The organism is Flavonifractor sp. HCP28S3_F3 (genome assembly GCF_052065355.1).
In the GTDB taxonomy this organism is placed as follows: Bacteria; Bacillota; Clostridia; order Oscillospirales; family Oscillospiraceae; genus Flavonifractor.
In genome coordinates, this window is sequence record NZ_JBQHUF010000012.1 from 54,290 (window position 1) to 106,004 (window position 51,715).

Consider the following 51,715-nt stretch of genomic DNA (forward strand, 5'->3'; position numbering starts at 1 on the left):
CCTGGTAGATTCCAACGGGGTGTGGGTGGAGGTGGACAACACCTTCCTGGAGCGCCGGGGCTTGAAAGCCACCCGGGAGTACAGCGAGACGGTGGGGCACTCCATTTTCCCCATCGCCGCCCAGTTTACTAAGGAGTACTATCACCTGGATGAAAGTCCTGAGGCCATCATGGCTGAGTGGACCGGGCTGGGCCGGGAGGCCTACGCCCATCAGGTACCCCTGAAGCCGGGGGCGGTGGAATATCTGGACAAATGCCGTCAGGCAGGGGAGCGGATGGTGCTGCTCACCGCCTGCGTGCCGGAATTCTGTCAGGCCACCATGGAGCGGCTAAGCCTGACGGACTATTTTGAGCGGGTGATCTACGTCCAGGAGCTGGGAGTGGAGAAGCGGGATCCCCGGGCCTTCTCCCTGGCACTGGAGCTGCTGGGGGAGAAGGGGGAAGCCTGCACCCTCTATGAGGATTCACCCGGCGTGTGCCGTACCGCCAAGGAGGCGGGACTGACAGTGGTTGGGGTGTACGATCCATTTTACGCCCATCATGAGGACGAGATGCGGTCTTTCTGCCACCGGTATATCAAGTCGTTTACCGAGCTTCTGTAAGGGACGGGCTTTGCCCGTCCCTTTTTATTCACCCTTTTTCATATACTGGGCGGCGGACTTCAGCATCAGTTTTTTGGTGCCCACGTTGTCAAATGCGATCTCCACCAGTGCGTCGCCTCCCATGGGGGTGAGCTTGGTGATGAGACCCTTACCAAAGGCCTTGTGCACCACAGGATCTCCCGCCCGGAAGTCGGGGCCGGCCGGAGGCGCTGCTTTGCCTGCTGCGGGGCTTTTCCAGTCAGGGGCAGGGGAGGCGGCTGCTGCGCCGGTATATGCCGAGGTGCCCATGGAGAATCCCCGGTCGTAGGTGCGGCGGGGCCGCTGGGCCTTCTGGGGCCGCTCCTCATGCTGTCGCTCCGAATAGGGCAGGCGGCCGGACTTTTCCACATACTCCGGCGGGATCTCACCCAGGAAGCGGGAGGGACGGTTGGAGTTGGTGCGGCCAAACAGCATGCGCTGGGAGGCGCAGGTCATGTGCAGCTTCTCCTTGGCACGGGTCATGGCCACATAGCACAGCCGCCGCTCCTCCTCCATCTCCTCCGGCTCTCCGATGGCACGGATGCCGGGGAAGATGCCCTCTTCCACACCCACTACAAAGACCACCGGGAACTCCAGACCCTTGGCGGAGTGCATAGTCATCATTACCACGCAGTCTTCGCTGGGGTCGTGGCTGTCGATATCGGTGTACAGGGCAATTTCGTCCAGGAAGCCCGCCAGGGAGGGCTCGTCCAGGGCATTGTCCAGGTAGTTCTGGATGGAGGAGAGCAGCTCGCGGACGTTTTCCAACCGGGTGCGGTCCTCAATGGTGCGCTTCTGCTCCAGCATCACGGCGTAGCCGGTGCGGGCCACCACTTCCTCGTAGAAGTCAGGAAGCGGCAGCTCTTTGGACAGCTTTTGCAGGTCACCGATGAGCTCGGCAAACTGCCCCAGTTTGGGGGCGGCCTTTTGCAGCTCCGGCCAGTTCTGGGGCCGGCTCACCACGTCCCACAGGGCCAGACCCTCCTGCTGGGCGATGTTTTGAGCCCGGTCAATGGTGGAGGCTCCGATGCCCCGGGGAGGATTGTTGATGATGCGGCTCAGCCGCAGGTCGTCCCGGGGGTTGTTGACCACGCACAGGTAGGACAGCATGTCCTTGACCTCCGCCCGGTCGAAGAAGCGGATGCCGCCGATGATACGGTAGGGCACGCCGTTGCGCTTGAAGGCTTGCTCGATCTGGTTGGACTGGGCGTTCATCCGGTAGAGTACCGCGTGGTCCTTCCAGGCACGGCCGGCGGAGTAGTCGGCCAGGATCTGGGCGGCCACGTACTGGGCCTCCTCGTGCTCGTTCATGGCGGTGTAGCACTGAATCTTGTCCCCTTCGCTGTGGTCGGTCCACAGTTCCTTGCCCTTGCGGCCCTCGTTGTTGCGGATGACCGCGTTGGAGGCGTTCAGGATATTCTTGGTAGAGCGGTAGTTCTGCTCCAGCCGGATGACTCGGGCGCCCTTGTACTGGCTCTCGAAGGAGAGAATGTTTTCGATGGTGGCGCCCCGGAAGCGGTAGATGGACTGGTCGTCGTCGCCCACAACGCAGATGTTCTCATAGCCTCCCGCCAGGGTGGAGGCCAGCAGGTACTGCAGGTTGTTGGTGTCCTGATACTCGTCGATGAGCACATAGCGGAATTTCCGCTGGTAGTAGTCCCGCACGTCCTCAAACTGCTGGAGCAGACGTACCGTGTCCAGAATGATGTCGTCAAAGTCCAGGGCGTTGGCGTCCTTCAGCCGCCGCTCGTACTCTACATAGATCTTGGCGATCTTCACCAGCCGGAAGTCTCCAGATTTTTCACACTGGGCCAGGTAGTCTGCCCCGGACTGCACGGCGTCCTTGGCCCGGGAGATGTAACCCAGCACCGAGCGGGCAGAGAAGGTCTTGTCGTCCAGGTTGAAGTCCTTCACGATGTCCTTGATGACCCGTTCCGAATCGGCGGTGTCGTAGATGGTGAAGGAGCTGGAAAAGCCCAGCCGGTCGATGTCCCGCCGCAGGATGCGCACGCAGGCGGAGTGGAAGGTGGAGGCCCAGATATCGTTGGCGGAGGGGCCAAGCAGGTTTTCCAGCCGGGCCTTCAGCTCGCCGGCGGCCTTGTTGGTAAAGGTGATGGCGATAATGGACCAGGGCACCGCCGGGTCCATGGCGCACAGCCGCTCCTGCTGGGCCTTTTTGGCGGGATCGGGGTGGGACACGTAGTCCTCCAGAAAAGCCAGGTCGTCGGCACTGACCCAGTCGGGGGCCTGGTCGAAGTCGGAGCCACGGCCGTATTTGATCAGGTTGGCGATGCGGTGGATCAGCACGGTGGTCTTGCCGCTGCCCGCTCCGGCCAGCAGCAGCAGAGGTCCCTCGGTGGCCAGCACCGCTTGGCGCTGTTCGGCGTTCAGATTCTGGAAATCCAGCTCGATAGCCGCCCGGCGGGCCTTACAGAAGCGCAGTTCTTCCTCTCGGTTCAGCATAATGTTTCTCTGTTCTCCCTTGGCAATGGCGGAGCCGCCCACGAATGGACGGCTCCTGTTGTTTTGTAATTCTATTGTACAAAAAACCGGCGGGCAGGTCAACCCTGCCCGCCGTGCGGGAAGCCTTTTTCGGCGCTTTTTCTCCAGAAAAAGCATAGCCCTGTAAAAGTTCTTTTTGGTTCTTTTTCTTTCAAGAAAAAGAACCAAGAAAAAGAATCAGGCGGGGAGGTACTCGATGGAGGTGACCACGCCGTCCTCCAGAATGAAATTGAGGGCCACATCCCCGGCGGTGTAGCTCAGCATACCCTCGGTGTCGCTGGTGCTCTCGCCGTAAGCGGTGGTGACGTCGGCCTCGGTGCTGCCGATGTACACGCCCTCACCGGTGGACACGGTGTCATCGGTGAGACAGATGGAGTTGACATAGTCCTTGTCGCCGTCAGGGCGGGTGGTGATGACGAAGCCAGGATAGGTGTAGGTCTTGTCCAGGCCCTCAAAGGCGCAGGACTCGGCCTCAAAGTAGCTCTGCTCCTCGCCCAGCTCGGCCAGCACGTCGGCCATGTCGGCGTTCACAGCCACCTCTTTGCCGTCGGCAGTGGTGAAGGTGAAGGTGTCGGCGGTGTTCTCCCCGCCGGCCTGAGCGCTCTCCTGGGGAGCGGTGTTTTCGCTGCCAGAGGGGGTGTCATTGCCGCCGCAGGCGGTGAGGGACAGGGTCAGGCCCAGAGCCAGGGCCAGCGCAAGCAGTTTCTTGTTCATTGTGCGGTATCCTCCTTTTGTTCGGCGGCCCATGCCGCCTCCAGCTCGGTTTTCCTCTGGGCATAGGTGGCGCTCTTTTCCGCCCAGATGCTCTCATAGGGCTCCTGACCCCGGCGGTCCTCCACCTGGGGACAGTGCTCGGTGAGCCATGCCCCGAACCAGTGGGACAGCTTTTCCGCCCCGTACAGGTTCAGGTGCAGGCCGTGGTCGTAGGTATCGGTGTTGAAGTCCAACCCCGCCTCGTCAATGATCTCCAGACAGTTGACGTACTGGAGGTCGTGAGCGGCAGCGTAGTCCTCTATCTGCTCCTCCCACTCGTCGTACCAGTAGGGGTACAGGCTGGGGGCCTTCACCAGCACCAGCTCCACCCCATGGGATTCGCACAGCTCCACCATCTTGTCCAGATACTCGTAACAGATATCGGCAAACTGATAGTCAGCCAGGGGCTTGCCCTCGGGTACGTTCTCCGCCGGGCGGACCTCCACGTTCATCAGGTAGCCGCTGTCAGACACCGGATCCTGGTGGAACATGTACTCCACATCCTCGCCGGACAGCTCGTTCCAGCGGGCGTGGTAGCGCAGCAGGGGGAACAGGTAGGAGAGCATGCTCTCCTCCTCGGTCATGGAGGCTTTCACCGCCGCCAGCTTCTGGGTGGACAGCTTCATGCCGTCCAGATTCAGGCGGTTGTAGGCCTCGCTCTGGGGCTCGCCGTACTGCATAGACAATACGTTGAACACCATGACCTTGGGGGTCTCGTACTTCAGGGTCTCCTCCATCAGGTAGTAGGACTGCCAGATCAGCTGCTGGGCGGAGCCCCGAATGTAGCTGGTGATTCCGTATTCCTGCCACAGGGTGTCAGGGGAGAAGTTCTCATACACTTCGCAGTCCCCGATGAAGACCACGTCGTGGTCGGCGGTCTCGTTGTAATACTCGGCGATGAGAGCCCCTTCGGGGATCTCGCTCATGTACTTGGGCATGAACAAGGCGTTGAGCAGACACAGAGCTACCGCCAGAATGACGCACCAGAGGACGCCGGTAAAGATCAGTTTCTTTTTCATCTCCGGCCTCCTCAGAATTGATTGTAAATGAACTGGGTGGCGTCAAAGCCGATGCCGTAGATGCCGAAGATCACCATACACAGCACCAGCACCACGCACCCGCCCCAGGCCACATTGGGATTGCGGCGGACCAGCTGTTCCCGCATGGGCTCCTTCCGGCCCAGCAGGGAGCACACCAGCATGGCCAGGGTGCCGATGGCGGCCACCGCCCAGTCCGCCCCGGTGATGCCAAGCTCCAGGAAGGAGCCGTTCCACAGCACCGAGGGGTTGAAGGAGGTGAAGATAGTGCCCACCTGCTTGAAGGTGAGGGGCACATCCCGGTACACGTCCAGCACCCGGATGGCGCTCATCAGCACGAAGGTGCGGCCCACCTCAAAGAGGCGGTAGCCGAAGGTGCCCTTCAGGCCGGGGAATCTCCCGTGGAATTTGGCGTACAGAGGCTCGCACTCCTGGGAGACCAGGATAACCACGCCGTTGAGCAGGCCCCAGACGATAAAGTTCCAGCTGGCGCCGTGCCACACGCCGGTGACGAACCATAGCAGCATGGTGCACAGGTAGACCGACACCCGCTTGCCCGGCTCGCCCAGCTTGGCCCGAGCCTTCTGGTGGAGCTTCAGCACGCTCTTGCTCACCGACAGGGGATAGAACACGTAGTCACGGAACCAGGTGCCCATGGTGATGTGCCACCGGCGCCAGTATTCCGCGATGTTCTTGGAGAAGAAGGGACGCTCAAAGTTTTCCGCCACCTTGACGCCCAGCATCTGGGACACGCCGATGGTGATGTCGATGCCGCCGGTGAAGTCGGCATACAGCTGCACGGCGTAGAGGAACATCACCGCCAGCACGTACACGCCGGTGTACTCCTCGGGGGCGGACACCAGCTCCCGCAGGGGGATAGCCAGCCGGTCGGCTACGATGAGCTTTTTGGCAAAGCCCCATACCACCCGCATGCCGCCCATGGCGATCTGCTGGGAGTCCCAGCGGTGCTCCTCATACAGGGTCTGGCTCAGGTCCGAGAACCGGCTGATGGGGCCCTGGATGAGCTGGGGGAAGAAGGTGACGAACAGAGCGAATTTGCCCAGATTGCGCTCCGGGGGATATTTGCCCCAGTACACGTCGATGAGGTAGCCCATGGACTGGAAGGTGTAGAAGGAGATGCCCATGGGCAGGACCAGGTCGGCCATGGGCAGCTGGGCGGCGGAACCGGCGGCGGAGAGCACGCCGTTGACGTTGCTCAGCACGAAGTCGGTGTACTTCACCACTGCCAGGATGCCGAAGTTCAGCAGCAGGCAGGCCAGGGTCCACCGCCAGCGGAGCTTTTTCCCGGCGGCTTTGTAGGCCTTGCGCTGATCCTTGTCCAGCTCAGCCCGGTGCTCTTTCAGCCACGTATCCTGTTCCCGCTGGAGGTCGCCCACCTTCCGGGCGGCCAGGTAAGTGGTTACCGTGGTCACCCCGATGTAAATGAGGCAGTACCATCCGGCGAAGTAGTAGAAGAACAGACTGCCGATGAGCAGCAGCTTCCACTGGTGCCGTCTGGGGATCAGGTAGTACAGGACAAAGAGCACCGCAAAAAAGCAAAGAAATTGTGCGGATGCAAAACTCATTGGGCCGGATTACACCTCATCCAGGCGCTGGATCATCTCCCACAGGGCCTGGGCGGAGTTGAAGTTCTCGGGCACGATCTCCTCGGCGGGCACTGCCACGTCAAAGGCGTCGTTGATCTCCGCCACCAGGGAGACGATGTCGATGGAGTCCAGGATCTTGTCGTCGATGAGGGTGGTGCAGTGCTCAAAGTCCACGTCGGGGTGGAGTTCCTTCAGAATGTCCAGCAGTTCTTCCATGATACAAATCTCCTTTATCTCTTCTTATTATTTCGCGGCCAAAGCCTTTCGGTCAACCTTGCCGTTGGGGGTCAGGGGCATCCGCTCCAGCCGCTCCATACGGTTGGGCAGCATGTACCGGGGCAGCTTTTCCTTCAGGAAGGCAGAGAGATCGCCGCTCTCGGCGCCGCCGGTATAGTAGAGGTGGATCTTGTCCTTTTCCTTGTCGTAAGTGGCGCAGGCCTGTGCCACCTCCGGATGCATGGCGGCCACCACCTCGATCTCCTGGAGCTCAATGCGGTGTCCCATGTGCTTGATCTGGAAATCCTTCCGGGAGACAAAGACCAGCTCGCCACGCTCATTGTATTTGCCCAGGTCGCCGGTGCGGTAGATCAGCTCGGGATAGGCGTCGTTCAGAGGGTTCTGCACAAAGCACTCCGCCGTCTTTTCCGGCATCCGGTAGTAACCCATGGTGAGGCAGGTGCCCTTGATGCAGATCTCACCCAGCTCCCCGGGTGCGGCTTCCTTGTTGTCCTCGGTGAGGAGCAGGATACCGGTGTTGGGGAAGGGCCGGCCGATGGGGATGACCTCGTCGGCCTCGAAGTCACGATCCACATGGTAGAAGCAGCTCATGCCGGTGGCCTCGGTGGGGCCGTACAGGTTGGTGAATTTGGCGTTGGGCAGGGCCTTCCGCCACAGCTGGAACTGCCGGATGGGGAAGACCTCGCTGCCGAAGGCGATGGTGTGGAGGTATTCCGGCACCTGCTTCTCCAGCACCCGGAAGCCGGAGATCATGGTGAGGGCGGACACCACCCAGCACACGGTGTTGATCTTGTGCTCGTTCAGGTAATCCACCAGCTTGATGGGGAACATGAACAGGCTCTTGGGGATCAGGTAGGTGGTGGCGCCGAACTTCAGGGTGGGGTAGAGCTCCTTCAGGCAGGCGTCAAAATACAGGGGGGTCTGATTTCCAAACACCGTCTCCTCCGAGAAGCCCAGGGTGGCGGAGAGCTGCTCGATGTAGTCGATCACCGACCGGTGGCAGGCCACCACGCCCTTGGGCACGCCGGTGGAGCCGGAAGTGAACACGATGTACAGCGGGTCGGTGTCCAGCTGGGCCGCCCGGATGGCGGAGAGCACGCCGTCGTCCGGCTCCGTCTCCGCCGCCGCTTCATAATTGCACAGGATACCCTGATAGCCCATGGCCTCCACCTGGCTACGGGTCTTATCGTCGCAGAACACCGCCCGGGGCTTCAGGGTCTGGAAGATGAGCTCCACCCGGTAGGCGGGCATCTCCTCGTCAATGGGCACATAGAAGCATCCGGAATAGACCACGCCAAAGAAAGCGGCGATGGAGTGGGGATGCTTTTCCATAAAGACTACCACAGGCTCGTGGCTCAGGCCCTGGCCGGCCAGCCAGGTGCCGATGCCTCTGGCCGAGCGGGACAGCTGGCCGAAGGTGAGACTGTCGGTGCCGTTGCTGAATGCCACCTTGTCCGGCAGGCGGGGTGCGGTGGCCTCCAGATATTCCAAAACGTTACGCTGCACTTGGGGATCCCTCCGGATTTTCCGGCGTCATGGCCGGTGTCTCAACAGTGCCGGTCTCCGCCGGCGTGGTAGGTGTGGGTGCTGCGCTGGGGGTAGCCTCCGGCCCGGCAGAGGCCGAAGGGACGGGGGTGGCGCTGGTCGCCGGGCTCTCCGTCACCACAGGAGTTTCGGTGACCACAGGAGAGGGGGTAGGTGTGACCACCGGTGTGGGGGTCACAGTGGGGGTAGGCGCCGGAGTGGGAGTCACGGTAGGCGTAGGAACAGGAGTAGGAGTAGGCGCAGTCGTCGGCTTGGGCGTGGGTGTCACCGGCGGCGTGCCCTGGACCACCTCCACAGGGCAGGCGTCGTAATCATATACGTAGTAGTTCTTGCGGATGCTGCTGCACTGTTTGGTATAGGCCTTCACCTGCTCCTCTGTCAGCAGGAAGGAGTACAGGGGGTAGCTGTTGGGATGAGGGCAGGCGTCAAAGTGGTAGTAGCCGCTTCCCACGTCCACCAGCTGCCAGTAGTGGCGGGAGTTGCCGCCAACACGGGTCAGATCCACGTTGGGGATGCCCGCGCGGGTGAGCAGAGCCTTGGAGCAGGCGAAGTAGTTGTAGCAGTCGCCGCTGCCCCGGGTGAAGCCCACATAGGCACCTACCAGCCAGCTGGACTTGTCGGAGGTACCCACATACTTGATGTGGTTATGTACGTAGTTGTAGATAGCCAGGGCCTTTTCCCGCTGGCTCATGCCGGAGGTGGTGATTTCGGCCAGGATCTCGTCAGCCAGCTCGTTGACGCGCTCCAGCGTGATCTCCTCGCCGCCGGCCTCCACTACGTCCTCGGTCTCTCCACCGTCCTCGTCCTCCACGGTGACAGTCTCCACCACGGTGACCTTTACGGTGACCTCGGTCCGGTTGCCGGCGGAATCCTCCGCCCAGTACACCGCCTGGTACTCACCGGGCTCGGACAGGTTGACGCCGCTGGAATCCACCTGGAGCTGGACAGTTTCATCCACATCGTCGGTGACAGTAACTCCAGTGCGGTAGCTCAGGCTTTCGCCTACTGCCACGGTCAGATCTTTTGTGCCGATAATCTCCGGCGGCTGGGTATCCTCCACAGCTGCGGGCGAGTCAGAAGCCGGAGGGGTATTTCCCGGCGCTGAGCCGCGGGTCAGCAGGACAGCCAGCAGGATCACCACCACCACGGCGCACAGGGCGATGCCCAGCCACAGCACGGGCGGCTGACGACGTCGGTGGGACTGGCTGTCGGAACTCTTTCTCTTCTCTTCGACCATAAATTCGCATCCTTTTTTCTGTGATCTGTCCGGCGTATAGCGGTCGCCGGCGCAAAAAAGGCATAGCAAAACAGGCAGAGTCGCCTCTGCCTTGCTCAGTATAGCGCGCCCCTTCCGGGGCTGTCAACCCCCTAATCCCCCTGCATTCCCCACGATACGGCAGAATTCCGCTTTACAGAAAGGGGTGCAAAGGGCGGAAAACTGTGTTATAATCGGGAGACCGGCCTTCGAGGAGGGAGAGGAACATGATACCATATGTCTTTCGTTCGGGGCGGATGTGCTATCTGGCGGCAAGCCCGGCTTTAGCGGCAGCTGTCTCAGCCTTTTACCGCCGGAACAGGGAGGCCTTTGCACCCTTTGATCCGCTGAAAGAGGCATCCTTTTATACCGAGGCAGGGCAGAACCAGCTTTTGGAGGGGGATGTGGAGCAGGCGGAGGCAGACCTGCGCTACCGGTTTTTTGCCGTCCAGCCCCGTCACCCGGGCAAAATAGTCGCAATGGTCTGCCTGGATTGTGTGGTTCGAGGGGCCTTTCAGTCCAGCTTCATTTCTTATAAGGTAGACCATACCCTTTGGGGCCGGGGCTACGGCGCTGAGGCCATCGGCGCGGCAGCCGACTGGGGCTTCCGCACTCTGGGGCTCCATCGGATCGAGGCCAATATCATGCCCCGCAACCTGGCCTCCCGCCGGGCGGCGGAAAAGGCTGGCTTTCAGGAAGAGGGACTGTCTAAACAGTATTTAAAGATCAATGGCCGTTGGGAGGATCACCTCCACCTGGTACGGCTCAATGAGGAGGATATGAATGGAAGAACATAAGATGGGCGGTAAATTTACCAGCTCCCTGGGCTTTGTGCTGGCGGCGGTGGGTTCTGCCGTGGGCATGGGAAATATCTGGCTGTTTCCCTACCGCATTGGACAATATGGCGGCGGCGCTTTCCTGATTCCTTATTTTTTATTCGTGGCGCTGTTCAGTTATGTGGGTCTCACCGGGGAATTTGCCCTGGGCCGGCGCACCGGCACCGGAGCGATGGGATCTCTGGACTATGTGCTCCGCCAGAAGGGACTGCGGGGCGGTAAGCTGCTGGGTGTCATCCCTCTGCTGGGCGTACTGGGCATCGCCATTGGCTACTCGGTGGTAGTGGGCTGGGTGCTCCGGTACACCGCTGGGGCGGTGACCGGCTCCATCCTGAACAGTGACGCCCAGGGTTTCTTTGACGCTCTGGCGGTGGACTTCGGCTCCATCCCCTGGCACCTGGCGGCGGTAGTGCTGACGGTGCTCATCCTGGTGCTGGGTGTGTCCGGCGGCATCGAGAAGCTGAGCAAGATCATGATGCCCGCCTTCTTCATTCTGTTCCTCGTTATCGCCGTCCGGGTGGCCTTCCTGCCCGGGGCGGTGGAGGGCTACCTCTACCTGCTCCAGCCCGACTGGTCCCGGCTGCTGGATCCGGAGACTTGGGTGATGGCCATGGGACAGGCCTTCTTCTCCCTGTCCATCAACGGGGCCGGTATGCTGATCTACGGCAGCTATATGAAAAAGGACGAGAGCATTCTGCGCCACGCGGGAATGACTGCGGTGCTGGATACTCTGGCGGCCCTGCTGGCAGGCTTCGCCATCATCCCGGCTGTGTTTGCCTTCGGCATCGATCCCACCAGCGGACCTGCCCTCATGTTTGTCACTCTGCCCCAGGTTTTTGAGCAGATGCCCGGCGGCCAGCTGTTTGCGCTGCTTTTCTTCCTGTCGGTGTTCTTTGCCGGCATCACCTCCCTGATGAACATGCTGGAGGCTTGCGGCGAGGCACTCAGTTCCACCGTCAAGCTGTCCAGAGGCTTGTCTCTGGCACTGGTGGGCGCGGTCACCTTTGGGGCGGGGCTGTTTGTGGAGTCCCTTGCCGGTATGGGCGGCTGGATGGATCTCATCACCATCTATGTCTCTCCCTTCGGTGCCATGCTGGTGGCAGTGTTCCTCTACTTTGTGCTGGGGCCCGGGGCGGTCAAGGACGAGCTGGCCCTGGGTGGAAAGCGGCCCGGTCGTATGTTTGACTTTGTGGCCAGAGCCTATGTGCTGGTGGCGGTGGCAGTTTGGGTGCTGGGCATCCGCTACCACGGCATCGGATAACAGAAAAGCGGAGCGTGCTGTGCACGCTCCGCTTTTTATTTTTCGGAGAGCCAGTGCTGGAAGCCTTCCCACAGCTCCATGGCCCGGAACTTGACCACATAGCCCTCATCCTCCCCGGTCATGAGGGATACCTGATCTTCGCTCAGCCCGGCGCTGAGGGCGGTCTGTGCGGCGGGTTCACTGACCGAGCCCAGACAAAGGGGTGGGAAAACCACGCACCACCAGTTCTGCCCACCGCCCTCTCCGATGACGATGCGCAGGGCGGTGTACTGGCCGGCGGGGAGGGCGAAGTCGGTGTACTCCTTGGTGGGGAACCAGTAGTTTTCCACCAGAGAGGCGGTGACTGGGTAATCGTAGCCTTCCTCCGCCACCGTTTCGGCCCCGGCGCTGGCCAGCTCCCACAGGTGGTCCCGGAGGACCGCCTCGGTCTCCTCACGGGTGGCGCCGGGCTGGAAATATTCCTCCGCAGCGGCCAATACACTGTCCCGCACCTTCAGTTTCAGAGCCTGATCGGCCTCTGAGTCAGAGTTAGCCAGTACATGCAGCCGGATCACCTGATCGGCCAGGGCGCTCTGGCTTCTGTCCAGCCACACTCCCAGCAGGGCGGCCAGGGCCACCCCCAGCAGAAGGGCCAGTTCCCACCGGCGTAGTGTATGTTTTGTCATGGTTTGCTTCATGTACATGGAAAAATCACCGTCCAAAATGGATTTGCTTCCATTCTGGACGGTAATTTTGATTTTTATACCTTTTTTTCCATTAAAGTGCCCATGGATTCCACCAGGAAGGTTTCCCGGTACAGGGGTGCCAGCGCGGCCCGGGCGTCTTCTGCCGCCTGCTGCCGGTCGAACAGGCCAAACACGGTGGGGCCGGTGCCGCTCATGGAAGCACCCAGAGCTCCATGCTGGATCAGGACGTTTTTGATGGTACAGATCTCCTGATACCGCCGCTGGGGGAGCACGTCCTCAAAGACGTTGTACATCCGCCGGGCTACCCCGGGCAGGTCCCCTGCCGCCAGAGCGTCAATTAGTCCGGCGGTGTCCGGCCTGCGGCGGATGCGGCAGCCGTCCAGAGCCCGGAACAGCTCCGGGGTGGACACCGAGAAGGCAGGCTTGCACAGTACCACGTGACAGCGGGGCAGAGACGGCAGGGAAGTGAGGATCTCGCCCCGACCCTCTGCCAAGGCGGTGCCGCCTCCCACGCAGTAGGGTACGTCGGAGCCCACCAGGGCGCCGATTTCCTCCAGCCGGGTCTGAGACAGGCCGAGTCCCAGTACCTCATTCAGGCCACGCAGAACAGCGGCGGCGTCGGCACTGCCGCCAGCCATGCCGGCGCACACCGGGATGGTCTTGTCCAGCTTGATGGACAGCCCGCCAGGGTCGGTCCCCGTCTCCCGGCACAGAGCCAGGGCGGCTGCTGCGGCCAGGTTGTGTTCATCGGCGGGGAGGAACCCCAGATTGCTGCGCATTTCCAGGGGCCTGCCGGTTCCGGTCTCCAGGGCGATGCGGTCCCGGAGCGTGACAGTCTGCATGACCATCTTCATCTCGTGGTAGCCGTCGGGACGCTTGTCCAACACATCCAGGGAGAGATTCAGTTTGGCGTAGGCAAAGACCTCTGTTGCTGCCATGGCCGTGCCTCCTTTTATCGGATCTTCCGTGCCTCCAGGTAGAAGCGCTTGTCATGGGCGTGGCCCATGGAGAAGGTCTTGCGGGGGAGAACTCCGTCCCGGATGACGGTGGGGAAGAGCTGGCTCTTCCCCATGGCGGGGAGCAGGAAGGCCAGGTTGCCCGGCAGCCGTCCCAGCTGACGGGCCACATCCGCTCCGTGTATGTAGTCAATGCGCACGCCGTGGGACTTCACATATTCGTCCAGGAAAGGCTGCAGAGTGCCTACCTCCAGCTGAGCTGTAGGCTCAGGGATGGTCACCGCTCCCTCGCCGGCGGCGTGCACGTACCGCAGCACATGTCCCTCCCCTTCACCGGGGTGGGCGCCGGGGAAAGCGGCGCACAGGCTCATCACCAGTTCTACCGGGTCTACACCGAAGAGCACCCGGTGGATGGCCTCAAATTCCAGAGAGTCATCGTGGAGATTCACCAGCTCGCACAGGGCAAACCGGGCGGGCAGGCTGTCCCACTGCTCTTTGGGGGTGAGCTTTTTCTGCCGCTCATAGCACTCCTTGGCGGTGGCCAGGGAGTGGTTGCCGTCCCCTACGGCAAAGAGCATGACGGCCTCGTCCTCTACGCCGTACTTCTTTTGGAAAGCGGCGGGGTCCGCCAGGGCAGACAGGGCGGCGGCCACCAGGTCCATGCTCTCCTGGTCCAGCTTCCAGCCGGTAATGTGGCCGCCCCGCTCCATTAGGTCGAAGTCGTACACCAGCTCCATCTGGTCCTTCCGGGCCTCCAGAGGCTCGATGACAGTCTTTTCAGGGTCGTCGGTCAGCAGCATCACGTGGGGCAGCTCCAGGGGCGCATTTTTCCGCACCGCCACCCGGGGCGGGATGCGGGAGAGGACGGTGCCTTCAGTGGCCCGGATGGAGGCGTCAGAGCCCGGCTCATAGTCGTACTGCTCCAGATCCACCATGCCTACCAGGCCACGGCGGATCTTTCCGTCGTCCAGCCGACGCTCCACATAGATGAGAGCGCCGGGAAATACCTTGAACCGGTCCTCCCGCAGATAGCGGGTCATGGTGTTGTTGACCTCCATGATGTCGGTTTCCACATTGGGGCCGTCTAGGCAGCTCTCGGGCAGGATGAGACGCAGGGTGGAGGGGGCGGAGCCCACATATTCCTCCACCCGCTGCCAGTACTCCGGCTGGGAGGTATACTGGTCACAGGCCACCACCGACCACTTGCCGTATTCGCAGTTCTGAGGCAAAAGGATGTCGGCGGGGCGGAAGGGGAGATGGTCAAATCCGTGGGTCATCTTTCTCACTCACTTCCTGTATGTCAGTCCATGGCGCCGCGAATGGCGGCCAGCAGGTCGGGGAATTCCTCGTAGGCGGGCAGGTCGGGGTAGTCGGCCTTGATCTGGGCGGTGCTCTTGAACAGGAAGCCCGCCTTGCTGGCCTGGATCATGCCCAGGTCGTTGAAGCTGTCCCCGGCGGCGATGGTGTCGTAGCCGATGGACTGAAGAGCCTTCACGGTGGTCAGCTTGGACTGGGGGCAGCGCATGCGGAAACCGGTGATGGTACCGTCGGCGGCCACCTCCAGGGTGTTGCAGAACAGGGTGGGCCAGCCCAGCTTTTTCATCAGGGGCTGGGCGAACTGCTCAAAGGTATCGCTGAGGATGATCACCTGGCTGAAGGACCGCAGCTCGTCCAGAAATTCCTTGGCGCCGGGCAGCGGGTCGATGGTAGCGATGACGTCCTGGATCTCCTTCAGACCCAGGTGGTGCTCCTTCAGGATGTCCAGGCGGAAATTCATCAGCTTGTTGTAGTCAGGCTCGTCCCGGGTGGTGCGCTTGAGCTCGGGGATGCCGGTAGCTTCGGAGAAGGCGATCCAGATCTCAGGGATCAGGACACCTTCCATGTCCAGACAGGTGATGTACATATTTGATCCTCCTTTATCCTTCCTGATCCCGCTCCTGCTTTTTCTTCAGGTTGGTCAGGAAATTATCCAGCCGGGTCAGAGCCTCGGCAATGTCTTTCATAGAGGTGGCATAGCAGCAGCGGACGAAGCCCTCGCCGCCGGGGCCAAAGGCGGAGCCGGCGATCACAGCCACTTTCTCCTCCATCAGGAAGCGCTCGCAGAAGTCGTCGGAGCTGAGGCCGGTGCTGCGAATGTCGGGGAACACATAGAAGGCGCCCTTGGGCTCGAAGCAGGGCAGGCCGATGCGGCGCAGGCCCTCCACCAGGTAGCGGCGGCGTCCGTCATACTCATCCCGCATGTGCTCGATGTCCCGGTCGCCGTTGCGCATGGCCTCGATGGCGGCGTACTGGCTGGTGGTGGGGGCGGACATGATGCCGAACTGGTGGAGCTTGAGCATCTGCTGGATGATGGGGGCGGGGCCGCAGACGTAGCCCATGCGCCAGCCGGTCATGGCGTGGCTCTTGGAGAAGCCGTTGACCACGATGGTGCGCTCATACATGTCGGGCAGGTTGGCCATGGACACGTGGTGCTGGCCATAGGTCAGCTCAGCGTAGATCTCATCGGAGACCACCATGATGTCGGTGCCCCGCAGCACGTCGGCAATGGCCTCCAGATCGGCCCGCTCCATGATGCCACCGGTGGGGTTGGAGGGGAAGGGAAGCACCAGCACCTTGGTGCGGGGGGTGATGGCGGCCTTCAGCTGTTCAGGAGTGAGGCGGAACTCGTTTTCCGCCTTCAGCTCCACATACACCGGGGTGCCGCCGGCCATGGAAGCCAGGGGTCCGTAGCACACAAAGGAAGGCACGGGGACGATGACCTCGTCACCGGGGTTGAGCAGGCAGCGCAGAGACAGGTCGATAGCCTCGCTGCCGCCCACGGTGACGATGATCTGGTGGGCAAAGTCATAGTGCAGATCGAACCGGCGCTCCAGATAGGCGGCGATTTCCCGGCGCAGCTCGGCCATACCGGCGTTGCCGGTGTACTTGGTAAAGCCCTTCTCCAGGGAATAGATGCCTGCGTCCCGGATGTGCCAGGGGGTGACGAAGTCGGGCTCGCCGATGCCAAGGGAAATGGCGTCCTTCATCTCCTCCAGAATATCGAAAAAGCGCCGGATCCCGGAGGGCTTTACCTCCTGGATGCGCTTAGACAGTATCTCCTCGTAATTCATGAGAAAATCCACTCCTTCTCCTGGGTCTCCTGCTTTTCAAAGATCAGATGCTTCTCCTTATATTTATGCAGGATGAAATGGGTAGCGGTCCCTGTCACATCCTCCAGGGTGGACAGACGCTCGCCCACAAACTGGGCCACTTCCTTCAGGGAACGGCCCGAGATGATAACCGTCAGGTCGTAGGCGCCGCTCATCAGATAGACGCTCTCCACCTCGTCGTACTGGTAGATCCGCTCTGCCACCCGGTCAAAGCCCTCGCCCCGCTGGGGGGTGACTTTCACCTCGATGAGGGCGGTGACCGCCTCCCGGTCAGTGCGGTCCCAGTCCACGATGGCCTTATAGCCCAGGATGACCTTTTCCTCTTCATACCGCTTGATGGCGGCCTTCACGTCTTCCACCGACATATCGGCCATGGATGCAAGCTGTTCGGGGGTCAACGTGCAATCGTTTTCCAAAAGCTGGAGCAGCTTCATGGTTCATGTTCCTCCAATCAAAAAGTTTCCATAGAAAATAAATGGAAAAGATGATTATCACCTATTATATACGTCCCCGGGGCGAATTACAATAGTGCACTTCCAACTGCCGTTTCTTGCATAAAGTCACCGGAAATGGGGGGATAAAAATGTTGTATCTTTGTCTATTTTCCCGTAGAAACGTGCCTGATGAAGTGCTATGATGACGTATCATCAAAAGGGGCAGCGGCCCCGGGGAGGGATGGCTGTGGAGTATCTGGACATGGTGAATCAGATCGTGGCGGCAGAGCACAGCGCGAAGGCGCTGGCCGAGGAGGGCAGGCAGCGGCAGGAGCAGCTGCGCTCCGGTCTGGAACGGGAAGCGGCCGACCTGCGGGAGGAGTATATGCAGCGTGCCCGGCACCGGGTTGAGCTGGTGGAACAGACCGAGCAGGCCGGGGCCGAGGAGACCATCGCCCAGCTGGACGAGAAGCAGCGCCAGGCCATGAAACGGGTAGAGGCGGTCTATGAGAAGAACCGGGATAAGTGGGTGGATACCCTGTTCTCCATGATCGTGGGCGTGCAGCCATGATCCAGGCGGATATGCGCTACGGCGCGCTGTCAGCCAAGGTGCGGGCCCTGTATGGCAAACGCCTGCGGACGGAGGACTTTGCACGGCTGGCGGGACTGAAAAGTGAGGCGGAGATCCTGGACGCCCTGCGGCAGTATCCCGGCTGGAGCCGGGCGCTTTCCCAGTGTGCCTCCGGCGGCTGGAGCTATGTGGGCCGTATTGAGGTGGAGGCAGCCCTGCGGGAGGAACTGCGGCTGGAGTATCTCAGTCTGGCCCACTATGTGCCCCGGGAGGACAGGCCGCTGATGGGTTTCCGGATCCGTATTGCTGAGCGCACCGCCATTCTCAATGCCCTGCGGCGACTGAAGGTGGGAAAGTACGGTATGGGGATGCCGCCCGCCTCCCGCATCGTTGTACTGGGCAAGGTGGACTATAAGGCTCTGCGGGAGTGTGGCAGCTATGACCAGCTGCTTGCCGCAGCCAAAGGGAGCATCTATTATCCGGTGCTTCTCCACCTGCGGCCGGAGCCGGGGGGACCTCTTCCCGATTATACCACGGCGGAATGCCTGCTGCGTACCGCCTATTTTTCCCACATGTTCCGCATTGCCCGGCAGCAGTACAGCGGCGCCACCCAAAAGACGCTGCTCCGGGCCATGGGCGGCCAGGCGGACCTGCTGAACATTATCCACATCCTGCGGCTGAAGACCTACTTCCCGGACACACCTCAGGAAGAGTATCTGACCATCCTGCTTCCTTTCCATGACAAGCTCAAGCCGGAACTGGTCCGGCAACTGTGCGCCGCCCTTGATGCCGGGACGGTCTTTGAGCTGCTGAAGCAGACCCCCTACCGGGACTGCTTTGAGGGGATACAGGCTGTGGACGCGGAGGAATATTACCGCCGGGCCATGTATCTGTTCAATAAGCATCAGCTGATGTGCGCGCCTCCCTCCATCTATACCGCCATGGCCTATCTGGACCTGAAGGAGATGGAGATGATGGTGCTGGTCAATATCATTGAATCGGTGAAATACGGCGTACCCTATCATGCGGCTCTGGCGGAGCTGATCGGCGCCTGAGCGCGGAGAACATGAAAAAGGAGATGAGGCCATGTCGGTGGTTCCTATGAAGCTGCTTACCCTGGCCGGGCCGCTGGACCAGTTCGACCGGGTGGTCAGCACCTGCGTCGTGGACCAGCCCTTCCATCCGGAAAACGCCCTGCGGCTGATGGGCAAGGTGAAGGGCGTACTGCCCATGGAGGGCGGCAACCCCTATGCCCCGCTGCTACGCCGGGCGGAGGAGGTGGCCCGTCAGGCCGGTGTGGAGCTGAACTACGCCCCCTTCCCGGACAAGCTGCCCCGTAAGGAACTGGCGGCCTACTTTGACGGGCTGGAGGCCAAGGTACAGGAGCTCACCCGCCGGAAGGAGGAACTGGAGCATCAGGCGGCGGACGCATCCGCTGGTGCGGAGCAGCTGGAGCATCTCCAGGGTATCGGCACCGATCTGGACGAGCTGTGGGGCCTGGAGTATGCCCGGTTCCGGTACGGCTATCTGCCCCGTGAGACCTATGACAGCTTTCAGGAGACCCTGAATCAGGAAGAGGACATCCTCTTTGTGCCTACCACCGTGGGTTCCCGGCGGGTGTACGGCGTGTATTTCACCACCAAGGGGTCCAGGACTCGGGTGGACATGCTCTTTTCCTCCCTCCACTTCACCCGGGTAAATCTGGACGTGCAGCCCCACGGCACAGTGGAGCAGGCCATCGCCGATCTGACCGCCCAGGCGGAGAAGTGGAAAAAAGAGGCCGACCAGGTGGAGGAGGAGCTGAAAACGCTCCGTGAGCAGGAGGGGGAGCGGCTGCTGTCCGACTACGCCTATCTGCGCTATCACAGCGAGTGCCGGGAGCTGCGGCGGTTTGCCTGCCGCAGCCGGGACAGCTTTTACCTGGTGGGCTGGGTACCGGAGGACGCCCTGGAGGAGCTGCGGAGCAAGATGGAGCGTTTCGACCAGCTGTCCTGCGTGGTGGACGTGGCCGACGATGTGGAGGGCTTCAAGCCACCTACCAAGCTGAAAAACCCCTTCCTGGGCCGAGTGTTCCAGCCTTTTCTGGAGATGTACGGTCTGCCGGCCTACAACGAGACCGACCCCTCCCTCTTTATGGCCATCACCTACTGCCTGTTTTTCGGCATCATGTTCGGCGATCTGGGCCAGGGACTGTGTCTGGCTCTGCTGGGTCTGGTGCTGAGCAAGGTCAAGGGCATGTGGCTGGGCAGCATCATCACCTGCTGCGGCCTGTCGGGTGCCCTGTTCGGCTGCGTCTACGGCTCGGTGTTTGGATTTGAGGATATCCTGCCCGGCTTCAAGATCATGGAGCAGACCAACCTGGCCGGTATGGGGGTGGTGAGCAACGTACTGCTGTTGCTGGTGATGTCCATCGCCCTGGGTATCTTCATGCTGCTGCTGGTCATGGTGGTGAACATCGTCAACGGCGTCAGGCAGCGGAATTTTGAAAAGATTTTCTTCGGGCCCAACGGGGCCGCCGGCATGGTGTTCTACGCCGGAGTGCTCTTTGCCGCTCTGTCCACCGCCGCCTTCGGGGTGAACCTGCTGATCCCCGCCTATGTGCTGCCGGTGATCGTTCTGCCTCTGGTGCTCATGCTGTTCCGGGAACCTCTGTCCCGGCTGCTGGCCAGGGACCCGAATTGGCGCAGCTTCTCCTTGGGGGAGGTGCTGGGTACCGGCCTGTTTGAGATGTTTGAGACCCTGCTGAGCTACCTGACCAACACGCTGTCCTTCATGCGAATCGGGGCCTATGCCATTACCCATGTGGGCCTGATGCTGGTGGTCCATATGCTGGCGGAGCTGGCCGGCGGAGTGGGTGGCCCGGTAGGCATCCTGATCCTGGTGGCAGGCAATGCCTTTGTCATGGGCTTTGAGGGATTGCTGGTGGGCATTCAGGTGCTCCGTCTGGAGTTCTACGAGCTGTTCGGCCGCTTCTACGACGACGGAGGCATCCCCTTCGCCCCCCGGAAGATCGATTACACCAGCCATACCGACTGAATTCAAGGAGGTCAACCATCATGCTGAAATTCATTGTTCTGTGCTTCGCCGCCCTGGCGGTACTCTCCCCGCTGTTCCTCATCGGCATCCGCAATTACACCGGACAGCGTGCCAAGCGGGCTTTGGGCGTTAATGTAATGGCCTTCTTCGGCTGCCTGATCCTGTCTGCTGTAGTGGGCATCGGCGGCAGCGCCTCCGCTGCTGGGGCCGCTGAGACCGCCGCAGCAGCCGCCGCCTCCGGCGCCGGCCTGGCGGAGGGGCTGAAATACGTGGGCGCCGCCCTGGCCGTGGGTCTGAGCGGTATCGGCGGCGGCATCGCTGTGGCTTCTTCCGCCTCCGCGGCTCTGGGTGCCATCTCGGAGAACGACAAGGCCTTCGGCAAGGCCCTGATCTTCGTGGGTCTGGCAGAAGGCGTGGCCCTGTACGGCCTGATCGTGGCCCTGCTGCTGCTCTTTGTGTAAGATGAAGTACTTTGTGATTACTGACTCCACCGACACCCAGGTGGGCCTACGGCTGGCCGGGGTGGAGGGGGTGGTGGTGCGGGAGCCCTCCCAGGTGCGGGACGCCATCCAGGCCGCCGCTGCCGATAAGGAGATCGGGGTGCTCCTCATCACCGAGAAGCTGGCCGCAATGTGCCAGGACCTCATTGACCCCATGAAGCTGACCGCCCAGCGGCCCCTGGTGGTGGAGATCCCCGACCGCCACAGCGCAGGCCGGGCCCCTGATTCCATCACCCGCTACATCCGGGAGGCCATCGGCGTCAAGCTGTGACCTCTGAAAGGAGGACCCTTTCATGCCCGATATGACAGAGAAACTGGACCGCTTTACCGCCAAGATCCTGGCCGAGGCCTCGGCGGAGACCAAGCGGGCCATGGACGAGACGGAGCACCAGCGGGAGGCCACCCTCCGCAAGGCGGAGGATCAGGTGCTCCGGGAAGCCTACCGCTATATCCACGGCGAGGTGGCCCGGATCAAGGGCGCGGCGGGGCGGAGCGTGTCCCGCCGGATGCTGGAGAACCGGCGTGCCCTCTCACTCCGGCGGGAGGAGATGGCCCAGGAGACCTTTGCCCTGGTCCGTGCCCGCATTGCCGCCTTCACCCGGACGCCGGAGTACGGAAAGCGGCTGGAGGAGCTGCTGGGCGACGCATTGAAGCAGCTGCCCGGAGCGGAGGACGTGCAGGTCTGCCTGCGGGAGGAGGACAAGGGCTGGATCCCAGCCCTGACCCGGGCCGCACGAGGCCGGAAGCTGGACTTTCAGACAGGAGAGTTCCGCATGGGGGGCCTGGTGGCCCTTTCACCCAGCCTGGGCCTGCGGGTGGATTCCTCCTTTGACAGTGCCGCCCAGGAACTCTCCGGCCACTTTGCCGAGCTCTTCGGCCTGTCCCTGTCCGACGAATAAGCAGAAAGGATGGTAGATTCCAGATGAACCAGGCAAACTATACCATCCACGGCGTCAATGGCCCCGTGGTCACCGTCACCGGCGGCCGGGGCCTGGCCATGATGGACATGGTCAATGTGGGCGCGGAGGGGCTCATCGGCGAGGTGGTCCGGGTGGACGGCGATATGACCACCGTCCAGGTCTACGAGGACACCGCTGGGCTTATGCCCGGCCAGCCGGTCACCTCCCAGGGAGCTCCCATGTCCATCGAGCTGGGGCCCGGCCTGCTCCACAATATTTTTGACGGCATCGCCCGCCCCTTGGAGGTCATCCAGGAGAAGAGCGGTCCCTTTATCAGCCGTGGCCTGAATATCCCCTCCTTGGACCGGGAGAAGAAGTGGCAGGTGACCCTCTCCGTAAAAGTGGGGGATGAAGTGGGTCCTGGCAGAGAGTATGCCTCCTGCCCGGAGACTGCCGTCATCACCCATCGCTGCCTCATCCCCGCAGGGCTGACCGGCCAGGTGACCTGGACGGCCCAGCCGGGGGAATACACTGTGGAGGAGCCCCTTGTGGAGGTCACCGACCACAGGGGCGGCGTCCATAAGCTGGCGCTGGCCCAGCGCTGGCCCATCCGCACCCCCCGGCCTATGGGGGAGCGTTTGCCTATCTCCCGGCCCCTTATCACCGGCCAGCGGGTCATCGACACCTTATTCCCCATCGGTAAGGGGGGCGCCGCGGCCATCCCCGGCCCCTTTGGGGCGGGCAAGACCATGACCCAGCACCAGCTGGCCAAGTGGTCGGACGCCGACATCATCGTCTACCTGGGCTGCGGCGAGCGGGGCAACGAGATGACCCAGGCCCTGGAGGAGTTCTCCGAGCTGCTGGACCCCAGGAACCATTGTCCTCTGATGGAGCGCACCATTTTGATCGCCAACACTTCCAACATGCCGGTGGCCGCCCGTGAGGCGTCGGTGTACACCGGCATGACCATGGCGGAGTATTATCGGGACATGGGCTACCATGTGGCGCTGATGGCCGACTCCACCTCCCGGTGGGCGGAGGCCCTGCGTGAGATCTCCGGACGCCTGGAGGAGATGCCCGCCGAGGAGGGCTTCCCGGCCTATCTGGCCTCCCGCCTGGCGGAGTTCTATGAGCGGGCGGGCTACGTGAAGACCCTGGGCGGTCAGGAGGGAAGCGTCACTGTCATCGGCGCCGTCTCTCCCCAGGGCGGCGACTTCTCTGAGCCGGTGACCCAGAACACCAAGCGGTACGTCCGCACCTTCTGGGGCCTGGACCGTGCCCTGGCCTATGCCCGGCACTTCCCCTCTATTAACTGGCTCACCTCTTACTCCGAGTATGCCGACGACCTGAAGGGCTGGTATGACGAGCACGTGGGCCAGGACTTCATTCCCTGCCGCCAGCGGATCTCCAACCTGCTCCAGGAGGAGTCCAAGCTGATGGAGATCGTCAAGCTTATCGGTGCGGATATCCTGCCGGAGGACCAGAAGCTTATCATTGAGACCGCCCGGCTGGTCCGCGTGGGCTTCCTGCAGCAGAACGCCTACCACGCCATCGACACCTATGTGCCCATGGACAAGCAGCTGAAGATGATGGAGCTGATCCTTCGCTTGTACGACGGGGCCCGGGCTCTGGTGGCCCGGTCCATCCCGCTGTCCCAGTTGAAGGCCACCGGCATCTTTGACCAGCTGACCAAGATGAAGTACGAGGTGCCCAATGACGACCAGAGCAAATTTGACGATTACCAGCGGCAGATCGACCAGGCACTGGACAAGGTGAGCCAGGCCAACAGCTGATCTCCACAAGGAGCTGATACCTATGAGACTGGAATATATCGGCCTGTCGGAGCTGTCCGGCTCCCTCATCGTCCTGGAGGGCGTGAAGGGTGTGGCCTACGACGAGATGGCGGAGATCACCCTGGACAGCGGGAAGCGGCGGTACGGCCGGGTCATCCTCATCGACGGCGACCGGGCGGTGCTCCAGGTTTTCGAGGGTACCCGGGGAATTTCCCTGGAAAACGCCCGCACCCATTTTACCGGCAAGAGCATGGACATGGCCCTGTCCCGGGAGATGCTGGGCCGGGTGTTCGACGGGGCCGGCCGCCCCATCGACGGCCTGGGCGAGATCTTCCCCGAGGCCCGGCGGGACATCAACGGCTCCGCCATCAATCCGGTATCCCGGCAGTATCCCCGTGACTGCATCTATACCGGTATCTCTGCCATTGACGGCTGCGCTACCCTGATCCGGGGCCAGAAATTGCCCATTTTCTCCGGCTCCGGCATGAAGCACAACGAGCTGGCCGCCCAGATCGTCCGCCAGGCCAAGGTGGCCGGTCAGGAGGAGGACTTTGCCATCGTCTTTGCCGCCATGGGCGTGAAGAACGATACGGCGGAGTTTTTCCGCCGGAACTTTGAGGAGGCGGGTGCCCTCCAGAGGGTGGTCATGTTCCTCAACCTGGCCTCCGATCCCATCATCGAGCGCATCCTCACCCCCCGCTGCGCTCTCACCGCCGCGGAGTACCTGGCCTTCGACCACGGCTACCATGTGCTGGTCATCATGACCGACATGACCTCCTATTGCGAAGCAGTGCGGGAGTTCTCCTCCTCCAAGGGAGAGATCCCCTCCCGGAAGGGTTTTCCCGCCTATCTGTACTCCGATTTGGCCTCCCTGTACGAGCGGGCGGGCATGATCCGGGGGCGGAAGGGCTCGGTGACCCAGGTGCCGGTGCTCACCATGCCCAACGACGATATCACCCACCCCATCCCCGACCTGACGGGGTACATCACCGAGGGGCAGATCGTGCTGGACCGCACCCTGGAACAGAAGGGGATCTATCCCCCGGTAGCCATCCTGCCCTCCTTGTCCCGCCTGATGAAGGACGGCATCGGCGAGGGCTTTACCCGGGCCGATCACCCCGACCTGTCCAATCAGCTGTTCGCATCCTACTCCAAGGTGCAGGACGCCCGCAGCCTGGCCAGCGTCATCGGTGAGGACGAGCTCAGCGACACCGATAAGCGGTACCTCCAGTTCGGTGAGGCCTTTGAGCGCTATTTCATCCGCCAGGATCAGGGGGAGGAGCGTACCCTGGATCAGACCCTGGAGCTGGGCTGGAAGCTGCTCACCATCCTGCCCCGGGGCGAGCTGGACCGGGTGGATCCCAAGACTCTGGATGCCCACTATGTGGAAGGGGCCTGGGAGAGCTTGGGGGCCGGCGAAAACGCCCGGACGGCGTAAGGGGGGCAAGCCATGGCCAACATGCTGCCAACCAAGGGAAACCTGATGGCCGCCAAGCGGTCCCGGAGCCTGGCCCAGACAGGCTACGAGCTGATGGACCGTAAGCGGAACATCCTCATCCGGGAACTGATGGCCCTGATGGACACGGCCAAGGACCTGCAGAGCCAGATCGACACCGTGTTCACCCAGGCCTACGTCTCCCTCCAGGCGGCCAACATCCGCCTGGGTATCTGCGACCGCATCGCCGAGGCGGTGGATGTGGACAATTCTCTGGAGATCCGATACCGTTCGGTGATGGGGGTGGAGCTGCCCCACATCCCCGGAGAGTCCCCCGCGCCACGGCCGGAATACGGCTTTGCGGACACGTCTTCTCTGCTGGACGACTGCTATCTGAAGTTCCATAAGGTGAAGGAGCTGACCCGGCGGCTGGCGGAGGTTGAGACGTCCATTTACCGCCTGGCCCAGGCCATCAAGAAGGCCCAGAAGCGGGCCAACGCCTTACAGAATATCGTGCTGCCCGACTTGGACGAAACCATTCGCTTTATTACCGACGCCCTGGAGGAAAAGGAACGGGAGGAGTTCGTCCGCATGAAGGTTATCAAACGGCAGAACAGCAAAAGGAAATAGCAAAAATCGGGCCGCCTGACTAGGCGGCCCGATTTTTTATGGAAAAAGCAGTCAAATATTCAAAATGGACCAGCAACATCAGGGCGTAACACGCCGGGGCGCAGCAGTTGCTTTTCCGGCTCCCCTTTTTCATGCAACTGGTGGAGCAGCAGCCTGGCGCAGCACTCTCCAGCCAAGTAGTTCAGAAGATTGCAGGTGAGGATCCTGCGATCCTGGTTTCCGTACGGAAAGGAACCTACCTGCGCCAGAGAGAGGATAGAGGGTGCGTCGTCGTCGGATGGGGGGAGAAGGCTGCTCAACGGCTGTGCCCAGGCACCCCAACTGCACACAAACCGCGTCCCTTCTGCCACGCGGGAGACTACGGTGGAGAAAAAGTTCCGGGCGGAGGTGCTCAGTTCCTGCAGAAAGTGGAAGGAAAAATTTTCGTCCAGCCGTGCATCACCGGGCAGAAAGTCGTCAAAAACCTCCAGACTGGCGCCGGGACAAGCGGCTACCGCAGCTCGCACGCCGGCTTCCCGCTGAATCTCCTGGGGAGTATTGATTTCCTGGCACGGGCGGAGATACGCCAGATGCTTGCCGCCCAGAGAGAGAAAATATTCCACGGCATCCTTGGTGCCGGAGTAGTAGTCCAGATTTACGCTGGAAAGGCTGGGATTTTCCTGACAGCTGTCATAGGCTACGAAGGGAATATTATGCGCAAGGATATACTCCAGAGCCGAAGAGAGAGGTTCCTGCCCATCAGCACCTACGTACAGGATTCCGTCAGCCCGGTGGAGGATGCAGCGGTTGAGATAGTCCGGGTAGCCGCTGGGGGAGAGGGCATCTGTGCACAGCAGCAGGCGGTAGCCCTCTTTGTCCAGGATGCTGCGGGCGCCCTCCAGAACCTGGCCGTAGCGGGGGAGCATGACGTTTTTGTTGACCGAAACGGCGATACAGTTGGTGCGGCAGGCCTGAAGGACTCGGGCCACGTGGGTGGGCATGTAATCCAGCAGACGAGCAGCCTTCAGTACCCGTTCGCGGGTCTCCGGTGAAATGGTCTGGCCTTTTTTGTTATTCAGTACGTAGGATACCGTAGCCTGCGAGACGCCGGCCAGCTGGGCCACATCTTTGCTCGTTGCGCGCTTTTCCATGCCGATCCCTCCCGATATCTGAGATGCGGATAATAAAACGGCTGCTTAATATGTTACTTGATTATATATGCTTCTGCCAGAAAGAAGCAAGAGCAAATTATAAAGAAAAAGTGATCGTATATGAGCAGAGAAGCAGAGAACGGAGAGAGGGATGCTTGGACCTTCCGGTTGTCTGCGAGGCGTGAGCACGGGGCAGAAGAAGAAAAAAGCGCCTCAGATTATAAGTGCGTTAAGTTCGTTAAAAATGTACAAATTCCAAAAAGGAGACGGCAAAAAAGTATGATAAAAAATCATACTTTTTTTCATTTGTACACTGCGAGTATAGTAAAAGTAAACCAGAGGTTTTACTGTGCTGCCGCCGAGATTTGTGACTCTGGTACAAGAAAGGAAAGAAGGTTGGAAAATGTCAAAGACATGGAAAAGGGCTGCCTGCTTTTTACTGACAGCCGCACTTTTGGCACCATCGGCTCTTGCTAAAGTAGACGTGGATGAAAGCCAGATTTCCGATGAGGTAAAAGGATATGCTTATTGGGATACCAGCTTGAGCGACGAAGAGCGCGCTGCAGATCTCATCTCCCACATGACGGTGGAGGAGAAGCTGGGCCAGCTGGTCAGCCATGGTTCTCCTGCCATTCCCCGCCTGGGCGTAGCAGAATATTGGTATCCCGGTGAAAACCTGAACGGTATCGCCAACATCACCCTTTGGTACGGCGCGGCGGGCGATGCAAAGGGCGGCGCGTCTGCGTTCCCCTCCACGCTTGCTCAGGGTGCTACCTGGAACAGCGATCTGATCGGTGAAATGGCCGACGCCATCGGTGACGAGGCCCGTGCCTTCTATAACACCTCCAAGAAGGGCCTGTCCTACTGGGGACCCAGTGTAAACCTGGCTCGGGATCCCCGCTGGGGCCGTACCGGTGACAGCTTCGGCGAGGACGGTGTGATCTCCGCTGAGCTGGCCGGGGAGTTTATCAAGGGCTTCCAGGGCGAGTATGACGACGAAGAGGGCCTGAAGGCCATTGCCACAGCCAAGCACTTCGCTGCCAACAACGCTGAGGAGACCCGCAGCGGCGGTTCCTCCAACATGAGCGAGTCTGAGCTGCGGGAGTACTACCTGCGCCACTTCAGCCACATGGTTATGGACAGCGGCGTGCAGGCCATCATGCCCGCTTATAACGCCATCAACGGCATTCCCTGCCACGGCAGCTATGACCTGCTGACCAATACCCTGCGGATGACCTGGGGCTTTGACGGCTGGGTGGTTTCCGATAACGGCGGCGTCGGAAATCTGAACAGCCAGTACGGCGCCAACGGCGGCAACAGCCAGAAGGGCGACAGCGAAGCCTTCCCCGTTCTGGACGGCGGTTCTGAAGATTTCAACGGCGAGGAGAACCTGAACGTCACCAACGCCGCTGAGGCCGCGGCTGCGGCTCTGAACGCCGGCGTGAACCTGGACCTGGGTGGCCGGACTATGACGTCCGCCAACCTGCAGGCGGCACTGGACGAGGGCGTCCTCACCATGGACACCATTGATCAGGCTCTGCTGGACATCTTCACCAGCCGCTTTGCCACTGGTGAGTTCGACAACTCTGATGCCTATATCGACGGCTATGACTCCGTGTCCGCCTTCATCCGTCAGAATCAGGACCTGGCGGAGGATGTGGCCGACGAGGCCATCGTGCTGCTGGAGAACAATGACGATTTCCTGCCCGCCAACATCGGCGACTATGACAAGATCGTAGTGGTGGGCCAGTACATCGAAGAGCTGCTGTACTCTGACTACAAGTCCGACAACGTGTGGCGGGACGAGAACGGCATCAGCGTGTCCTTCGTCAAGGGCATTCAGGACGCCGTAGCGGAGTACAATGCCGCCAACGGTACCTCCATCCAGGTGGAGAGCATCGTGCTGAATGAGACCGATGGACAGGTGGCGGCCCCCACCGCTGAGCAGATGGAGATGATGGCTGGGGATAAGGTCCTGACCGTCTATATCCCCGCTACCCGGATCACCATGCTGACCGGCGGCGCCGATGCCGGTGAGGGCAATGACCGCGAGTCCCTGGACCTGCCCCGTGGCCAGGCCGAAGTGGGCGAGCAGCTGGTCAATAACTGCTCCAACCTGGTGGTGGCCATGCACACCCAGTCCATCGTGAACGTGGATTGGGCCACCAAGGGCGAGAAGAAGGCCGACGCCGTGCTGTGGGCCTCCTACCTGGGCGAGAAGCAGGGCGCTGCCCTGGCCAACGTGCTGTTCGGCAAGGTGAGCCCCTCCGGCCGCCTGAACACCACCTGGTACGCCGACGAGAGCCAGCTGGGCGAGCTGCAGCATGATTACAGCCTCTATCCCACCGCAAGCGATCCCCAGGATATCGACCTGGCGGATGGCGGCAGCTATGGCCGCACCTACATGTTCTTCGTGGGCGATGTGGATTATCCCTTCGGCTACGGTCTGAGCTACGGCGAGTTTGCCTACTCTGATTACAGCATCAGCAACAATGGCGATGGTACCCTTACCGCCACTGTGACCGTAGAGAACACCAGCAATGTGGACGCCAGCGAAGTGGTTCAGCTCTACGCCGTAGGCCCCAAGGCCGCTGAGCTGAACCGCGCCGACAAGCAGCTGGCCGGCTTCGACAAGGTGTCCCTGAAGGCCGGCGAGAGCCAGCAGGTCACCATCACTGTGAATGTAAAGGATCTGGCCTTCTGGGATGAGAGCGCTGACTGCTTCGACCTGGATGCCGGCAGCTGGAACTTCTATCTGGGCTCCGACTGCGAGACCAAGATCGCCGGCTGTGAGCAGGCAGTTGCTCTTACCGCCGATGACATGCCCAAGGGTCTCCAGGCTGTGACCCTGACTGTGGATAACTACATCCTGGAGGACAGCGACCAGGAGACTGAGATGCCCTCCACTGAAGTGACCACCAGCGTTTCCCTGAAGAACGACACCCTCTACAAGGACAAGGATGCGGCTGCTGCTGCCGGTATCACCCTGAGCTACGCCTCCGATAACGAGGATGTTGCCACTGTGGATCAGAACGGCAAGATCACCGCTGTGGGTGACGGTGTGTGTACCATCACCGTCACCGCTACCAAGGGCGGCGATACCGTAACCGATTCCCACGCCATCGTGGTCAAGTCCATCAAGGGCGTCACCGGCATCACCCTGGATCAGACTGAGGCCACTATCCGGGAGCGGGAGACCGTTACCCTGAAGGCCACCATTACCCCCGCCGATGCGGACTATCAGCAGGTCATCTGGACCTCCAGCGATCCTGACGTGGCCACCGTAGAGAACGGCGTGGTCAAGGGTGTCGGCGTAGGCACCGCTACCATTACCGCCAAGACCTTCGAGGGCGGGAAAACCGCCACCTGTGAGATCACGGTGGAGGAAAATACCGATGTGGACGTGACCAAGATCACCCTGACTCCCACCAATGTGACGAATGAGGACGGCGTTGCCGTCATGGCGGGCGGCGAGATCACCCTGAAGGCTACCGTGGAGCCTGAATCCGCTACCCATCCTACTGTTATCTGGAGCACCGACGATCAGAACCTGAGCATTGCGCCTGACGGCAACACTTGTGTTGTCACGGTCAAGGCTGGGGCAACGGCCACCTCTGCGGTCAAGGTCACTGCCACCGCAAACGATGCCAGCAGTGTGACTGCGGATGCGTACATCGTACCCCAGGTGTCCGCCGAGATGAAGGCTGGCGAGACCCTGGATCTGGTTGCCCGTCTGGATGCCGACGGCACCAAGAACGACAACCTGAAGTGGGACAGCACCAACACCTCTGTAGCTACCGTCAGCGAGGGCAAGGTGACTGCCATCTCCGCTGGCACCGTGACCATCAAGGCCGCTGACGTAAGCGGTGTGCTCCAGGCCTCCTGCCAGATCACTGTGACCAGCAGCGGCGGCAGCACCGGTGGCGGCGGTGGCGGCAGCACCTCTGCCAGCCAGTACACCATCACCGTCAAGCAGAGCGAAGGCGGCAAGATCGCTCCTGAGACTGTCAAGGTGGAGAAGGGCAAGGATCAGACCTTCACCATCACTGCCGACGCCGGCTATACCATTCAGGATGTGCTGGTGGACGGCAAGAGCGTAGGCGCTGTGAGCAGCTACACCTTTGAAAATGTGACCGCTGGCCACACCATTCAGGCTGTGTTTGCGGAGCAGCCCTTCCAGTTCTCTGATGTGGATCCCAACGGCTGGGCCGCTCCTTACATCTACGGCCTGTATGAGCAGGGTATTGTGGACGGTATCGGCGGCAACCTGTTTGCCCCCACTCGCAGCATTACCCGCGCCGAGTTTGTAAAGCTGCTGGCTGGTGCTGCTGGTGTGAAGGACGAGGACCTGAGCAAGGATGCCAGCACCTTCACCGATGTGGAGCACGGCAGCTGGTATGAGCCCTATGTGATTTGGGCTGTGGAGAACAAGGTGGCCACTGGCACCTCTGCCACCACCTTCGCTCCCACCGCGCTGATCACCCGTCAGGAGATGGCCACCATGCTGTACCGCTATGCGGAGAACAGCGGCATCGAGCTGCCTGAGACGGTTGCTGCCTCCGCCTTTGCGGATGCGGACAGCATTTCCGACTGGGCTGCCGACGCGGTGAGCGCCATGCAGAAGGCCGGCGTCATTGACGGTATCGGCGGCAACCTGTTTGCCCCCACCGACAATGCCACCCGCGAGCAGGCCTGCAAGGTGCTGATGACCTTCCTGGAAGTAACCGAGAAGTAAGATCATAAAAAACGGACCGCCCATCAGGGCGGTCCGTTTTTTATTCACATCTCCGCGGGAGACAGGCTTTCAATCACAGTCATTACCTGTTCTGCGGTGAGACCGGCGGAAGCATGGAGGGAGAAGCTATATGTTCCGTCGTTCCATACTGCCAGGAACACCTGGCCGTCTTCCCCCTTGCAGGTGACGGTATATGCCCCGACGTTGAGGGTATCTTCCCAGCCGTAAGCGGTAAAGTCTCCGCTTACATCCTCGTTCCCTGGAGCCATGCGGTAGATAAGGGTGCCTTCATCCCCCTGCCAGCTTACCTCTGCCAGCTGTCCCTGCAAACACCTGATGCCATCCAGCTGATATCCCTCCGGTACCTGAGCGGGGAGAAGCAGCGGGTAGGACAGACTGTCTGCCAGGTCCGCAATGCTGTCAAACTGCTGTGCGCCCCAGGTGACCTGCACCGGCGGTGTCTCCACCGGGGGACGGGACTCCAGCCACAGCGGAAACACTGCCGCGGCGCAGATCACCAGTGCCGCGCAGGCGACGGCCAGGCGGGGCTGCCAACGGTATGTGCTGCTGCCTTTTCTGTCCAGGGCGTTCCGGAGGCCGGCCAGCACCCGTTGCTCCATCTCCGGCGTCACCGATACGGCGTCCAGAATCTGCCGGTATGCCTGTCTAGTCTCCAAAGTCATTCTCCTCCAATTCATCCCGCAGCAGCCCTCTGGCTCGGGTCAGCAGAGAGCGTACGGTGGATTCTTTTTTGCCCAGCAGCTTTGCGATTTCCACGGTGCTGTATTGCTCGTAGTAGTAGAGATGGACCACCATCCGGTATTTGAGGGGCAGGGCTTTGACGCAGTCCCAGACAGCCGACAGCTCCGGTTCTTGTTCCTGTTCCGGTAGTAGGTCGCTGAGCTCCTCCTGGGGGTGCCGTTTCCAGTAGCTCAGCCGGTTTTTGCTCAGATTGGCCGCCACACGCAGCAGCCAGGCTTTTTCGTGCTCCTGGCTGGAGAAGGGGGGCGCCTTCTGGATGTATTGCAGCAGCGTGTCCTGGAGCACATCCTCGGCCTCGTCCCGCCGGTGGAGGTAGGAGAAGGCCAGCCGCAGGATTGCGTCTCCGTGGCGGCGGAGCACCAGAGCTGCGTCCTCCAGAGGGCGATCCGATGTCTCGTCCGGAGAACTGCCTGCCAGCCACAGCCGCAGCCTGGCCAGCAGTCCCCGCCGGGGCGGGAAGAGTACACCTTCCATCTCTATTCCTCCTTTCACATGGAATACAAATCAGAGGGGAAAATCGCTGCACGAAAAAATTTTTTCTTTTTTGCAGCGTTTCATCTCTGGCGTTTGTGTATAGGGCAGAGAGCGGACCGCAGGCCCGCCGCAAAACAGAAAGGATGTATTACTATGAAACTGAAGAAGACTTGCCTGGCACTGTCCGCCGCTGCCGCCATTACGCTGTCCGCCGTAGGGTTTGCCGGCGCCGCCGGCCAGTCCGATCTGCTGAAGCTGACCATCGACGGCAAGGAGAGCGATACTCAGCTGGCCGTGATGGTGCCCGCCCGGGACCTGGCGGAGGAGCTGGGCTATACCGTTACCTGGAATGGGGAAGACCAGTCTGTCACCCTGGACAGCGGCACCATGCACGCCAACTTCACCATCGGCGTCAACTCCTATATTGCCGCCACCAGCATCGAGGGTATGGTGGGCATGACCGCTCCCTTCTCTCTGTCCTCTGCTCCGGTGGTATCTGACGGAGTGACCTATGTGCCCCTGGAGCTCTTCACGGTGCTGATGGGCAACCATGAGGATGCCCTCACTGTGAACGGCAATACGGTGGATCTGTGTACAGACTTCTGATCATATTCAATAGTTTGGCGTATTAAAAGAGTCCCCCGCCCGCAGAACAGTATAGCATACTGTTCTGCGGGCGGGGGACTTTTTCCTATGCATATTTTATCAGGTAGAACCGCTTCAACTGACCAGCATCATTTGCTTCCCGGTTTTTTGGGACAGGAAAGAGCGAAATTCTTCCGGTGTGCCGAATTGAAAGCGAGATTTGTCTAAAATAAAGCCCTTTTTGCGGCTAAGCATGAGTACAAAATAGTGGTCTGTTTCAAACATAAACTCCAAAATATGATATGTGCTGCGCAGCTTTGTGGAGCCGGAACGGGAAAAATAACCGTTTTCGTCAAAAGAATAATAGATCCGTTCCGGGGTTTGATTGACCATGTGCTTGACGGATCTGTTCCTGTACTTTTTATAAAACAGACCTAAAAGCAGCAGCGGTATTCCGGCTGCGAAGGAACTTACCGCAGGGATAACAGAAATATCTGCCTGAGATTTGGCCCATAGCCAGAGAAATCCATAGCCAATGCAGACGCAGCCTGTGATCATGAACGTCAGCCGTGCGAACTGGATCCGCTTTGCACGAAGCGTTTGATTCAAGATATTTTGAAACGCCTGTATGGTTTGCTTATCGTAAACGGTCTCCATTTCAAAGTTCACGAGATTACCTCCTTGGAATTCAGCTGTGTAGGGGGATATGGAACCAGGACATGGGCGTGAGCCGCGTAAGGGTAGGAAAGCCTGCCGGGTAGTGAGCGGTGGCGTGGTCTGCCAGAGCATAGCAGCCTAGCTTATCATCCTGCGGAAAGGGCAAGTGGGAGAGAAGTATGGAGCTTGGATGCAGAAGAGACAAAAAGGCCCGTGTGGATGGAGAAATCAATTGGTAAGGGTTGACACACACGGCGTCAACGCCGCAGGGGCAAAATTCCAGCATGGTATGAGCGATCTCCGGGGAGAACTCGCCGTCTCCGGCCATTAAAATGCATTGCCCGTCCAGCAGAATGAGCAGTGCGTGGTGCGGAACATCGGAAAAGGCTTTTCCTTCGTGGGGAACCTGAAACGCATATGCGTACCCTTCCGGAAGAAGAAGCTTTCTGATACCGGGGGCAATGACCTCAAACGGAAGCGCGCCGACATCTGGTCCATAGACAGCAGCAGACGGTGCTGCCAGAGCCAAGGATTCCGGATCAAAATGGTCGGGGTGGGTGTGGGTAAACAAAAATGCCATGGGACAGTTGAAGGGAGCGGTATGCGTGTTCAGCGCTGTCCGGATCGTTTGCGGCACAGCGGAAAATCCAACTTGTTCACCGCGGTGGAGCCCGTCCACCAGGATCCCAAAATCTGCGGAGCGGAGATAAAAACCGCTGTTGACAGTGTAAAATACGTTCATATCGGCGATCGCTTCTTCCGAGAAAGGCCCAGAGCCCCGGAACTGAAGGATAGGTTCAGTCCCGGGGTCCTGGAGCTGTGTCTTGTGCATGGGAAATGAGGGGAATGGAGTGTTTTTACTGTTTAGTGGGGCAGAAGGGAGCGAAATCCTTCTTGGAACCGTCGGGCTCATACAGACGGTTCTTGCCGTAGAAGTAGCCCAGGATGCCAAGCTCGATGCCGCTCAGCAGGTAGTTGAACACCGTGGGAGGCATCCAGCCGAAGATAAAGGTCTCGTTGGGGAGGTACAGACCAACGATGTGGGACTGGACAAACACCACAGCGTAAAGGACCAGGACCACTTTGTGAAGGGTGTTTTCGCGGGAGGCGAAGAAAGCGGAGAGGGGACCGGTGATTTCCTTCTCAGCCCGGGCATCCGGCTGGGTAGCAAGGCTGACTACCACGTAGAGGATGGTGTTGACGACCAGGCCCCACAGGATGGGATCCATGGTGGGCCAGGGATTTACGCCGAACAGAGTGATCAGAACAGCGGCCATGCCGCACACGGTACCGGCCAGAGCGCCTTCCTTGGTGCCGCGCTTCCAGTAGAGTCCGCCGATCAGCGAGGGCATCATCTGGGCAAAGCCGGGGGCGCAGAAGCTATATGCATAGGTGACCAGGAACGCGGGACGGAAGTAGGTCACGATGAGCACGGCCACCATGATGATGGTCAAGCAAATAGCATTGTTGCGCTTGGTATTCTGCTCTTCCTGATCTTCTTTCCGGATGATGTCGTGAGTAACGATGGAGGAAGCCACCACCAGCTGGGAGTCGGCAGTGGACAGGCCGAACGCAAACACGCCGATGACCAGCAGAATAGCCAGAATAGCGGGAGCGAATTCCAGAGCCATCATGGGGATAACGTTGTCACTGGCAGCGCCCTCCAGAGCGGGATAGGCATAGCGGCCGGCGTAGATGCCCTGGATCAGGAACATCAGGTAGCACACGCACTCCAGAATGGGGAAGGCGATGCCCATAACCTTAAAGACGTCCTCATTCTTGGCCATGTAGGAGCGGATAAAAATGTGGGGCCAGGCAATGATGGAAATGCCGGCAGAGAGGGACAGACCGAGGGCGGAGATCCAGTTGCCGTATTTCCCGGTGACCTTGAAGACGTCGCCATTGCCGTCGGCAATGATCTTCTCCACGGCCTCGCTCAGACCGCCGGAGGTAATATTCGTAATGAAGACAATAGTCGTCACCACCACGATGCCGACGCCGACAATTGCTGCGAACAAGTCGGTGCCTACAACGGCCTTGTTGCCGCCGCCCAGCACGTGAACATACATGTAAACTACGAGAATCGCCACACAGATCCAGAAACCGATCTTTCCTTCTGTTGTGGTGACGATGCCGTTAGCCACACCGCTGACCTGCACGGAGATATAAGGGATAATACACACAGCGCAGATTACGGAGATAATCAGTTTCAGAGCACGGGAGTGGTACCGGTGGATAAAGTAGTCACCCGGAGTGGTATAACCGTACTGCTTACCCAGCAGCCAGAGCCGATACATCACATTGGGGGCAAAAAAGCCGACGAAGCAGGCACCCATGGCGCCGATCCAGTAGCCAATGCCGTCCCGGTAAAGAGCGGCGCCGTATCCATAGAAGGAGAGGGCGCTCCAGATGGAAAGCATGACCGTAGCCAGCAGCGTGATCGTACCTACGTTGCGGCCGGCCACAAGGTATTCTGAGGAAGAACTTCCGGTGCTTTTGGATGCCTTAACGGAGATCACGGCTACAAAGACACCGTAAACCACGAGCGCGATGATAACGCCTATCGCTATAACATTCATATGATCGTGCTCACACCTTTCTTTTCTTTCTTCTCTTTCTGTGTGCAAATGGGTGACGCAATAAAACGGATGCTTCCACTGGCGGTGGTATAAAAGCGATCCCTCCTTTCTGTGCAGTGGAACTTCTGCCTAGCTATTGAGCAAAATTCGGGCCAAGTATAAGGAAATGTGGAAAAAGTTAAATTGGTGCATAGAGATTCGGCCAATTTAAAGGAATGCGTCAAAATATGTCGAAAATACGGGAAAAGACAGGCGTGAAGCATAAGCTGCAAGAGATGTGCTATTTCGGCACACGAATGGCGCATTATGTCACATGTGTAACATACGGAAGCGGCGAGCGCACAAAATTGACGGCGCAATACTCTTCTGCTATTATAAAATAGCTTTTTCGCCGCCAAAGTCTGCGGGTGTAATGGAGGCAATTCAGATAGAATGGATGTGGATAGTGAAAATTTGGCACTCTTCTTGCAACATTATTAGTGTGCGTGTACTTAATAAAACTGGCTATGGGAGGAGTGAAAGCCCATGGATATCCGAAATCAGGTAAGTGAGGCGAAAGAACTGCTCCGAAATGGAGACGCGGTTCCTGACGATATGGTTCGGGACGTAATCCGTGAATCGTGGCTGCGATGCAGAGCCCGGGGCGTGCCAATGCAGGATGCTGACAAGCGTGTCCTGCCTCCAGGAGAACTACAGAAGCGGCGGGATGCCAGAAAGAGCCTGTGCGAAGTGGCGTTTCCTTTTTTGGACGGCCTGTATGATTTTATTCGAGGTTCGGAATTTTTGGTGCTGATCAGTGATGAGGAAGGGTATATCCTCTATGAACGAGGAGATCCGCAGATCCTGTCCACTGCGCAGAAGACCGGTTTAATAGAGGGAGCCTGCCGAAGTGAAGACCGCTTAGGCACAAATGGTGTGGGGACGGTGCTGGTCACACAGCAGCCTCTCCAGGTGTTTGCGGAAGAACATTATTATGAGGTGCATGTGAACTGGTCCTGTTCTGGTGCGCCTATTTTTTTGCCAGATGGAAGGTTGGGCGGAAGCGTCTGCCTGTCCGGCATGGCGGAGAAGGTCAACTACCATACGCTTGGAATGGTGGTTGCGGCTGCGGATGCCATCTCCAGGCAGCTCAAGTTGAAATCGGCGTATGATGAACTGGCGCTGGTGTGGCAGAATATGAATATTATTATTGAAACGGTACCTGCTGCTATTTGCTTGCTGGACGAGCAGCTGCAGGTGACCACGTTCAATGCCCAGGCTACAAAGCTTCTGGATGTGCTGCCTCAGGATCTGAAGGGGGCATCCTTCCCGCAGCTGATCGGTGCTGACGCAGACACTCTGGCGCGGATCCAGAATGGTGTGGCCAACTTCCCGGTCGTGTTGGAACATAAGCGACAAAAGCATACCATTTCACTGTCCGTACAGGCAACCGGAACGAAAGAGTATGTAGTGCAGATGGAGCAGCTGGCCAGCCTGCACAAGCGAGTCAATAATATCGTGGGAAACGATGCACACTTCTCGTTTTCCGATATTATAGGAAGATCGGATTCCATGCGGGATGCGGTGCAAATGGCTAAGATTGCGGCGCAGAATGACGCTACGGTTTTTCTCTCCGGAGAGAGCGGCACAGGTAAGGAGCTCTTCGCGCAGGCGATACACAACTCCAGTGCCCGCAGAGGCGGACCGTTTATTGCCGTAAACTGTGGGGCATTGCCCAAAAGCCTGATCGAAGCGGAGCTGTTCGGCTATGAGAGCGGCAGTTTTACCGGAGCAAAAAGAGAAGGATGCGCTGGCAAATTTGAATTGGCCAACGGCGGCACAATCTTCCTGGATGAGATCGGGGATATGCCTTTTGATGTACAGGTGACCCTTCTGCGTGTGCTGCAAAACCGGGAGGTGCGCCGTATCGGAGCAAGCAAGACCATCAAAATTGATGTTCGGGTGATCACCGCCACCAATCAGAATCTGGAGCGCCTGGTGGCCGATAAAATGTTCCGGGAGGATCTGTTCTATCGGATCAACGTATTCCATATCAGAATTCCACCGCTGAGAGAGCGGAAGGGCGATGTACAGGTACTTTCAGAGTTTTTCCTACAGAAATATTCCGGAAGTATGCCAGGCTGCAAGGCGAAGGGCTTCTCGCCAGAAACTATGACGTTGTTATCCCAGTATAATTGGCCCGGAAATGTGAGACAACTGGAAAATACTGTTGAGAGAGCGGTGTATCTGACCACCACGGACCAGATCCTTCCTGAGAGCCTTTCTCCGGAATTACAGGTGCACGCGGTGGAAGCTGCGGAACCGGAGGAGGAAAAGCCGCCCCGTGCGGCCTCCCTTTCCATGCGAAAGGGAGAAAAGGAAAAAATAGAGCAGGCATTGCAGCAGACCCATGGAAATGTGAAGGCGGCTGCTCAGCTGTTGGAGATCAGCCGCAGGACGCTGTATCGAAAACTCGAGTCCTATGGGATCGACTGCGATAAGTTAAGAAAATGATCGATGCAAAAAGCGCGAACCTGGTATCAGGTTCGCGCTTTTTTGTGTGCCAAACCGGTGGCACATGCTTCGTGCTGAAGTGTGCCAAAATGGCGCAGTAGTGGGCCGATCTCTGGCACAGGCCTGAAATTTTTCTGAAATAGCAGGCTTTTAGAATTTGGCATTAAACTTGCTCATGATAAACGTGACAGCAAAAGCGTGACACAGTGAAGAGTAGCACAAAAGATTTAGAAAGGATGGGAGAAAACATGCTTGAACTGATATGGAAGCCGGAACTGCACCTGTTCCCGTGCTGCTGCGCCTTTAAGGACGCATTTGAATTGGGAAGCGATGACCTGGTCTTGAGCAACGAATACATTTATGAGCCGTATTTCGGGAAGATGGACCTGAAGTGCCATGTGATCTATCAGGAAAAGTACGGCACCGGCGAGCCCACCGACGTGATGGTGGACGCCATCCTGGCTGACGCAGCCAAAACGGGCTGCAAGCGGATCATTGCCATCGGCGGCGGCACGGTCATCGACATTGCCAAGGTGCTGGCGGTCTCCGACGGGGAGGGCGTGGACGAGCTGTACGACAAGGCTCCCAACCTGGAAAAGAAGCGGAAACTGGTCATCATTCCTACCACCTGCGGCACCGGCAGTGAGGTCACCAACATCTCCATCATGGCCCGCACCCGTCTGGGTACCAAGCTGGGCCTGGTGAGCCCCGCCATGTATGCCGATCAGGCGGTGCTGATCCCAGAGCTGCTGGAAAAGCTGCCCTTCGGCGTGTTCGCTACCAGCTCTATCGACGCGCTGGTCCACGCGGTGGAGTCCTCTCTGTCCCCCAAGGCCACGCCCTACACCAAGCTGTTCGGCTACAAGGCTATCGAGATGATTATCCGGGGCTATCAGAAGATCGTGGCAGAGGGAAAGGAGTCCCGCATCTCGCTGCTGGAGGATTTTCTGATCGCCTCTAACTACGCCGGCCTGGCCTTCGGCACGGCGGGCTGCGCGGCGGTCCACGCCACCAGCTATCCTCTAGGCGGCAAATACCATGTGGCCCACGGCGAGAGCAACTACGCCATGTTTACCGGAGTTCTGAAGAACTACATGGAGATCAAGCAGGACGGCGAGATTGCGGTGATGAACGGCTACCTCGCAAACCTGCTGGGCTGTGGGACCGAGGAGGTCTACGACAAGCTGGAGGAACTGCTCAATCAGATTCTGCCCAAGAAGCCCCTGCATGAATACGGCATGACGAAAGAGGACATCGACGAGTTTGCCCACAGCGTCATCACCAGCCAGGGCCGCCTGATGGCCAACAACTTTGTACCCCTGGACGAGGAGCGGGTGCGCAAGATCTACACGGAACTTTACTGAGGAGGGACCCGATATGGCACTCATGACAGGTGAACAGTACATCGAGAGTATCCGTAAGATCCCCATGGAGATCTACATGTTTGGCAAGAAGGTGGAGAATCCGGTGGACGATCCCATCCTCCGCCCCTCCCTGAACAGCGTGCGGATGACCTATGATCTGGCTCAGATGCCCGAGTATCAGGACCTGATGACCACCATCTCTCCCGAGACCGGCGAGCGGATCAACCGCTTCACCCACATCCACCGCTCCACCGAGGACCTGCGCAACAAGGTGAAGATGCAGCGCCTGCTGGGCCAGAAGACCGCGGCCTGCTTCCAGCGCTGTGTGGGCATGGACGCCTTCAACGCCGAGTACTCCACCACCTTTGAGATCGACAAAAAGTACGGCACTCACTACCACGAGAACTTCAAGAAGTTCATGCTGTACTGCCAGACCAGCGACCTGACGGTGGACGGCGCCATGACCGACCCCAAGGGCGACCGCTCCAAGGCTCCCCACGAGCAGGCCGATCCCGACCTGTTCCTCCGCGTGGTGGAGCGCCGGGAGGACGGCGTTGTGGTGTGCGGTGCCAAGGCCCACCAGACCGGCATCATCAACAGCCACGAGGTCATCGTGATGCCCACCATCTCCATGGGCCCCGATGACAAGGACTACGCCATCTCCTTCGCGGTGCCTCTGGATACCAAGGGCCTGTACATGATCGTGGGCCGCCAGAGCTGCGACACCCGCAAGCTGGAGGGCAGCGAGATGGATGTGGGCAACAGCGAGTTCGGCGGCGTGGAGGCCCTCACCGTCTTCGACCACGTGTTCGTGCCCAACGACCGGATCTTCCTCAACGGCGAGACCGAGTTTGCCGGCATGCTGGTGGAGCGCTTCGCCGGCTATCACCGCCAGAGCTACGGCGGCTGCAAGGTTGGCGTGGGCGACGTACTCATCGGCGCTGCCGCCGTGGCCGCCGACTACAACGGCGCCGCCAAGGCCAGCCACGTGAAGGATAAGCTCATTGAGATGACCCACCTGAACGAGACCCTGTACTGCTGCGGCATCGCCTGCTCCGCCGAGGGCTATCCCACCGAGAGCGGCAACTATATGATCGACCTGCTGCTGGCCAACGTCTGCAAGCAGAACGTCACCCGCTTCCCCTACGAAATCGTCCGTCTGGCCGAGGACATTTCCGGCGGCCTGATGGTCACCGCCCCCTCCGAGGCCGACTTCCGCGACAGCAAGCTGGGTCCCGTCATTGACAAGTACCTCAAGGGTGTCAACGCCGTCTCCACTGAGAACCGGCTGCGCATCCTGCGCCTCATTGAGAACCTGTCTCTGGGCACCGCCGCCGTCGGCTACCGCACCGAGTCCATGCACGGCGCCGGTTCTCCCCAGGCTCAGCGCATCATGATCTCCCGTCAGGGCAACCTGGCACAGAAGAAGGCTCTGGCCAAGGCCATCGCCCACATCAAGGAGTAACCGGCATGGAGAGCTGGAACACATATTACATATCCCACATCACGACTGCGGAAGAGGCAGTCAAGCGGATCAAGTCCGGTGACCGGGTGGTGATACAGCATGCCTGCGGCGAGCCTACGTTCTTAGTGAACGCCATGGTAGCCAATGCTGAGGCATACCGGGATGTGGAGATCGTCCATATGGTGGCCATGGGCCAGGCGGCCTACGCCCAACCCGGTATGGAGCGATACTTCCGCCACAACGCCCTGTTTGTGGGCGGGTCTACCCGAGCTGCTGTGGCGGAGGGACGGGGCGACTTTACCCCCTGCTTCTTTTCTGAAGTGCCCGGCCTGTTCCAGTCTGCCCTTCCGGTGGATGTAGCCCTCATTACCGTTACACCGCCGGATGAAAACGGAAAATGCTCTCTGGGTGTATCAGTGGACTACACCATGGCCGCCGTCAAGTGTGCCAAGACTGTCATCGCGCAGGTCAACGCCGACATGCCCTACACCTACGGCGACGCAGCCGTGGATGTGACGGAGATCGACTGCTTTGTACCTCACGACGCCCCCATTATCCCGCTGGCGCCACCCAAGATCGGCCCGGTGGAAGAGGCTATCGGACGCAACGTGGCCTCTCTGATTCAGGACGGGGATACGCTCCAGCTGGGCATCGGTGCAATTCCTGACGCGGTATTGAAGTTCCTGAAAGACAAAAAGGACCTTGGAATCCACTCTGAAATGTTCTCTGACGGCGTGGTGGAGCTGGCCCAGGCCGGGGTTATCACCAACCAAAAGAAGACCCTTCACCCGGGGAAATATGTGGTTACTTTCCTGATGGGGACCCAACGGCTCTACGACTTCGTGGACCATAATCCTGATGTGTTTCTGGCGCCGGTGGACTATGTAAACGATCCCTTTGTTATTGCACAGAATGACAACCTGGTCTCCATCAACTCCTGTGTGCAGGTGGATTTGATGGGTCAGGTGGCTTCGGAGAGCATTGGCCCCCGTCAGATCTCCGGCACCGGAGGCCAGGTGGACTTCATCCGCGGCGCAGCCCGGAGCAAGGGTGGTCGGTCCATTATCGCCATGCCCTCCACCGTCAAAGGCAAGGCATCTAAGATCGTCCCGCTTCTGGATGCCGGCGCCGCTGTCACAACCTGCCGCTGCGACGTGGACTATGTGGTTACGGAGTACGGTGCGGCCCACCTGAAGGGACATACCCTCCGCCAGAGAGCGAAGGCCTTGATCGAGATTGCCCATCCCGACTTCCGGGACGAGTTGAAAGAGGAATACGTTCGTAGATTTCATAGCAGTTTGTAATTGAGGAGGTATACACGTATGAGCACAAAGAAGGAACAGAAGGAGCTGGCCAAGCAGTTTTACACCGTCATGTACCGTACCCGCCGTTTCGAGGAGGAAGTTTTTGAGTTTTACAAGCGGGGCCTGATGCCCGGCCTGGCCCACCTGTATCTGGGTGAGGAAGCCATTGCCACCGGCGCCTGCGCCACGCTTCGGGACGACGATTACATTGGTTCCACCCACCGGGGACACGGCCACTTGGTGGCCCGGGGTGCCGACCTGAACCGCATGATGGCGGAGATCCTGGGTAAGGAGACCGGTTACTCCAAGGGCAAGGGCGGCTCCATGCACATCATGGCCATGGATAAGGGCATCCTGGGTGCCAACGGCATCGTGGGCGGCGAGATCCCCATCGCCACCGGCGCGGCCTATTCCGCTAAGTACCGCGGCACCGATCAGGTGACCCTTGCCTTCTTCGGCGATTCCGCCTCCAACGAGGGCACCTTCCACGAGTCCCTGAACATGGCCGCCGCCTGGGATCTGCCCTGTGTGTACATCATTGAGAATAACCTGTTCGGCATTTCGGTGGATATCCGCCGGGTCACCAAGGAGCATGAGCTGTCCAAGCGTGCCGTGGGCTACGGCATTCCCGGCTATACCATCGACGGCAACGACGTCTTCGCCGTTTATGACACTGTGAAGCAGGCTGTGGAGCGTGCCCGCCGGGGTGAGGGTCCCACGCTGATCGAGTGCCTGACCTACCGCTGGCAGGGCCACCACGTGGGCGATCCGGGTGAGTACCGGGATCCTCAGGAGCTGGCTGACTGGAAGGCCAGAGAACCCATCGGCCAGCTGGAGAAGCGGGGGCTGCTGACCCAGGCCGAGATCGACGCCATCAAGGCCGGCGTGGAGGAGGAGATCCAGGCCGCGTGCAAGTTCGCGGAGGAGAGCCCCTATCCCGACGCCGCTGAAGCGTACTCCGATCTGTTCGTGGACTGAATCCTTTACCGAGATGAATGGAGGTTAACAGAACTATGAGAGAACTGATGGTTAGAGACGCGATCCGGGAAGCGCTTGACGAGGAAATGGCCCGGGACAATACCGTATTCCAGATGGGCGAGGACATCGGCGTCATCGGCGGCAACTTTAAGTGTACTGTGGGCCTGCGGGACAAGTACGGCGATCTGCGGGTAAAGGATACCCCCATCTCCGAGCAGGACTTTGTGGGCATGGGCGTAGGCGCGGCCCTTACCGGCCTGCGGCCCGTGGTGGAGCTGATGTTCGCCGACTTCCTGATGGTCTGCGGCGACCAGCTGTTCAACCAGATGGCCAAGATTACCTACATGTCCGGCGGTCAGTGCAGCGTCCCCATGGTGGTGCGCATGCCTCTGGGCGGCGGCCGTTCCTCCGCAGCCCAGCACTCCCAGTCCATCCACGCCTGGGCCGCGCATATCCCCGGCGTCAAAGTGGTGCTCCCCTCCACCGCCGGTGAGTGCAAGGGCCTGCTCAAGACCGCCATCCGGGACAACAACCCCGTTATGTTCTTTGAGCACAAGATGCTCTACACTACCAAATTTGACGATGTGCCCGACGAGGGCGAGGATGTCTGCATCCCCTTCGGCAAGGCCCGCATCGTACAGGAGGGCAGCGATATCACCGTGGTCACCAACTCCATGATGACCATCAAGGCCACCAAGGCAGTGAAGAAGCTGGCCGAGGAGGGCATCCACGCCGAACTGATCGACCTGCGCACCATCGTGCCGCTGGATACCGAGACCATCATCAAGTCCGTGAAGAAGACCGGCAAGCTGCTCATCGTGGACGAGGGCCACATCGACTTCGGTATCAGCGGTGAGATCGCCACCCGCATCATGCCCGACGTGTTCTACGACCTGGAGGCTCCCGTGCAGCGTCTGGGCACCGGCAACGTCCCCCTGCCCTTCAGCCCGGCTCTGGAATTCCCGCTGATCCCCGACGAGAAGAGCATCGCCGCCAAGATCCGGGAAATGGTGTAAGGAGGAACTACCATGGCAGAAGTCATTATCATGCCCAAACTGGGCTTTAACATGGATGAAGGACAGCTGGTCAAGTGGCACAAGGCTGTCGGCGACCCGGTGACCAAGGGTGAGGTGCTCTTTGAGATCAACACCGACAAGACCACCATGCCCGTGGAGGCCACTGCCGACGGTACTGTGCTGAAGATCATGCTGGAGGAAGGCGCTTTTGCGGACGTGTTCACCCCCATTGCGGTAGTGGGTGCCCCTGGAGAGGATCCCGACGCCGCGCTGGCTGCCGCCGGTGGGGAAGCCCCCGCCGCCGCACCTGCTGCTGCGGACGCCGCCCCCGCCCAGGTACCCCAGGTGGATCTCATTCCCGAGGTGCCCCCCATGGATCTGAAGGAACTCAAGCTCACCCCCAAGGCCAAAAAGCTGGTCAAGGAGGAGGGGATCGCCCCCTCCGTCCTGGCCCAGATCAAGGGCACTGGCTTCCAGGGTGGCATTACCTACAAGGACATCAAGGCGTCCCCGCTGGCCCGTAAGGTAGCTGAGCAGAAGGGCGTGGATCTGGCGGCTGTCCCGGGCAGCGGTCCCAACGGCAAGATCATGAAAGCCGACGTGGAGAAGGCTGCCGCACAGCCTGTGGCTGCATCGGACGAGCTGCAGATCGCCTCCGTGACCCCCTACAAGGGTGTGCGTAAGATCATCGGCGACAAGCTGGCCCAGAGCATGGCCACGGCGCCCCACATCTACTTTACAGATGCGGTGGATACCACAGAACTGACCGCCTTCCGCAGCAAGCTCAATGAGACGGCGGAGGTGAAGATCTCCGTCTCCGACCTGCTGACGCTGGCGGCCTGTAAGGCGCTGAAGAAGTATCCGGCCCTGAACGCCACTCTGAAGGACGGACAGATCATCACCTATCGCTCCATCAACGTGGGCACCGCCGTAGCCGGGAACAACGGCCTGGTGGTACCGGTGATTAAAAACGTCCAGCACAAGACCCTGACCGAGATCGCGGGCGAGAGCAAGGACCTTATCGCCCGTGCCAAGGAAGGGAGACTGGACCCCAAGGAATACAGCGACGGTACCTTCTCCATTTCCAATCTGGGCATGTTCGGCATCGGCAACTTCACCGCCATCATCAACGCGCCGGAGTCCGCGATCCTGGCGGTCAGCTCGGTGCGCAAGACCCCTGTGGTGGTTACCGATGAAAACGGTGAGGACACCATCGCCATCCGTCCTATGATGAACATTCAGCTTTCCGTGGATCACCGCCTGATCGACGGCCTCATGGCGGCCCAGTTCGTTGCGTACATCAAGCGGCTGCTGGAAAACCCGGTCGAAATCTTACTGTAAGGAGACCTACCATGGCAGAAGTCATTATCATGCCCAAGCTGGGCTTTAACATGGATGAAGGACAGCTGGTCAAATGGCACAAGGCGGTAGGCGAACGGGTCAAAAAGGGTGAAGTGCTCTTTGAGATCAATACAGATAAGACCACCATGCCGGTAGAAGCCACTGCCGACGGCACCGTTCTCAAGATCATGCTGGAGGAAGGGGCGTATGCGGAGGTGTTTACGCCTATCGCTGTGGTGGGCCAGGATGGGGAAGATCCTGATGCGGCTCTCGCCGCCCAGGCTGGGGAGGCGACGGCTCCCCAGCCCGCGGCCGCCCTGCCGGCAGCCTCCCAGCCCGCGGCGCAGCAGCCCGCTCCGATAACATACGAGTACGAGGTGACTGTGATCGGCGCAGGTCCCGGCGGATATGAGACGGCAATCAAGGCCGCCCAGATGGGCAAGAAGACCTGCATTATTGAAAGCACCTATTTTGGCGGAACCTGCCTCAACGTGGGCTGCATCCCCACAAAGGCGCTGATCAAGACCGCTGAATTGCTGACAGAGATGCGCAAGGCCGGAGAATTCGGAATCAAAGGCGTATCTCCGGACGCTCTCAGCGTGGACATGAAGGTGCTGCAGGCCAGAAAGGGCCGGGTGGTCAAGACGCTGGTAAACGGCGTCAAGGCCCTGCTGCGGGGCAATAAGGTGTCCGTCGTGGAGGGCCGGGCCAGCTTTGTGGATGCCCATACGGTATCGGTGGCAGACAAGAAGATCACGTCAGAGACCTTCATCATCGCCACGGGCTCCTCTGTCTTCATGCCGCCTTTCATTGCCCAGGAGGGGAGCAATCACATTATCACCAGCACCGAGGCCTTGGATCTTGATCATGTGCCCGGCTCTATCGCAGTCATCGGCGGCGGTGTTATCGGCATTGAGTTTGCCTATCTGCTCAGCCACCTGGGCAGCAAGGTCACAGTGCTGGAACTGACGGACCATATCCTGCCTATGGTGGATCCTGAGATTTCGGAGATGGCCCAAAAGCGTATGGAGGCGGAAGGCGTTACCTTCTATCTGGGTGCAAAGGTACAGAAGATCAGAGACGATGCGGTATACTATGAGAAGGACGGTGTTCAGGCTTCGGTCCAGGCCGACATGGTACTGATGGCGGTGGGCCGGGTACCCAACACCGAGGGGCTCAATGCCGAAGGCATCGGCCTGGAGTTTGACCGAAAGGCCATTAAGACCGACCTGCATATGCGGACCAATCTTCCCAATATCTATGCCATCGGCGACGTCAACGGCAAAGTTATGCTGGCTCATACAGCGTCCCATGAGGGCATGGTAGCGGTGGCCAATATCTGCGGCCATGACGAGGAGATGAACTACGACCGAATCCCCTCCTGCATTTATCTGGATCCGGAGATTGCCTGTATCGGTCTGACAGAAGAGCAGGCCAAGGAACGCCGCGGCGGGAACGTCAAAGTGGGCCGCTTCCGCATGAATGGAAATGGAAAATCCCTGGTAGAGGGCGACACAGACGGTGCGTTCAAAGTAATCGTCGACGCTGAATTGGGCGAAATTTTGGGCGTGCATCTCTACGGCAAGCATGTGACGGATATGATCGGAGAAGTTTCTGTGGCGATGACCGCTGAGGCCACTGCTGAGGAGATGATCCATGCGATCCATCCCCATCCGACAGTGAATGAGGCGCTTGGCGAGGCGTTCATGGCTGCGTGGAACGGAAAAGCCATCAATGGGCTGTAAGGAGGAACTATGACACACAAAGTTGCAGTTGTTACCGGAGGCGGAAAGGGCATCGGTCGTGCCACAGCGCTGCGGCTGGCCAGAGACGGAATGTATATCGCGGTGGTGGACCTGGACCCTGTGACAGCGGCGGCCACGGCGGAGGATATCAGCCAACAGACCGGATGTGACAGCATCTCTGTCCAGGCGGATGTTTCCAGACGCGAAAGCGTTCATGAGGCTGTGGAGGCGATCCTGGAGCATTTTGGCCGAATCGACGTGTTGGTGAACAATGCCGGGATCCTGTCTCTGAAAAAGCCCTTTGTGGAGTATACCAAAGAAGAGTGGGACCGGGTATTTGGTGTGAACCTGATGGGAGACGTGTTTTTTACTCAGGAGGTCCTGCCCACCATGATGGAACAGAAGTCGGGCAGCATTATCAACCTCTCCTCGGTGGCCGCTCACACCGGTGGCGTATCGGCTTCGCCCATCTATTCTGCCAGCAAAGCGGCGGTTATGTGCCTGACCAAGTCCCTGGCCGGTGAAATGGCCCCCCACGGGATCCGTGTCAATGGGGTAGCGCCCGGCTATATCGCCACGGATATGACCATCGGCAAGAATGCCACCGGCAACAGTGCCGACGGCGTGCCCATGAAGCGCTTGGGGGAGCCGGAGGAAGTGGCCAGCGTCATCAGCTTCCTTGCCGGAGACGACAGCAGCTATCTGACCGGCGTTACCGTGGACATCAACGGCGGAACGCTGATGCGCTGACGGTATACGGCCATGCTGAAAGCGATCGCGTTCAATGGCAGTCCCCGCCGACAGGGGAATACCTGGTATGCCCTGAACACCGTTTTGGAGGTTCTGGAGAAAAACGGGATACAGACGGAACTGGTCCAGATCGGGGACATGACTATCCAGGGGTGCAGAGCCTGCGGAGGCTGCGCAGCGGCCCGCAACGGGAAATGTGTGCTGGACAAAGACGGGGTCAACGACTGCATCCGGCGTATGCAGGAGGCAGACGGTATCCTGTTGGGATCACCCCGTTTCCCTTAGTTAAAGATATTGTTAACAATTGAAAGATTCTTTTCCGCTGAATTAAAATCCACATGTTCAGTAAAACAAATAACTCTTGTACCCGTTTTGCCGGCAATCAGACAATAATCCTCCATCGTAGACATTCCATCAATTGAGAATTTTGAATGGACATGCATATCAACAAATTCATTCATAATCGAGCCTCCATTTGTGAAGTTCATGCAGATCAGTGAACGCAAATACTAGATCACACTCCGACATGCTCTTATTTATGCGATGAACCCTTTTTTCCATTCTTGCTTTTATTGTTTACATAACGTCTCTTACTTGGCTTCAATCTACTCGAAGATCCAGCATTGTTCGACGAACCTGTATCCAATTCCGAAGCTCCTTTTTTCTTGGGTGCACTCATATTGCGGTTATTTAATCTACTTACCAATTGACCACATGCGGCTTTTATATTGCCACCTCGGGATTCTCTGATTTTCACAGTAAGTCCCACCTTATTTAACTTATCACGAAATGCAACGAGTTCCTGTTTGTTTGGTCTTCGAACTGCTTTACAATCCGTTTCATTGTATTGTAAAAGATTAATCAATACATTTTTGTCACGAAACCATCTTCCCAACTGTTTTACATCATTCGCACGATCATTTACACCCGGTATAAGCAAATATGCTATAGTAACGCTACGATTATGTCTTTCTGAATATGAGAGTACTGATTGAACTACTTCATTTATATCATACCCTTTCATATGCGGCATGATATAGTCCCTTACATGCTGATTCGTGGCATGCAGGGATAACGTAAGTTGGATTTTTAAATGTTCTTCTCTCAACTTCTTCATCTGAGGGAGCGGTCCCGTTGTTGATATTGTTATACCATCTGTTGGAAAATCAAGTCCTTTGCGGTCTCTTAATATATGAATGGACTTTATCACGTTATCATAATTGAACAGAGGTTCTCCCATGCCCATGAATACAATCCTATTTACTCTACCATTTATCAGTATTACTTGTTGAACTATTTCAGATGGTGTTAGATTTCTGACAAATCCATTTTCACCAGAGGCGCAAAAGATGCACCCAACAGGGCAACCTATCATGGTGCTCACGCATACAGTAGTACCAGTTTTTCTTTTAATGCTTACCGTTTCAATGCAATAGCCATCTGACAATTCAAAAACATATTTCTGAGTATCCGGACCACGAAAGATTTCCTTGATAGTTATCGTTTTATACTTGTTACTACTTTGGGAACCGGAGTATAATTCGCGATAAAACTTATCCGCCTCAACTTCTCCCAATACACCAACCATTTCAGAATATGTGTATCCATATGGATCCTTATATATATCCGTGGCTTGAACAGAAGCATTCTTAACCATATTCAACATATGACCTCCAATAAAAAATCACGCTAAGATTCGTTGCAAAAGGCAATCACATTTCCTTTGCAACGCCCTCCTGAAAAACTTCCATGGAATCCAACATTTTCAGAGTTCGTTCATCACTACTAAAAACTGCAAACAATGCTAAAAAAACAGTCCAATTCAATTTTTTCTTACCATTTTCAATTGCATTATAAGTTTGCCTTGAAATGCCTATCTTTTCAGAGATATCAGCTTGGGAAGCTCCTATCCTTGCACGCAGCACAGGCAACTCTGTTACCATTGTATTGATCAGTTCCATTCTCTTACTATTGTTAAACTCCACTTCTAATCCCCTTTCTAAAGAATAATTTGCTCCTTTTACTTAAGTTTGTTTAATTATCGTTCAGCAAAAGACCGCAAATTTTATCTTGAATGACAACAAATTTATTATAGCACATGTCGTCTATGTTGTCGATATGTCACCCTCGGCGACTTTAAATAATGTTTTGCTTTTCCCCGTTTTTTTCTGATTTGGGCTTTTGGGGCTTTAACAGAATTCGCAAATTTAAACAAAATGTAGAAAGTCTCGTGTTTATAACTGATTTTGCTGTTATCAGCGGGTGTTGTCACATTTCTCTCTGCTGTTGTCACCATTGCTTGAGGTGTTGTCATTTTCTCCGTTGCTGTTGTCAAAATCATCTGCGCTGTTGTCATGATGTCGGCAACAATCGGGCGTAAAGAATGAGTTGCCGGAGAGTTCCTAATCTCTGAAAGCCCTTGATTTCAAGCCATTCTGCCGCTCTGACAACAGCATTTCTTTGTATCAATTCTTGGGTTTACCTTTCGATATATTCATCTATGACATTCAGGCCATGCTCGGCGGCATATTGCCGGAGCATCATGCGTTGTGTCTGAATACTCCCGCTTTCTCCTTGCAGTTCATCGTCCCGGCTC

The 51,715-nt window shown here is 58.8% G+C and carries 47 protein-coding genes (1 of these 47 only partly in view); 25 read left to right on the forward strand and 22 right to left on the reverse strand.

The window, feature by feature from the left end; all coding sequences use genetic code 11:
- On the forward strand, nt 1-601 hold the 3' portion of the coding sequence (locus ACTNB1_RS11220; protein WP_441169535.1) for an HAD family hydrolase. The gene continues 26 nt to the left of window position 1, outside the view; 601 of the gene's 627 nt are visible here — the last part of the coding sequence; its start codon lies off the left edge, out of view; the stop codon is at nt 599-601.
- A gap of 24 nt (nt 602-625) precedes the next feature.
- Here ACTNB1_RS11220 and ACTNB1_RS11225 read toward each other — a convergent pair whose 3' ends face one another.
- From ACTNB1_RS11225 to ACTNB1_RS11255, 7 genes are all read right to left on the reverse strand, one after another.
- A complete protein-coding gene (locus ACTNB1_RS11225) occupies nt 626-3,082 on the reverse strand; it encodes an ATP-dependent helicase (RefSeq protein ID WP_441169536.1) in 2,457 nt (818 codons plus the stop codon).
- Nucleotides 3,083-3,298: 216 nt separating this feature from the next.
- Nucleotides 3,299-3,835, reverse strand: coding sequence for a hypothetical protein (locus tag ACTNB1_RS11230; protein WP_441169537.1), 537 nt, complete (start codon nt 3,833-3,835; stop codon nt 3,299-3,301).
- On the reverse strand, nt 3,832-4,893 hold the full coding sequence (locus ACTNB1_RS11235; protein WP_441169538.1) for an SGNH/GDSL hydrolase family protein: 1,062 nt from the start codon (nt 4,891-4,893) through the stop codon (nt 3,832-3,834). The genes ACTNB1_RS11230 and ACTNB1_RS11235 overlap by 4 nt, the downstream gene beginning before the upstream one ends.
- A gap of 11 nt (nt 4,894-4,904) precedes the next feature.
- A complete protein-coding gene (locus ACTNB1_RS11240) occupies nt 4,905-6,497 on the reverse strand; it encodes an MBOAT family O-acyltransferase (protein WP_441169540.1) in 1,593 nt (530 codons plus the stop codon).
- A gap of 9 nt (nt 6,498-6,506) precedes the next feature.
- Nucleotides 6,507-6,734 (reverse strand): phosphopantetheine-binding protein, encoded by a 228-nt coding sequence (locus ACTNB1_RS11245; RefSeq protein ID WP_441169542.1) that lies wholly within the window; start codon nt 6,732-6,734, stop codon nt 6,507-6,509.
- 27 nt (nt 6,735-6,761) lie between these two features.
- Complete coding sequence (locus ACTNB1_RS11250; protein WP_441169544.1) at nt 6,762-8,261, reverse strand: amino acid adenylation domain-containing protein; 1,500 nt, start codon at nt 8,259-8,261, stop codon at nt 6,762-6,764.
- Nucleotides 8,251-9,537 carry an immunoglobulin-like domain-containing protein gene (locus tag ACTNB1_RS11255; RefSeq protein ID WP_441169546.1) on the reverse strand — a complete coding sequence of 429 codons (1,287 nt, stop codon included), beginning with the start codon at nt 9,535-9,537 and terminating at the stop codon, nt 8,251-8,253. Before ACTNB1_RS11255 ends, ACTNB1_RS11250 begins: the two co-directional genes overlap by 11 nt.
- Nucleotides 9,538-9,782: 245 nt before the next feature.
- On the opposite strand from ACTNB1_RS11255, the gene ACTNB1_RS11260 reads away from it, so the two are divergent.
- Both ACTNB1_RS11260 and ACTNB1_RS11265 read left to right on the forward strand, forming a co-directional pair.
- The gene (locus ACTNB1_RS11260) at nt 9,783-10,352 is read left to right on the forward strand and encodes a GNAT family N-acetyltransferase (protein ID WP_441169548.1); all 570 of its coding nucleotides are present in this window, start codon (nt 9,783-9,785) and stop codon (nt 10,350-10,352) included.
- Nucleotides 10,339-11,652, forward strand: coding sequence for a sodium-dependent transporter (locus ACTNB1_RS11265; protein ID WP_441169550.1), 1,314 nt, complete (start codon nt 10,339-10,341; stop codon nt 11,650-11,652). Before ACTNB1_RS11260 ends, ACTNB1_RS11265 begins: the two co-directional genes overlap by 14 nt.
- Before the next feature lie 35 nt (nt 11,653-11,687).
- Here the strand turns inward: ACTNB1_RS11265 and spoIIR are convergent, their stop codons facing one another.
- The 6 genes from spoIIR to ACTNB1_RS11295 all read right to left on the reverse strand — a co-directional run bounded on the left by spoIIR (nt 11,688) and on the right by ACTNB1_RS11295 (nt 16,877).
- Nucleotides 11,688-12,317: a stage II sporulation protein R gene (gene spoIIR, locus ACTNB1_RS11270; RefSeq protein ID WP_441169552.1), complete on the reverse strand. Its 630-nt coding sequence runs from the start codon at nt 12,315-12,317 to the stop codon at nt 11,688-11,690.
- A gap of 74 nt (nt 12,318-12,391) precedes the next feature.
- Nucleotides 12,392-13,276, reverse strand: a complete 885-nt coding sequence (gene ispE, locus ACTNB1_RS11275) for a 4-(cytidine 5'-diphospho)-2-C-methyl-D-erythritol kinase (protein WP_441169554.1) — start codon at nt 13,274-13,276, stop codon at nt 12,392-12,394.
- A 14-nt stretch (nt 13,277-13,290) separates the two neighbouring features.
- Nucleotides 13,291-14,571 (reverse strand): DUF1015 domain-containing protein, encoded by a 1,281-nt coding sequence (locus ACTNB1_RS11280; RefSeq protein ID WP_441169555.1) that lies wholly within the window; start codon nt 14,569-14,571, stop codon nt 13,291-13,293.
- 23 nt (nt 14,572-14,594) lie between these two features.
- Nucleotides 14,595-15,197 carry a bifunctional phosphoserine phosphatase/homoserine phosphotransferase ThrH gene (gene thrH, locus ACTNB1_RS11285; RefSeq protein ID WP_441169557.1) on the reverse strand — a complete coding sequence of 201 codons (603 nt, stop codon included), beginning with the start codon at nt 15,195-15,197 and terminating at the stop codon, nt 14,595-14,597.
- A gap of 13 nt (nt 15,198-15,210) precedes the next feature.
- On the reverse strand, nt 15,211-16,404 hold the full coding sequence (locus ACTNB1_RS11290; protein WP_441169559.1) for a pyridoxal phosphate-dependent aminotransferase: 1,194 nt from the start codon (nt 16,402-16,404) through the stop codon (nt 15,211-15,213).
- Nucleotides 16,401-16,877 (reverse strand): Lrp/AsnC family transcriptional regulator, encoded by a 477-nt coding sequence (locus ACTNB1_RS11295; RefSeq protein WP_441169561.1) that lies wholly within the window; start codon nt 16,875-16,877, stop codon nt 16,401-16,403. Before ACTNB1_RS11295 ends, ACTNB1_RS11290 begins: the two co-directional genes overlap by 4 nt.
- 241 nt (nt 16,878-17,118) lie before the next feature.
- Between ACTNB1_RS11295 and ACTNB1_RS11300 the strand changes: the two genes are divergently transcribed.
- From ACTNB1_RS11300 to ACTNB1_RS11340, 9 genes are read left to right on the forward strand one after another with little or no spacing between them, the layout of a single operon-like run.
- Complete coding sequence (locus ACTNB1_RS11300) at nt 17,119-17,448, forward strand: hypothetical protein (RefSeq protein WP_441169619.1); 330 nt, start codon at nt 17,119-17,121, stop codon at nt 17,446-17,448.
- Nucleotides 17,445-18,503 (forward strand): V0D/AC39 family V-type ATPase subunit, encoded by a 1,059-nt coding sequence (locus ACTNB1_RS11305; protein ID WP_441169562.1) that lies wholly within the window; start codon nt 17,445-17,447, stop codon nt 18,501-18,503. Before ACTNB1_RS11300 ends, ACTNB1_RS11305 begins: the two co-directional genes overlap by 4 nt.
- 31 nt (nt 18,504-18,534) lie before the next feature.
- Complete coding sequence (locus tag ACTNB1_RS11310) at nt 18,535-20,484, forward strand: V-type ATP synthase subunit I (RefSeq protein ID WP_441169564.1); 1,950 nt, start codon at nt 18,535-18,537, stop codon at nt 20,482-20,484.
- Nucleotides 20,485-20,504: 20 nt separating this feature from the next.
- A complete protein-coding gene (locus ACTNB1_RS11315) occupies nt 20,505-20,945 on the forward strand; it encodes an ATP synthase subunit C (RefSeq protein WP_441169566.1) in 441 nt (146 codons plus the stop codon).
- A gap of 1 nt (nt 20,946) precedes the next feature.
- A complete protein-coding gene (locus ACTNB1_RS11320) occupies nt 20,947-21,255 on the forward strand; it encodes a V-type ATP synthase subunit F (protein ID WP_441169568.1) in 309 nt (102 codons plus the stop codon).
- Nucleotides 21,256-21,277: 22 nt separating this feature from the next.
- Nucleotides 21,278-21,883 (forward strand): V-type ATP synthase subunit E, encoded by a 606-nt coding sequence (locus tag ACTNB1_RS11325; protein ID WP_441169570.1) that lies wholly within the window; start codon nt 21,278-21,280, stop codon nt 21,881-21,883.
- Nucleotides 21,884-21,906: 23 nt separating this feature from the next.
- Entirely contained in the window at nt 21,907-23,676 is a 1,770-nt protein-coding gene (locus ACTNB1_RS11330; RefSeq protein ID WP_441169572.1) for a V-type ATP synthase subunit A, read from the forward strand.
- Nucleotides 23,677-23,698: 22 nt separating this feature from the next.
- Complete coding sequence (locus tag ACTNB1_RS11335) at nt 23,699-25,114, forward strand: V-type ATP synthase subunit B (protein ID WP_441169574.1); 1,416 nt, start codon at nt 23,699-23,701, stop codon at nt 25,112-25,114.
- A 12-nt stretch (nt 25,115-25,126) separates the two neighbouring features.
- A complete protein-coding gene (locus ACTNB1_RS11340) occupies nt 25,127-25,741 on the forward strand; it encodes a V-type ATP synthase subunit D (RefSeq protein WP_441169576.1) in 615 nt (204 codons plus the stop codon).
- Nucleotides 25,742-25,800: 59 nt separating this feature from the next.
- On the opposite strand, the gene ACTNB1_RS11345 is transcribed toward ACTNB1_RS11340, so the two are convergent.
- Nucleotides 25,801-26,871: a LacI family DNA-binding transcriptional regulator gene (locus tag ACTNB1_RS11345; RefSeq protein ID WP_441169578.1), complete on the reverse strand. Its 1,071-nt coding sequence runs from the start codon at nt 26,869-26,871 to the stop codon at nt 25,801-25,803.
- Nucleotides 26,872-26,991: 120 nt separating this feature from the next.
- On the opposite strand from ACTNB1_RS11345, the gene ACTNB1_RS11350 reads away from it, so the two are divergent.
- Nucleotides 26,992-27,348, forward strand: a complete 357-nt coding sequence (locus ACTNB1_RS11350; protein ID WP_441169580.1) for a hypothetical protein — start codon at nt 26,992-26,994, stop codon at nt 27,346-27,348.
- A 64-nt stretch (nt 27,349-27,412) separates the two neighbouring features.
- On the forward strand, nt 27,413-31,606 hold the full coding sequence (locus ACTNB1_RS11355; RefSeq protein ID WP_441169581.1) for a glycoside hydrolase family 3 N-terminal domain-containing protein: 4,194 nt from the start codon (nt 27,413-27,415) through the stop codon (nt 31,604-31,606).
- Between the two features lie 44 nt (nt 31,607-31,650).
- Here the strand turns inward: ACTNB1_RS11355 and ACTNB1_RS11360 are convergent, their stop codons facing one another.
- Both ACTNB1_RS11360 and ACTNB1_RS11365 read right to left on the reverse strand, forming a co-directional pair.
- Nucleotides 31,651-32,283 (reverse strand): hypothetical protein, encoded by a 633-nt coding sequence (locus tag ACTNB1_RS11360; protein WP_441169583.1) that lies wholly within the window; start codon nt 32,281-32,283, stop codon nt 31,651-31,653.
- Nucleotides 32,273-32,842: an RNA polymerase sigma factor gene (locus ACTNB1_RS11365; RefSeq protein ID WP_441169585.1), complete on the reverse strand. Its 570-nt coding sequence runs from the start codon at nt 32,840-32,842 to the stop codon at nt 32,273-32,275. Before ACTNB1_RS11365 ends, ACTNB1_RS11360 begins: the two co-directional genes overlap by 11 nt.
- A gap of 153 nt (nt 32,843-32,995) precedes the next feature.
- Here ACTNB1_RS11365 and ACTNB1_RS11370 point away from each other — a divergent pair, with 153 nt between their 5' ends.
- Nucleotides 32,996-33,448, forward strand: coding sequence for a stalk domain-containing protein (locus ACTNB1_RS11370; protein WP_441169586.1), 453 nt, complete (start codon nt 32,996-32,998; stop codon nt 33,446-33,448).
- Nucleotides 33,449-33,562: 114 nt separating this feature from the next.
- On the opposite strand, the gene ACTNB1_RS11375 is transcribed toward ACTNB1_RS11370, so the two are convergent.
- The 3 genes from ACTNB1_RS11375 to ACTNB1_RS11385 form a co-directional block, all read right to left on the reverse strand.
- Nucleotides 33,563-34,096, reverse strand: a complete 534-nt coding sequence (locus tag ACTNB1_RS11375) for a YcxB family protein (RefSeq protein ID WP_441169588.1) — start codon at nt 34,094-34,096, stop codon at nt 33,563-33,565.
- Between the two features lie 19 nt (nt 34,097-34,115).
- Nucleotides 34,116-34,826, reverse strand: coding sequence for a hypothetical protein (locus tag ACTNB1_RS11380; protein WP_441169590.1), 711 nt, complete (start codon nt 34,824-34,826; stop codon nt 34,116-34,118).
- Nucleotides 34,827-34,941: 115 nt separating this feature from the next.
- Complete coding sequence (locus tag ACTNB1_RS11385; RefSeq protein WP_441169592.1) at nt 34,942-36,663, reverse strand: sodium:solute symporter family protein; 1,722 nt, start codon at nt 36,661-36,663, stop codon at nt 34,942-34,944.
- 525 nt (nt 36,664-37,188) lie between these two features.
- Here ACTNB1_RS11385 and ACTNB1_RS11390 point away from each other — a divergent pair.
- The 10 genes from ACTNB1_RS11390 to ACTNB1_RS11435 all read left to right on the forward strand — a co-directional run bounded on the left by ACTNB1_RS11390 (nt 37,189) and on the right by ACTNB1_RS11435 (nt 49,404).
- Nucleotides 37,189-39,156 carry a sigma-54-dependent Fis family transcriptional regulator gene (locus tag ACTNB1_RS11390; protein WP_441169594.1) on the forward strand — a complete coding sequence of 656 codons (1,968 nt, stop codon included), beginning with the start codon at nt 37,189-37,191 and terminating at the stop codon, nt 39,154-39,156.
- Between the two features lie 248 nt (nt 39,157-39,404).
- Entirely contained in the window at nt 39,405-40,520 is a 1,116-nt protein-coding gene (locus tag ACTNB1_RS11395; protein WP_441169596.1) for a 4-hydroxybutyrate dehydrogenase, read from the forward strand.
- 13 nt (nt 40,521-40,533) lie between these two features.
- Nucleotides 40,534-41,985 (forward strand): 4-hydroxyphenylacetate 3-hydroxylase family protein, encoded by a 1,452-nt coding sequence (locus ACTNB1_RS11400; RefSeq protein ID WP_441169598.1) that lies wholly within the window; start codon nt 40,534-40,536, stop codon nt 41,983-41,985.
- 5 nt (nt 41,986-41,990) lie between these two features.
- On the forward strand, nt 41,991-43,289 hold the full coding sequence (locus tag ACTNB1_RS11405) for an acetyl-CoA hydrolase/transferase family protein (RefSeq protein WP_441169600.1): 1,299 nt from the start codon (nt 41,991-41,993) through the stop codon (nt 43,287-43,289).
- Between the two features lie 18 nt (nt 43,290-43,307).
- Nucleotides 43,308-44,267 (forward strand): thiamine pyrophosphate-dependent dehydrogenase E1 component subunit alpha, encoded by a 960-nt coding sequence (locus ACTNB1_RS11410; RefSeq protein ID WP_441169602.1) that lies wholly within the window; start codon nt 43,308-43,310, stop codon nt 44,265-44,267.
- Nucleotides 44,268-44,302: 35 nt separating this feature from the next.
- A complete protein-coding gene (locus ACTNB1_RS11415; RefSeq protein ID WP_441169604.1) occupies nt 44,303-45,283 on the forward strand; it encodes an alpha-ketoacid dehydrogenase subunit beta in 981 nt (326 codons plus the stop codon).
- A gap of 12 nt (nt 45,284-45,295) precedes the next feature.
- On the forward strand, nt 45,296-46,624 hold the full coding sequence (locus tag ACTNB1_RS11420) for a dihydrolipoamide acetyltransferase family protein (protein ID WP_441169606.1): 1,329 nt from the start codon (nt 45,296-45,298) through the stop codon (nt 46,622-46,624).
- An 11-nt stretch (nt 46,625-46,635) separates the two neighbouring features.
- Nucleotides 46,636-48,369 carry a dihydrolipoyl dehydrogenase gene (gene lpdA / locus ACTNB1_RS11425; RefSeq protein ID WP_441169608.1) on the forward strand — a complete coding sequence of 578 codons (1,734 nt, stop codon included), beginning with the start codon at nt 46,636-46,638 and terminating at the stop codon, nt 48,367-48,369.
- A gap of 9 nt (nt 48,370-48,378) precedes the next feature.
- Nucleotides 48,379-49,119 carry an SDR family NAD(P)-dependent oxidoreductase gene (locus ACTNB1_RS11430; RefSeq protein ID WP_441169610.1) on the forward strand — a complete coding sequence of 247 codons (741 nt, stop codon included), beginning with the start codon at nt 48,379-48,381 and terminating at the stop codon, nt 49,117-49,119.
- A gap of 12 nt (nt 49,120-49,131) precedes the next feature.
- Nucleotides 49,132-49,404, forward strand: a complete 273-nt coding sequence (locus ACTNB1_RS11435; RefSeq protein WP_441169612.1) for a flavodoxin family protein — start codon at nt 49,132-49,134, stop codon at nt 49,402-49,404.
- Here the strand turns inward: ACTNB1_RS11435 and ACTNB1_RS11440 are convergent.
- The 3 genes from ACTNB1_RS11440 to ACTNB1_RS11450 form a co-directional block, all read right to left on the reverse strand.
- Complete coding sequence (locus tag ACTNB1_RS11440) at nt 49,401-49,580, reverse strand: PHP domain-containing protein (RefSeq protein WP_441169613.1); 180 nt, start codon at nt 49,578-49,580, stop codon at nt 49,401-49,403. The genes ACTNB1_RS11435 and ACTNB1_RS11440 overlap by 4 nt on opposite strands.
- Nucleotides 49,581-49,651: 71 nt before the next feature.
- Nucleotides 49,652-50,785, reverse strand: a complete 1,134-nt coding sequence (gene rlmN / locus ACTNB1_RS11445; RefSeq protein WP_441169614.1) for a 23S rRNA (adenine(2503)-C(2))-methyltransferase RlmN — start codon at nt 50,783-50,785, stop codon at nt 49,652-49,654.
- A 46-nt stretch (nt 50,786-50,831) separates the two neighbouring features.
- Nucleotides 50,832-51,104 carry a helix-turn-helix transcriptional regulator gene (locus ACTNB1_RS11450; protein WP_033119816.1) on the reverse strand — a complete coding sequence of 91 codons (273 nt, stop codon included), beginning with the start codon at nt 51,102-51,104 and terminating at the stop codon, nt 50,832-50,834.
- Between the last annotated feature and the right edge of the window lie 611 nt (nt 51,105-51,715).

Excerpts from the sequence above, each read along its gene's own strand:
- ACTNB1_RS11225 (WP_441169536.1), bottom strand. The coding sequence starts at position 3,082 with ATGCTGAACCGAGAGGAAGAACTGCGCTTCTGTAAGGCCCGCCGGGCG.
- ACTNB1_RS11230 (WP_441169537.1), bottom strand. The coding sequence starts at position 3,835 with ATGAACAAGAAACTGCTTGCGCTGGCCCTGGCTCTGGGCCTGACCCTG.
- ACTNB1_RS11235 (WP_441169538.1), bottom strand. The coding sequence starts at position 4,893 with ATGAAAAAGAAACTGATCTTTACCGGCGTCCTCTGGTGCGTCATTCTG.
- ACTNB1_RS11240 (WP_441169540.1), bottom strand. The coding sequence starts at position 6,497 with ATGAGTTTTGCATCCGCACAATTTCTTTGCTTTTTTGCGGTGCTCTTT.
- ACTNB1_RS11245 (WP_441169542.1), bottom strand. The coding sequence starts at position 6,734 with ATGGAAGAACTGCTGGACATTCTGAAGGAACTCCACCCCGACGTGGAC.
- ACTNB1_RS11255 (WP_441169546.1), bottom strand. The coding sequence starts at position 9,537 with ATGGTCGAAGAGAAGAGAAAGAGTTCCGACAGCCAGTCCCACCGACGT.
- ACTNB1_RS11260 (WP_441169548.1), top strand. The coding sequence starts at position 9,783 with ATGATACCATATGTCTTTCGTTCGGGGCGGATGTGCTATCTGGCGGCA.
- ACTNB1_RS11265 (WP_441169550.1), top strand. The coding sequence starts at position 10,339 with ATGGAAGAACATAAGATGGGCGGTAAATTTACCAGCTCCCTGGGCTTT.
- spoIIR (WP_441169552.1), bottom strand. The coding sequence starts at position 12,317 with ATGACAAAACATACACTACGCCGGTGGGAACTGGCCCTTCTGCTGGGG.
- ispE (WP_441169554.1), bottom strand. The coding sequence starts at position 13,276 with ATGGCAGCAACAGAGGTCTTTGCCTACGCCAAACTGAATCTCTCCCTG.
- ACTNB1_RS11280 (WP_441169555.1), bottom strand. The coding sequence starts at position 14,571 with ATGACCCACGGATTTGACCATCTCCCCTTCCGCCCCGCCGACATCCTT.
- thrH (WP_441169557.1), bottom strand. The coding sequence starts at position 15,197 with ATGTACATCACCTGTCTGGACATGGAAGGTGTCCTGATCCCTGAGATC.
- ACTNB1_RS11290 (WP_441169559.1), bottom strand. The coding sequence starts at position 16,404 with ATGAATTACGAGGAGATACTGTCTAAGCGCATCCAGGAGGTAAAGCCC.
- ACTNB1_RS11295 (WP_441169561.1), bottom strand. The coding sequence starts at position 16,877 with ATGAAGCTGCTCCAGCTTTTGGAAAACGATTGCACGTTGACCCCCGAA.
- ACTNB1_RS11300 (WP_441169619.1), top strand. The coding sequence starts at position 17,119 with ATGGCTGTGGAGTATCTGGACATGGTGAATCAGATCGTGGCGGCAGAG.
- ACTNB1_RS11305 (WP_441169562.1), top strand. The coding sequence starts at position 17,445 with ATGATCCAGGCGGATATGCGCTACGGCGCGCTGTCAGCCAAGGTGCGG.
- ACTNB1_RS11310 (WP_441169564.1), top strand. The coding sequence starts at position 18,535 with ATGTCGGTGGTTCCTATGAAGCTGCTTACCCTGGCCGGGCCGCTGGAC.
- ACTNB1_RS11315 (WP_441169566.1), top strand. The coding sequence starts at position 20,505 with ATGCTGAAATTCATTGTTCTGTGCTTCGCCGCCCTGGCGGTACTCTCC.
- ACTNB1_RS11320 (WP_441169568.1), top strand. The coding sequence starts at position 20,947 with ATGAAGTACTTTGTGATTACTGACTCCACCGACACCCAGGTGGGCCTA.
- ACTNB1_RS11325 (WP_441169570.1), top strand. The coding sequence starts at position 21,278 with ATGCCCGATATGACAGAGAAACTGGACCGCTTTACCGCCAAGATCCTG.
- ACTNB1_RS11330 (WP_441169572.1), top strand. The coding sequence starts at position 21,907 with ATGAACCAGGCAAACTATACCATCCACGGCGTCAATGGCCCCGTGGTC.
- ACTNB1_RS11335 (WP_441169574.1), top strand. The coding sequence starts at position 23,699 with ATGAGACTGGAATATATCGGCCTGTCGGAGCTGTCCGGCTCCCTCATC.
- ACTNB1_RS11340 (WP_441169576.1), top strand. The coding sequence starts at position 25,127 with ATGGCCAACATGCTGCCAACCAAGGGAAACCTGATGGCCGCCAAGCGG.
- ACTNB1_RS11345 (WP_441169578.1), bottom strand. The coding sequence starts at position 26,871 with ATGGAAAAGCGCGCAACGAGCAAAGATGTGGCCCAGCTGGCCGGCGTC.
- ACTNB1_RS11350 (WP_441169580.1), top strand. The coding sequence starts at position 26,992 with ATGAGCAGAGAAGCAGAGAACGGAGAGAGGGATGCTTGGACCTTCCGG.
- ACTNB1_RS11365 (WP_441169585.1), bottom strand. The coding sequence starts at position 32,842 with ATGGAAGGTGTACTCTTCCCGCCCCGGCGGGGACTGCTGGCCAGGCTG.
- ACTNB1_RS11370 (WP_441169586.1), top strand. The coding sequence starts at position 32,996 with ATGAAACTGAAGAAGACTTGCCTGGCACTGTCCGCCGCTGCCGCCATT.
- ACTNB1_RS11380 (WP_441169590.1), bottom strand. The coding sequence starts at position 34,826 with ATGAACGTATTTTACACTGTCAACAGCGGTTTTTATCTCCGCTCCGCA.
- ACTNB1_RS11385 (WP_441169592.1), bottom strand. The coding sequence starts at position 36,663 with ATGAATGTTATAGCGATAGGCGTTATCATCGCGCTCGTGGTTTACGGT.
- ACTNB1_RS11390 (WP_441169594.1), top strand. The coding sequence starts at position 37,189 with ATGGATATCCGAAATCAGGTAAGTGAGGCGAAAGAACTGCTCCGAAAT.
- ACTNB1_RS11395 (WP_441169596.1), top strand. The coding sequence starts at position 39,405 with ATGCTTGAACTGATATGGAAGCCGGAACTGCACCTGTTCCCGTGCTGC.
- ACTNB1_RS11400 (WP_441169598.1), top strand. The coding sequence starts at position 40,534 with ATGGCACTCATGACAGGTGAACAGTACATCGAGAGTATCCGTAAGATC.
- ACTNB1_RS11405 (WP_441169600.1), top strand. The coding sequence starts at position 41,991 with ATGGAGAGCTGGAACACATATTACATATCCCACATCACGACTGCGGAA.
- ACTNB1_RS11410 (WP_441169602.1), top strand. The coding sequence starts at position 43,308 with ATGAGCACAAAGAAGGAACAGAAGGAGCTGGCCAAGCAGTTTTACACC.
- ACTNB1_RS11415 (WP_441169604.1), top strand. The coding sequence starts at position 44,303 with ATGAGAGAACTGATGGTTAGAGACGCGATCCGGGAAGCGCTTGACGAG.
- ACTNB1_RS11420 (WP_441169606.1), top strand. The coding sequence starts at position 45,296 with ATGGCAGAAGTCATTATCATGCCCAAACTGGGCTTTAACATGGATGAA.
- lpdA (WP_441169608.1), top strand. The coding sequence starts at position 46,636 with ATGGCAGAAGTCATTATCATGCCCAAGCTGGGCTTTAACATGGATGAA.
- ACTNB1_RS11430 (WP_441169610.1), top strand. The coding sequence starts at position 48,379 with ATGACACACAAAGTTGCAGTTGTTACCGGAGGCGGAAAGGGCATCGGT.
- ACTNB1_RS11435 (WP_441169612.1), top strand. The coding sequence starts at position 49,132 with ATGCTGAAAGCGATCGCGTTCAATGGCAGTCCCCGCCGACAGGGGAAT.
- ACTNB1_RS11440 (WP_441169613.1), bottom strand. The coding sequence starts at position 49,580 with ATGAATGAATTTGTTGATATGCATGTCCATTCAAAATTCTCAATTGAT.
- rlmN (WP_441169614.1), bottom strand. The coding sequence starts at position 50,785 with ATGTTGAATATGGTTAAGAATGCTTCTGTTCAAGCCACGGATATATAT.